64 protein-coding genes, 5 tRNA genes and 1 pseudogene (2 of these 70 running past the window's edge) are annotated in these 55,969 nt (G+C 48.1%); 64 read left to right on the top strand and 6 right to left on the bottom strand.

From position 1 onward, the window contains the following. The 8 genes from PQG83_RS17875 to PQG83_RS17910 all read left to right on the top strand — a co-directional run. Positions 1 to 553, top strand: the 3' portion of a protein-coding gene (locus PQG83_RS17875; RefSeq protein ID WP_312744010.1) for a beta-ketoacyl-ACP synthase III. 422 nt of this gene lie to the left of the window's left edge; only the last 553 of its 975 coding nucleotides appear in the window; its start codon lies beyond the left edge, outside the window; its stop codon occupies positions 551 to 553. A 122-nt stretch (positions 554 to 675) separates the two neighbouring features. Continuing rightward, on the top strand, positions 676 to 1,491 hold the full coding sequence (locus tag PQG83_RS17880) for an SDR family oxidoreductase (RefSeq protein ID WP_312744013.1): 816 nt from the start codon (positions 676 to 678) through the stop codon (positions 1,489 to 1,491). Between the two features lie 71 nt (positions 1,492 to 1,562). Then, entirely contained in the window at positions 1,563 to 2,498 is a 936-nt protein-coding gene (gene fabD, locus PQG83_RS17885; protein WP_312744015.1) for an ACP S-malonyltransferase, read from the top strand. Between the two features lie 36 nt (positions 2,499 to 2,534). Further along, complete coding sequence (gene fabG / locus PQG83_RS17890) at positions 2,535 to 3,281, top strand: 3-oxoacyl-[acyl-carrier-protein] reductase (protein ID WP_312744016.1); 747 nt, start codon at positions 2,535 to 2,537, stop codon at positions 3,279 to 3,281. Between the two features lie 56 nt (positions 3,282 to 3,337). Beyond that, complete coding sequence (gene acpP, locus PQG83_RS17895; protein ID WP_312646215.1) at positions 3,338 to 3,568, top strand: acyl carrier protein; 231 nt, start codon at positions 3,338 to 3,340, stop codon at positions 3,566 to 3,568. Positions 3,569 to 3,689: 121 nt separating this feature from the next. Then, positions 3,690 to 4,943: a beta-ketoacyl-ACP synthase II gene (fabF, locus tag PQG83_RS17900; protein WP_312744018.1), complete on the top strand. Its 1,254-nt coding sequence runs from the start codon at positions 3,690 to 3,692 to the stop codon at positions 4,941 to 4,943. Positions 4,944 to 5,116: 173 nt separating this feature from the next. Next, positions 5,117 to 5,866, top strand: coding sequence for a ribonuclease III (gene rnc / locus PQG83_RS17905; RefSeq protein WP_312744020.1), 750 nt, complete (start codon positions 5,117 to 5,119; stop codon positions 5,864 to 5,866). 91 nt (positions 5,867 to 5,957) lie between these two features. Beyond that, positions 5,958 to 6,509: a peptidylprolyl isomerase gene (locus PQG83_RS17910; protein WP_376753609.1), complete on the top strand. Its 552-nt coding sequence runs from the start codon at positions 5,958 to 5,960 to the stop codon at positions 6,507 to 6,509. A 37-nt stretch (positions 6,510 to 6,546) separates the two neighbouring features. Here the strand turns inward: PQG83_RS17910 and PQG83_RS17915 are convergent, their stop codons facing one another. Next, positions 6,547 to 7,218: a hypothetical protein gene (locus PQG83_RS17915; protein WP_312744023.1), complete on the bottom strand. Its 672-nt coding sequence runs from the start codon at positions 7,216 to 7,218 to the stop codon at positions 6,547 to 6,549. After that, positions 7,215 to 8,189 carry an NHL repeat-containing protein gene (locus PQG83_RS17920; RefSeq protein WP_312744025.1) on the bottom strand — a complete coding sequence of 325 codons (975 nt, stop codon included), beginning with the start codon at positions 8,187 to 8,189 and terminating at the stop codon, positions 7,215 to 7,217. The genes PQG83_RS17915 and PQG83_RS17920 overlap by 4 nt, the downstream gene beginning before the upstream one ends. A gap of 403 nt (positions 8,190 to 8,592) precedes the next feature. Between PQG83_RS17920 and folD the strand changes: the two genes are divergently transcribed. From folD to PQG83_RS17990, 14 genes are all read left to right on the top strand, one after another. Then, positions 8,593 to 9,450, top strand: a complete 858-nt coding sequence (gene folD / locus PQG83_RS17925) for a bifunctional methylenetetrahydrofolate dehydrogenase/methenyltetrahydrofolate cyclohydrolase FolD (RefSeq protein WP_312744028.1) — start codon at positions 8,593 to 8,595, stop codon at positions 9,448 to 9,450. Positions 9,451 to 9,478: 28 nt separating this feature from the next. Continuing rightward, positions 9,479 to 10,267, top strand: a complete 789-nt coding sequence (panB, locus tag PQG83_RS17930) for a 3-methyl-2-oxobutanoate hydroxymethyltransferase (protein WP_312744031.1) — start codon at positions 9,479 to 9,481, stop codon at positions 10,265 to 10,267. 272 nt (positions 10,268 to 10,539) lie between these two features. Continuing rightward, on the top strand, positions 10,540 to 11,499 hold the full coding sequence (locus PQG83_RS17935; RefSeq protein WP_312744034.1) for a class I SAM-dependent DNA methyltransferase: 960 nt from the start codon (positions 10,540 to 10,542) through the stop codon (positions 11,497 to 11,499). A gap of 155 nt (positions 11,500 to 11,654) precedes the next feature. Then, the gene (pheA, locus tag PQG83_RS17940; protein WP_312744037.1) at positions 11,655 to 12,737 is read left to right on the top strand and encodes a prephenate dehydratase; all 1,083 of its coding nucleotides are present in this window, start codon (positions 11,655 to 11,657) and stop codon (positions 12,735 to 12,737) included. Positions 12,738 to 12,864: 127 nt separating this feature from the next. Then, on the top strand, positions 12,865 to 13,950 hold the full coding sequence (gene hisC, locus PQG83_RS17945; protein WP_312744039.1) for a histidinol-phosphate transaminase: 1,086 nt from the start codon (positions 12,865 to 12,867) through the stop codon (positions 13,948 to 13,950). 20 nt (positions 13,951 to 13,970) lie between these two features. Then, complete coding sequence (gene aroF / locus PQG83_RS17950) at positions 13,971 to 14,984, top strand: 3-deoxy-7-phosphoheptulonate synthase (RefSeq protein ID WP_312744040.1); 1,014 nt, start codon at positions 13,971 to 13,973, stop codon at positions 14,982 to 14,984. A 10-nt stretch (positions 14,985 to 14,994) separates the two neighbouring features. After that, positions 14,995 to 15,909 (top strand): prephenate dehydrogenase, encoded by a 915-nt coding sequence (locus PQG83_RS17955; RefSeq protein WP_312744042.1) that lies wholly within the window; start codon positions 14,995 to 14,997, stop codon positions 15,907 to 15,909. Continuing rightward, entirely contained in the window at positions 15,906 to 17,213 is a 1,308-nt protein-coding gene (gene aroA / locus PQG83_RS17960) for a 3-phosphoshikimate 1-carboxyvinyltransferase (RefSeq protein WP_312744045.1), read from the top strand. The genes PQG83_RS17955 and aroA overlap by 4 nt, the downstream gene beginning before the upstream one ends. Before the next feature lie 55 nt (positions 17,214 to 17,268). After that, entirely contained in the window at positions 17,269 to 17,928 is a 660-nt protein-coding gene (gene cmk, locus PQG83_RS17965; RefSeq protein ID WP_312744047.1) for a (d)CMP kinase, read from the top strand. Continuing rightward, on the top strand, positions 17,925 to 18,593 hold the full coding sequence (locus PQG83_RS17970; RefSeq protein ID WP_312744048.1) for a lysophospholipid acyltransferase family protein: 669 nt from the start codon (positions 17,925 to 17,927) through the stop codon (positions 18,591 to 18,593). Before cmk ends, PQG83_RS17970 begins: the two co-directional genes overlap by 4 nt. 54 nt (positions 18,594 to 18,647) lie before the next feature. Further along, a complete protein-coding gene (locus PQG83_RS17975; RefSeq protein WP_312744049.1) occupies positions 18,648 to 20,351 on the top strand; it encodes a 30S ribosomal protein S1 in 1,704 nt (567 codons plus the stop codon). 96 nt (positions 20,352 to 20,447) lie between these two features. Next, complete coding sequence (gene sppA, locus PQG83_RS17980) at positions 20,448 to 21,287, top strand: signal peptide peptidase SppA (RefSeq protein ID WP_312749144.1); 840 nt, start codon at positions 20,448 to 20,450, stop codon at positions 21,285 to 21,287. A gap of 100 nt (positions 21,288 to 21,387) precedes the next feature. Beyond that, positions 21,388 to 21,681, top strand: coding sequence for an integration host factor subunit beta (locus PQG83_RS17985; protein ID WP_312744051.1), 294 nt, complete (start codon positions 21,388 to 21,390; stop codon positions 21,679 to 21,681). Between the two features lie 3 nt (positions 21,682 to 21,684). Then, positions 21,685 to 22,671, top strand: a complete 987-nt coding sequence (locus PQG83_RS17990; RefSeq protein ID WP_312744053.1) for a PCP reductase family protein — start codon at positions 21,685 to 21,687, stop codon at positions 22,669 to 22,671. 62 nt (positions 22,672 to 22,733) lie between these two features. On the opposite strand, the gene PQG83_RS17995 is transcribed toward PQG83_RS17990, so the two are convergent. The 3 genes from PQG83_RS17995 to PQG83_RS18005 form a co-directional block, all read right to left on the bottom strand. After that, the gene (locus tag PQG83_RS17995) at positions 22,734 to 23,351 is read right to left on the bottom strand and encodes a ribonuclease H1 domain-containing protein (protein WP_312744055.1); all 618 of its coding nucleotides are present in this window, start codon (positions 23,349 to 23,351) and stop codon (positions 22,734 to 22,736) included. A 96-nt stretch (positions 23,352 to 23,447) separates the two neighbouring features. After that, positions 23,448 to 24,629, bottom strand: coding sequence for a tetratricopeptide repeat protein (locus tag PQG83_RS18000; protein WP_312744058.1), 1,182 nt, complete (start codon positions 24,627 to 24,629; stop codon positions 23,448 to 23,450). A gap of 176 nt (positions 24,630 to 24,805) precedes the next feature. Further along, positions 24,806 to 24,880 (bottom strand) — tRNA-Val (locus PQG83_RS18005). Between the two features lie 139 nt (positions 24,881 to 25,019). Between PQG83_RS18005 and PQG83_RS18010 the strand changes: the two genes are divergently transcribed. Together PQG83_RS18010 and PQG83_RS18015 are read left to right on the top strand one after the other, a co-directional pair. Continuing rightward, positions 25,020 to 25,223 carry a ubiquitin-like protein Pup gene (locus tag PQG83_RS18010; RefSeq protein WP_312646240.1) on the top strand — a complete coding sequence of 68 codons (204 nt, stop codon included), beginning with the start codon at positions 25,020 to 25,022 and terminating at the stop codon, positions 25,221 to 25,223. A 340-nt stretch (positions 25,224 to 25,563) separates the two neighbouring features. Continuing rightward, the gene (locus PQG83_RS18015; protein WP_312744061.1) at positions 25,564 to 27,738 is read left to right on the top strand and encodes a RelA/SpoT family protein; all 2,175 of its coding nucleotides are present in this window, start codon (positions 25,564 to 25,566) and stop codon (positions 27,736 to 27,738) included. An 18-nt stretch (positions 27,739 to 27,756) separates the two neighbouring features. Here the strand turns inward: PQG83_RS18015 and PQG83_RS18020 are convergent, their stop codons facing one another. Continuing rightward, a complete protein-coding gene (locus PQG83_RS18020; protein WP_312744064.1) occupies positions 27,757 to 28,236 on the bottom strand; it encodes a DUF192 domain-containing protein in 480 nt (159 codons plus the stop codon). A gap of 399 nt (positions 28,237 to 28,635) precedes the next feature. Here PQG83_RS18020 and PQG83_RS18025 point away from each other — a divergent pair. From PQG83_RS18025 to secY, 40 genes and pseudogenes are all read left to right on the top strand, one after another. Further along, a tRNA-Tyr gene (locus PQG83_RS18025) sits at positions 28,636 to 28,720 on the top strand. A gap of 90 nt (positions 28,721 to 28,810) precedes the next feature. Then, a tRNA-Gly gene (locus PQG83_RS18030) sits at positions 28,811 to 28,885 on the top strand. Positions 28,886 to 28,951: 66 nt separating this feature from the next. Then, positions 28,952 to 29,027: transfer RNA gene (locus tag PQG83_RS18035), tRNA-Thr, on the top strand. Between the two features lie 52 nt (positions 29,028 to 29,079). Then, positions 29,080 to 30,285 (top strand): elongation factor Tu, encoded by a 1,206-nt coding sequence (gene tuf / locus PQG83_RS18040; protein WP_312744067.1) that lies wholly within the window; start codon positions 29,080 to 29,082, stop codon positions 30,283 to 30,285. 18 nt (positions 30,286 to 30,303) lie between these two features. Then, positions 30,304 to 30,453, top strand: a complete 150-nt coding sequence (gene rpmG, locus PQG83_RS18045; protein WP_312744069.1) for a 50S ribosomal protein L33 — start codon at positions 30,304 to 30,306, stop codon at positions 30,451 to 30,453. Between the two features lie 37 nt (positions 30,454 to 30,490). After that, positions 30,491 to 30,566 (top strand) — tRNA-Trp (locus PQG83_RS18050). 87 nt (positions 30,567 to 30,653) lie between these two features. Next, positions 30,654 to 30,848 carry a preprotein translocase subunit SecE gene (secE, locus tag PQG83_RS18055; RefSeq protein ID WP_312744072.1) on the top strand — a complete coding sequence of 65 codons (195 nt, stop codon included), beginning with the start codon at positions 30,654 to 30,656 and terminating at the stop codon, positions 30,846 to 30,848. A gap of 20 nt (positions 30,849 to 30,868) precedes the next feature. Then, complete coding sequence (gene nusG / locus PQG83_RS18060; RefSeq protein ID WP_312646246.1) at positions 30,869 to 31,405, top strand: transcription termination/antitermination protein NusG; 537 nt, start codon at positions 30,869 to 30,871, stop codon at positions 31,403 to 31,405. A gap of 65 nt (positions 31,406 to 31,470) precedes the next feature. After that, complete coding sequence (gene rplK / locus PQG83_RS18065; protein WP_312744075.1) at positions 31,471 to 31,896, top strand: 50S ribosomal protein L11; 426 nt, start codon at positions 31,471 to 31,473, stop codon at positions 31,894 to 31,896. Positions 31,897 to 31,932: 36 nt separating this feature from the next. After that, on the top strand, positions 31,933 to 32,625 hold the full coding sequence (gene rplA, locus PQG83_RS18070; protein ID WP_312646248.1) for a 50S ribosomal protein L1: 693 nt from the start codon (positions 31,933 to 31,935) through the stop codon (positions 32,623 to 32,625). Between the two features lie 30 nt (positions 32,626 to 32,655). Continuing rightward, positions 32,656 to 33,162 (top strand): annotated as a pseudogene (rplJ, locus tag PQG83_RS18075) (50S ribosomal protein L10); the annotation flags it as partial. A gap of 54 nt (positions 33,163 to 33,216) precedes the next feature. Next, positions 33,217 to 33,591 carry a 50S ribosomal protein L7/L12 gene (gene rplL, locus PQG83_RS18080; protein WP_312749146.1) on the top strand — a complete coding sequence of 125 codons (375 nt, stop codon included), beginning with the start codon at positions 33,217 to 33,219 and terminating at the stop codon, positions 33,589 to 33,591. A 95-nt stretch (positions 33,592 to 33,686) separates the two neighbouring features. After that, a complete protein-coding gene (rpoB, locus tag PQG83_RS18085) occupies positions 33,687 to 37,652 on the top strand; it encodes a DNA-directed RNA polymerase subunit beta (protein WP_312744079.1) in 3,966 nt (1,321 codons plus the stop codon). 53 nt (positions 37,653 to 37,705) lie between these two features. Further along, complete coding sequence (gene rpoC, locus PQG83_RS18090; protein WP_376753539.1) at positions 37,706 to 41,863, top strand: DNA-directed RNA polymerase subunit beta'; 4,158 nt, start codon at positions 37,706 to 37,708, stop codon at positions 41,861 to 41,863. Between the two features lie 130 nt (positions 41,864 to 41,993). Further along, a complete protein-coding gene (gene rpsL / locus PQG83_RS18095; protein ID WP_312646250.1) occupies positions 41,994 to 42,365 on the top strand; it encodes a 30S ribosomal protein S12 in 372 nt (123 codons plus the stop codon). A gap of 63 nt (positions 42,366 to 42,428) precedes the next feature. Next, positions 42,429 to 42,899 (top strand): 30S ribosomal protein S7, encoded by a 471-nt coding sequence (gene rpsG / locus PQG83_RS18100; protein WP_312744081.1) that lies wholly within the window; start codon positions 42,429 to 42,431, stop codon positions 42,897 to 42,899. A gap of 113 nt (positions 42,900 to 43,012) precedes the next feature. Beyond that, complete coding sequence (fusA, locus tag PQG83_RS18105; protein ID WP_312744084.1) at positions 43,013 to 45,094, top strand: elongation factor G; 2,082 nt, start codon at positions 43,013 to 43,015, stop codon at positions 45,092 to 45,094. A gap of 58 nt (positions 45,095 to 45,152) precedes the next feature. Next, positions 45,153 to 46,358: an elongation factor Tu gene (tuf, locus tag PQG83_RS18110; protein ID WP_312744067.1), complete on the top strand. Its 1,206-nt coding sequence runs from the start codon at positions 45,153 to 45,155 to the stop codon at positions 46,356 to 46,358. A 33-nt stretch (positions 46,359 to 46,391) separates the two neighbouring features. Beyond that, a complete protein-coding gene (rpsJ, locus tag PQG83_RS18115) occupies positions 46,392 to 46,703 on the top strand; it encodes a 30S ribosomal protein S10 (protein ID WP_312646254.1) in 312 nt (103 codons plus the stop codon). A 58-nt stretch (positions 46,704 to 46,761) separates the two neighbouring features. Further along, positions 46,762 to 47,379, top strand: a complete 618-nt coding sequence (gene rplC / locus PQG83_RS18120; protein WP_312744089.1) for a 50S ribosomal protein L3 — start codon at positions 46,762 to 46,764, stop codon at positions 47,377 to 47,379. Next, positions 47,379 to 48,008, top strand: a complete 630-nt coding sequence (gene rplD, locus PQG83_RS18125) for a 50S ribosomal protein L4 (RefSeq protein WP_312744090.1) — start codon at positions 47,379 to 47,381, stop codon at positions 48,006 to 48,008. Before rplC ends, rplD begins: the two co-directional genes overlap by 1 nt. A 1-nt stretch (position 48,009) precedes the next feature. Then, positions 48,010 to 48,297, top strand: coding sequence for a 50S ribosomal protein L23 (locus PQG83_RS18130; RefSeq protein WP_312744092.1), 288 nt, complete (start codon positions 48,010 to 48,012; stop codon positions 48,295 to 48,297). A 45-nt stretch (positions 48,298 to 48,342) separates the two neighbouring features. Further along, a complete protein-coding gene (rplB, locus tag PQG83_RS18135; RefSeq protein WP_312744094.1) occupies positions 48,343 to 49,182 on the top strand; it encodes a 50S ribosomal protein L2 in 840 nt (279 codons plus the stop codon). A gap of 15 nt (positions 49,183 to 49,197) precedes the next feature. Beyond that, positions 49,198 to 49,485 carry a 30S ribosomal protein S19 gene (rpsS, locus tag PQG83_RS18140; protein WP_312646260.1) on the top strand — a complete coding sequence of 96 codons (288 nt, stop codon included), beginning with the start codon at positions 49,198 to 49,200 and terminating at the stop codon, positions 49,483 to 49,485. Between the two features lie 51 nt (positions 49,486 to 49,536). Beyond that, a complete protein-coding gene (gene rplV, locus PQG83_RS18145; RefSeq protein WP_312646261.1) occupies positions 49,537 to 49,875 on the top strand; it encodes a 50S ribosomal protein L22 in 339 nt (112 codons plus the stop codon). Positions 49,876 to 49,922: 47 nt separating this feature from the next. Then, positions 49,923 to 50,588 (top strand): 30S ribosomal protein S3, encoded by a 666-nt coding sequence (rpsC, locus tag PQG83_RS18150; protein ID WP_312646262.1) that lies wholly within the window; start codon positions 49,923 to 49,925, stop codon positions 50,586 to 50,588. A 37-nt stretch (positions 50,589 to 50,625) separates the two neighbouring features. Further along, entirely contained in the window at positions 50,626 to 51,048 is a 423-nt protein-coding gene (rplP, locus tag PQG83_RS18155) for a 50S ribosomal protein L16 (RefSeq protein WP_312744097.1), read from the top strand. Between the two features lie 9 nt (positions 51,049 to 51,057). Then, positions 51,058 to 51,246 (top strand): 50S ribosomal protein L29, encoded by a 189-nt coding sequence (rpmC, locus tag PQG83_RS18160; RefSeq protein WP_312646264.1) that lies wholly within the window; start codon positions 51,058 to 51,060, stop codon positions 51,244 to 51,246. A gap of 34 nt (positions 51,247 to 51,280) precedes the next feature. After that, on the top strand, positions 51,281 to 51,547 hold the full coding sequence (gene rpsQ / locus PQG83_RS18165; protein WP_312744101.1) for a 30S ribosomal protein S17: 267 nt from the start codon (positions 51,281 to 51,283) through the stop codon (positions 51,545 to 51,547). A gap of 56 nt (positions 51,548 to 51,603) precedes the next feature. Beyond that, entirely contained in the window at positions 51,604 to 51,972 is a 369-nt protein-coding gene (gene rplN / locus PQG83_RS18170) for a 50S ribosomal protein L14 (protein WP_312646266.1), read from the top strand. A gap of 11 nt (positions 51,973 to 51,983) precedes the next feature. Beyond that, positions 51,984 to 52,316 carry a 50S ribosomal protein L24 gene (rplX, locus tag PQG83_RS18175; RefSeq protein WP_312744104.1) on the top strand — a complete coding sequence of 111 codons (333 nt, stop codon included), beginning with the start codon at positions 51,984 to 51,986 and terminating at the stop codon, positions 52,314 to 52,316. Next, entirely contained in the window at positions 52,316 to 52,942 is a 627-nt protein-coding gene (gene rplE, locus PQG83_RS18180; RefSeq protein ID WP_376753540.1) for a 50S ribosomal protein L5, read from the top strand. The genes rplX and rplE overlap by 1 nt, the downstream gene beginning before the upstream one ends. An 18-nt stretch (positions 52,943 to 52,960) precedes the next feature. Further along, on the top strand, positions 52,961 to 53,146 hold the full coding sequence (locus PQG83_RS18185; RefSeq protein ID WP_312744107.1) for a type Z 30S ribosomal protein S14: 186 nt from the start codon (positions 52,961 to 52,963) through the stop codon (positions 53,144 to 53,146). A 60-nt stretch (positions 53,147 to 53,206) separates the two neighbouring features. Beyond that, positions 53,207 to 53,614 carry a 30S ribosomal protein S8 gene (gene rpsH, locus PQG83_RS18190; RefSeq protein WP_312744109.1) on the top strand — a complete coding sequence of 136 codons (408 nt, stop codon included), beginning with the start codon at positions 53,207 to 53,209 and terminating at the stop codon, positions 53,612 to 53,614. Between the two features lie 45 nt (positions 53,615 to 53,659). Further along, positions 53,660 to 54,199, top strand: coding sequence for a 50S ribosomal protein L6 (gene rplF, locus PQG83_RS18195; RefSeq protein WP_312744112.1), 540 nt, complete (start codon positions 53,660 to 53,662; stop codon positions 54,197 to 54,199). Between the two features lie 18 nt (positions 54,200 to 54,217). After that, positions 54,218 to 54,574 (top strand): 50S ribosomal protein L18, encoded by a 357-nt coding sequence (gene rplR, locus PQG83_RS18200; RefSeq protein WP_376753610.1) that lies wholly within the window; start codon positions 54,218 to 54,220, stop codon positions 54,572 to 54,574. A gap of 44 nt (positions 54,575 to 54,618) precedes the next feature. Continuing rightward, the gene (gene rpsE, locus PQG83_RS18205) at positions 54,619 to 55,113 is read left to right on the top strand and encodes a 30S ribosomal protein S5 (RefSeq protein ID WP_312744114.1); all 495 of its coding nucleotides are present in this window, start codon (positions 54,619 to 54,621) and stop codon (positions 55,111 to 55,113) included. A 35-nt stretch (positions 55,114 to 55,148) separates the two neighbouring features. Next, positions 55,149 to 55,337: a 50S ribosomal protein L30 gene (gene rpmD / locus PQG83_RS18210; RefSeq protein WP_312744116.1), complete on the top strand. Its 189-nt coding sequence runs from the start codon at positions 55,149 to 55,151 to the stop codon at positions 55,335 to 55,337. Continuing rightward, a complete protein-coding gene (gene rplO, locus PQG83_RS18215) occupies positions 55,334 to 55,783 on the top strand; it encodes a 50S ribosomal protein L15 (RefSeq protein WP_312744117.1) in 450 nt (149 codons plus the stop codon). The genes rpmD and rplO overlap by 4 nt, the downstream gene beginning before the upstream one ends. After that, positions 55,776 to 55,969, top strand: partial view of a preprotein translocase subunit SecY gene (gene secY / locus PQG83_RS18220; RefSeq protein ID WP_312744118.1) — the 5' end (the start) only. It continues 1,120 nt past the right edge of the window; the window shows 194 of its 1,314 coding nt (coding positions 1-194); it begins with the start codon at positions 55,776 to 55,778; the stop codon falls past the right edge of the window. Before rplO ends, secY begins: the two co-directional genes overlap by 8 nt.

Below are 55,969 nucleotides of genomic sequence, written 5' to 3' on the forward strand. Positions count from 1 at the left end.
GTCGGCGATAACCGATTGGACCGATCGCAATACGTGCGTCTTATTCGGCGACGGGGCTGGGGCGGTGGTGGTAGGACAAGGCACTGAAGGTTCCGGGATCCTGTCCACCCATTTGCATGCCAATGGCGGACTCTCTGATATGATTCAGGTGCCTGGAGGCGGATCGCGGGAACCGGCATCCAAAGAGGTTCTTCAAGAAAAACGGTGTTTTATAAAAATGAAGGGCAATGAAACTTTTAAAATTGCCGTTAAATCAATGGAAGAGGCCACCAAAGAGGCCTTAGAGGCCAATAAATTAGCAATGGACGATATCGATCTGTTCATTCCTCATCAGGCCAATATGCGGATATTGAATGCCGTGGGCCAGCGATTGGGGTTGGCTCGAGAAAAATTGATGATAAATTTAGATCGATTTGGTAATACCTCTGCAGCATCGATTCCGTTGGCGCTCGATCAAGCTGTTCGGGAGGGAAGAATTCATAAAGGGAGTGTAGCACTGTTGGCTGCATTTGGTGCAGGTCTTACCTGGGCTTCAGCGGTCGTTCGTTGGTAATGTGCCTGCCGGCGGATTTCTCCTTCCTGAATGAGATCATTGCCAATAAAAGCAGAGGAAGAATCTGAGGCTTCCAACAAGAGCAAACCAGAAGATTGTGTGGGTTTAAAGAGAGGGGAATTATGTCTGGAGCGACCTCATGGGGTGAAAATGATTGGGCGCTGATTCTAGGAGTCTCTAGTGGTTTTGGAGAGGCGGCAGCTATGGAGCTGGCCAATTTAGGGTTGAATATCTGTGGTGTGCATCTTGATCGAAAATCAACACAAGCAAATGCGGAGCGCATTGCCTCGCAGATTCGTTCACTCGGCCGAGAGGTCCTGTTTTTTAATGTCAATGCGGCCGATCCCGAAAGGCGCGTCGACATTCTGAAAGCACTGAAGCAACGGGGGGAAGAATCCGGGAAGCCAGTCTGTGTCAGGGTGTTGTTACATTCGTTAGCTTTTGGGACCCTGAAGCCGTATATTGCGGAATCCCATGCAGAGGCCATTAATAAAGCACAGATGGATATGACGTTGGATGTCATGGCTAATAGTCTGGTGTATTGGACACAGGATTTAGTGGCACAAAAATTTTTAGGAACAGGGAGTCGCATCTTCTCCATGACCAGCGCCGGAGGCGCACGAGTCTGGCGAACCTATGGGGCGGTTTCCGCTGCAAAGTCGGCCCTGGAATCTCATACGAGGCAATTAGCCCTGGAACTGGCTCCTCTGGGTATCACCGTCAACTCGCTGATGGCAGGTGTCACCGATACGCCGGCTTTGCGTAAAATACCCGGTTCTGATGAAATGCTGACCTTAGCCAAACGAAAAAATCCGTCAAACCGGCTGACTACGACCCAAGATGTCGCCGATGCGTTAGGCCTGTTAAGTCATCCAAAAGCTCATTGGATCACTGGAAATGTGATTTGTGTTGATGGTGGAGAGTTTATTGTTGACTAGTTTCAGGAAGTGGGAGAAGCCATGAGGCGGACTGTCCTGAGTCATGGCATTCTAGAGGGTGAGCGAAAAGCATGAAGCCAGTCTTTGGTTTTCTGTTTCCTGGGCAAGGCTCTCAGTCTGTTGGCATGGGCAAGACTCTTTTTGAGAGGAGTCCTGCGGTTCAGGCCCTCTATAAGGAAGCCGCGGATATTTTGGGGTATGATATTGACGCATTGTGTTTTGAGGGGCCGTCAGAACAACTCAATCGAACCGAATATACGCAGCCGGCATTGCTGGTGACCAGTCTCGCCGCATTTCAACTGCTCCGTGATGGGCCCCTTCTTCCCGCTGCGGTTGCCGGTCATAGCTTGGGCGAATATACCGCCTTAGTGGCGGCTGGCGCGCTGAATTTTGGAGAAGCGGTAAGTCTGGTGCAGAAGCGCGCGCGTTATATGGCCGAGGCCGTGACTCCTGGAAGCGGGCTAGTGGCCGCGATTTTAGGCCTTTCGGAAAAGGATGTTCGAAGTGTCTGTCAAGAAGCAGGATCTATGGGCATTGTGGCTCCCGCCAATTTCAATTCTCCAGGCCAAACAGTCATTGCCGGAGAGAAAGCCGCAGTGGAGCATGCAGCAGAATTGGCTAAGACGCGTGGAGCAAAGCGGGTCATGCCGCTTCCGGTCAGTGTCCCGGTTCATACTCCATTGATGCAGGTTGCTGCTGACAGGCTGAAAAAAGATATTGATTCTCTGAAGTGGTCTGCCTTAAAGGTACCGTTGGTGAATAATGTGGAAGCGAAAGCCTTGTTGTCAGCGGAGGAGGTTCGTGAGTCACTTGTTCGACAATTACCTTCTCCGGTGCGGTGGCAGGAAACCATCCAGGCCATGGCGCTGATGGGCATCACAGATTTTGTGGAAATCGGTCCAGGGAAAGTTTTGACGGGATTAGTGAAGCGCATTGTTCCAGAAGCTACCACATGGAATGTGATGGATCAGGAATCCTACGCTCACGTCCTGTCTCACTGCGCCTAAGGACACAAGGGATCGAATTTTCAAGAAGGAATTGAGATGTTGTTAAGGGAAAAAATTGCAGTAGTGACGGGTGGTGCCCAAGGAATCGGGCAGGCGATTGCGACCACCTTGGCCAAGGAAGGTGCAGATGTGGTAGTGGCCGATCTTGATGCCGAACGTTGTCAAGAAACCGTGGGTCTTGTCCAGCAAGTGGGTCGCAAAGCGTTGGCGGTGTCAGTCAATGTTGGCGAATGGGAACAGGCCAAGGGAATGATGGAACGCGTCCTCAAAGAATGGGGGCGAGTGGATATCTTGGTCAATAACGCAGGTATTACGCGAGATGGCTTGCTGATGCGGATGAAAGAAGAGGATTGGCTTGCCGTCCTCCAGGTCAATTTGACCGGCACGTTTTTCTGTGCAAAGGCCGTTCTGCCTTCCATGAGCAAGCAGCGAAGTGGTCGTATTGTCAATATTGCTTCTATTGTCGGAGCGATCGGAAACATGGGCCAGGCTAACTATGCAGCGTCAAAAGCGGGTGTGATTGGTCTTACCAAAACAATTGCACGGGAATATGCCAGTCGAAATATTACCGTCAATGCCGTGGCTCCGGGATTTATTGATACCGCGATGACACAACATCTTTCGCCAGAAATTAAAGAGGGATTACTGAATCAAATTGCGTTAAAGCGGTTAGGGCAACCTTCGGATGTTGCCGATGCAGTGTGTTTTCTGAGTTCAGAGAAGGCCGGATATATTACCGGGCATGTGTTACATGTGAATGGCGGGATGCATATGGCGTCCTAGCCCATGCGCAACAGGATGTGTCATTCGATAAACTTTGTAAGGAGGAGGAGCCAACAATGGCAGTTGAAGAGCGTGTCAAAAAAATTATTGTGGAACAATTAGGTGTTGAAGAAGATGACGTGGTCCCTGAGGCCAAGTTTGTGGAAGATCTTGGAGCTGATTCCTTAGATACGGTGGAATTGGTGATGGCCTTAGAAGAAGAGTTTGAGATCGAAATTCCGGATGAAGATGCAGAAAAAATTCAAACGGTCTCGGCGGCCATCGATTTTATTAAGGAAAAAGTCTGAGAAGGCCATCGAGTACTGTGCGAAGTTGCGGTTCGTCTATAGTTGATTACGGGCTTCGAGGAGGTAAAGCCTCAGGTTCATTATCTGGGTTTTCCAGCCATGATAGTTACGGAGTGCCTCAATGACTGAATGGAGACCACGACGAGTGGTTGTGACAGGATTGGGATTGGTTACGCCGTTGGATATTGGTGTATCCAACACATGGGACAAATTATGCAAAGGCCAGTCCGGAATCGGACCCATTACCCGATTTGATGCCAGTCAGTATTCGGTGCAGATTGCGGGGGAGGTCAAGAACTTTGATCCCTCGACGTTTATTGAGAAAAAAGAAATCAAAAAGATGGATACCTTTATCCATTTTGCGCTTGCCGCCAGTCAGGAGGCGGTGGATGATGCCAAGCTTGTCGTGAACCCGGATGAGGCGGACCGTGTTGGGGTCTATATTGGAGCAGGCATTGGCGGTCTTCCGGCCATTGAACATTATCATAAGGTGTTGCTGGAACGTGGCCCCGACCGGGTTTCCCCATTTTTTATTCCGATGGTCATTATTAATTTGGCCTCCGGGCAGGTGGCGATCCGTTTTGGTGCTAAGGGTCCAAATGCCTGTACGGTCACGGCCTGTGCCACAGGGAATCATTGTATTGGAGACGGGTTTCGACTGATTCAGCGGGGAGAGGCCGATGTAATGCTGGTAGGAGGAGCGGAATCGACCATTTGCCCTACAGCGGTTGCTGGATTTTCCGCAGCGAAGGCGTTGTCCCGGAGAAATGAGGAACCGGAACGGGCCAGTCGGCCTTTTGATAAAGATCGTGACGGGTTTGTCATTGGCGAAGGTGCCGGTGTGTTGATCCTGGAGGAATTGGAGCACGCCAAATCTCGAGGCGCGCGCATTTATGCCGAGGTGATCGGCTATGCCATGAATAGCGATGCCTTTCATATTACCGCTCCACCGGATGATGGGGCCGGTGCGGTGACCTGTATGAAGCGTGCGATTCAGGATGCGGGAATCGCCAAAGAATCTGTGGGATATATTAATGCTCATGCCACATCCACGTTCGCCGATCGGATTGAGACGCAGGTCATCAAACACGTCTTTGGGGACCGGGCCTATTCCATTCCTGTGGGTTCTACCAAGTCCATGACCGGTCATCTATTGGGGGCTGCCGGGGGAATTGAAGCGATCTTTTCTATTTTGGCTATGCATCATGGCATCATTCCTCCGACGATCAATTTGGAGACGCCAGATCCCGAATGCGACTTGGATTATATTCCTATTCATGCCAGATCCTGTGCCGTCGATGTAGCCATATCCAATGCCTTTGGATTTGGTGGGGTTAATGCCTGTTTGGTATTCCGGCGATGGAAGGGCGAATAGGCAGCATGGTCCCGTTCTGATTAGATTCTTTCGAGAGGGGTGCCTCTCAGGACATTGGAGCCAGTTGCCCCGACCTCGCCCCGAAACGATATGATATACTACAACGTTTTGCTCAAGAGAGATAAGAGAATAACGATCATGCATGTCAACATTACCAATTCTTTGTAGATCTCGTGGCTGCTCTTGCCTTTGAAAACATTCAGGAATCGTTGGAGTATAAATTTAAGCAGCAAGCCCTGCTATGTGAGGCGCTCACCCACCGTTCATTTTCTCAAACTCAACCCCAGGCGGTGAGTCCCCACAATGAGCGGTTAGAATTTTTAGGAGATGCGGTGTTGGGACTGGTTGTAAGCGAAAGTCTTGCGGCGATGTTCCCGGATTCTACAGAGGGCGAACTTTCCAAGATTAAAGCCGGATTAATTAGCCGATCCACTCTTTCGAAAGCAGCGAGCCGTCTCAATTTGGGGCAGTGGTTACGATTGGGTCGGGGGGAGGAAGCCACCAAGGGCCGAGAAAAAATATCGCTGTTAGCCAATGCCCTTGAAGCGATCATTGGGGCGGTGTATCTTGATGGGGGGTTGGATGACGCGAGAGCTTTTATTCAAAAAGTTTTGACCATGGAATTTTCTTCATTACAGAATAATCCTGTGTCCTCAGTGGGGTGGGATGGGAAAAGCCGTTTGCAAGAATGGACGCATAAACAATTTGGAGCAAGTCCCCAGTATCGACTTGCTCGGGAATCCGGCCCGGATCATCAAAAGGTATTTGTTGTCACGGTGGAAATCCAAGGAAAAATAATGGGTCAGGGAGAGGGTCGGACGAAAAAAGAGGCCGAACAAGCTGCGGCAGCGCAAGCGATGGAACAGGCTGGGCTTGATGTTTCAGACGAGCCCGATCATTTAATCAAGAAATCAACAGATTAGCCATGGAGGAGGAATTATGAGGGGTGTGTTGCAGCCACGGACTTTAGCCAGCGGTCTACGTCAGCTCATGATGGTGATCGGACTGTTCACCATTGTCACTGCCGGTGGTTCTCCTGTCCCAAACGAGGCGGCAGCGGAAGAACCATCGAAGACTGAGACCAAGGCACCTCACGTTCTGATTAAAACGAAGTTTGGAGAAATGGAAGCCGTGTTATTTCCGGACTTAGCTCCCAAGCATGTTGAAAGTTTTCTCAAATTAGCTAAGTCAGGGTTTTATAATGGAACCATTTTTCATCGGGTCATTCCTGGATTTATGATTCAAGGTGGAGATCCTTTGACCAAAGATCCAGCCAATCGAAGCCGATACGGAACCGGGGGCCCTGGCTATACGGTTCCAGCAGAATTTAATCGGATTATTCACGAAAAAGGCATTCTTTCCGCAGCCCGCACGGCAGATCCCAATAGCGCGGGATCGCAGTTTTTCATCATGGCGGATAAGGCTCCCCATTTGGATGGCCAGTACACCGTGTTTGGCGAGGTGGTGAAAGGTCTTGATGTCATCGATACGATCGTGAGCCAGCCCCGCGATCTGAAGGATAATCCTCTCGAGCGAATTGAAATGACGATAGACCTGATTCAGTAAATCAGGGGTGGCCCGAAATGTGGATGAAAAATGCCGATCACTTGACCGGTTCGGTGGAAAGTTGGTCAGGAGCATAATCAAATCCACTGGGAATAATGATGCGCCCTCCCGCACCGGTTTGGCGGGCCAGTTGTTCTGCCACATCGGGATGGCGTTCCCGAATATAGCCGAGTAATCCATGTAAAAAGCGATGGGAACGAAACCCGGGTCCGGAAAATTTTTGAATGAAGGTATGGGCTTGGTCCAATACGTTGGTGACCAGCGTGGGTTCTAATGGTTGGCGTTCGCCAAAGACCTTAAATTCTTTTCGTAATTCTTCACCGAAGGCCGGCAAACCGGCTTCTGGTATCTGGATCAGACTGAAACTTCGTCGAAGGATTTGGAGGCCTTCCAGCACCTCGGCATCTTCCGCATCACGCCGATCTTGAAAAAATCGATAGGCTAGAGCTTCAAAGACATAAAATATTTCAGTCGCCCGTTCCCCTCCGAGATCCAATAGTTGTCGATAGAACCCTCGACGTTCGAGTTCAAATATGTTCCCCACACGTTTTTGCTGATAGTCATCATTGCTCTCGAGAAAGACGCAGGATGTCGGGCAACTGATATTCGTGATTCGATTTGTGCCGCAACAGTGGCTGCAAATCACGCCTCCCAGTGCGGGACAAGCCCGTTTGCCTTTACGTTGATGACAATAGAAGCATTTACTCATTCCCCGGAATCTTTCTTGAGCCAGCCCATTCCATAATCAGACCAGGAACGGGGTTTTTTGTTAGGGTTAGCATTAGAGGGACGCTCAAGACCATTAATCTCTGCACCATTCACATACAGATAGGGAACCATGATCACATGATTGACCCGATCAATTCCGATTCCCGAAGGAGACAACAGAAACTCCGCAATCACCTCTTTTTTGTGATTGGCCAAAATTCTCCAGACTTTCCCTGCCGTCAAATCAGACACATACATGGTGCCATATTTGTCGAAATCAATACCGTCTAAATTATGAAAACTACCGGTAAACAAGGTGTTGGCGAACAATTCCTGAATCGCCCCGGTTTCGTCAATCTCAAAAATCTTTCCATTCTCCCATCCGACACCGACCACATGCCCATTCCTGGGATGGATAGAAATTCCACGCGGGTGCGATAAGCTTTCATGCTGGGCAAAGACCTTCACGGTATGATCGTGGGCGGGATCATCAATGTGATAAATGGTATTGGAATCGGCATCAGAGACATAGAGCCCGCCGTGAGAATCCGCCACCAGCCCGGCAAGGGATTGACTGTGAAATTGTGTGAAGGGAATGGAATTGAGTGATTGTCCAGTGTTTTTGTCAAAGCCCCTCACCACATCCAGATCGGCCACATAAAGGGTTGAGCCCACAATGGCCATCCCTTTCGGTGAGTTCAACGTGACCGATTTTTGCCCACCTTGGATAAAGTGGAGGTCAATCATCTTACCCTCAGTCGTCACTTTACTAATAAAACCCTTATTTTCACGTGTTCCAGGGTCTCCGTTGGCGTTGGCAATGAAATAGACTTGCCCCCCATCGGCAATCATGCTTTGTGGGAACGCTAGATTCGTCACCTCTTCGGCATAGATCGCCGTCCAACAATTCAGGAGCAACAGACTGGTGAGGATCGCATTCCTGAAGGAGGCAGCAAGACAATATGACTTCATGGAAACAACCGAACTTTCGCTGAGACGATGATGACGATCAAAGCAACAAGGGATGCCTAGAGGAAAAGCTGAAGTGGCATGGTAAGTGAGGATTTTGTAAGGTGTCAAGGAAGGATGAGGCAGCCATTTCGTTGACGAAGATTTTCCCTGCCTGATATCGTAAAATCACCCTAATGAGCTGCATAACCATTTCAATGCAAGGGTCTGTTCAATAATTGAAAGATTTTGCAATGAATCCTTATGGGAGTATCCGAGAGCAAAATAATGGAGTGTTCAAAAATGTCCGCCCAGCAAGGCCGCAGCCAATTGGACGGGCGGAGCGTACGAAGGCGTACGTGAGCACGGCCAAGGGGCGAGAACGCCGCTGGCGGCATTTTTCAACACTTCAGGAGAAGGAGTCGACGTGTCTACACAGATAATTGATGGCAAAGCATTAGCCCAGTCGATCCGAGAGAGCCTTGCAGATGAGGTTCGCCTTTTCGAAAAAGACACAGGCATCAAGCCCGGATTAGCAGCCGTGTTGGTAGGAGACGATCCGGCCTCGGCTGTCTATGTGCGGAACAAGAAAATAGCCTGTGAAAAAGCCGGGCTCTATCCCCAGGAACATCGTCTGCCGGCGTCCACGACCCAAGAGACCTTATTGGAATTGATTCACCAGCTGAATGCCGATACCCGAATTCACGGCATTCTGGTCCAGCTCCCCCTGCCGCCCGGCATAAACAGTCAAGCGATTTTGCAAGCCGTCACCTCGGAGAAAGATGTCGACGGGTTTCATCCGGTCAATGTCGGGCGTTTAGTCACAGGCGACCCGGTGTTTGTCCCCTGTACACCGAAAGGTGTGATTCAGATGATCGAGTCGACTGGACAGGACATTGCCGGGAAACGAGCCGTAGTGATTGGTCGTAGTAATATTGTAGGAAAACCCGTGGCCATGTTGCTTTTGCATCGACATGCCACCGTCACCATCTGTCATTCACGCACCAAAGATCTTCCCGCCGTAGTTCGTGAAGCCGACATCGTGATTGCGGCAATCGGGAAACCTCTCTTCGTCACCCCAGAGATGGTGAAGCCGGGGGCGATCGTGATTGATGTGGGAATCAATCGATTAGCCGATGGAAAATTAGTCGGAGATGTGGATTTTGACCGGGTTAAAGAACGAGCGGGATGGCTCACACCTGTTCCCGGCGGTGTTGGCCCGATGACCATCGCCATGCTGCTTCAGAATACGGTTGAATCAGCGAGACGGAAAATCGGCACATAACCCTCAACTTACACAAAAGTTGGCGCACATGACGATTCCTGAATTTACACAACATAAAAAACAGGGCAAAAAGTTAACGGTCGTGACCGCCTACGATGCGCTGTTCACGCGGATTGTAGAGCAGGCCGGGCTGGACGTCATTCTCGTGGGCGATTCTCTTGGGATGGTCGTGCAAGGCAAGCCTAACACCTTATCAGTGACCATGGAAGACATGCTCTATCACACGCGGTTAGTGGCTCAGGCCGCCAAACGGGCCATGGTAATTGGAGATATGCCCTTTATGTCCTACCAGGCCAGCGTGGAAGATGCGGTGCGGAATGCGGGTCGTTTTCTGCAAGCGGGGGCCGCCGCCGTGAAACTCGAAGGAGGAATATCAGTGATTGATCGGGTGGAGGCCATGACGCGTTTTGGCATTCCTGTCATGGGTCACGTTGGTATGACACCACAGTCAGTGAATCAATCCGGCGGGTATTCAGTTAAGGGGAAGGCGCAAGAAGAAGCGGAAACTATTGTGAGTGATGCCAAGGCACTGGAAGTCGCCGGGGCATTTGCCGTGGTCCTGGAATGCATGCCGACCGAACTGGCACAACGCATCACTGAAGCCCTTTCAATACCGACCATTGGTATTGGCGCCGGGCAAGGGTGTGACGGGCAAGTGTTGGTGCTTTATGACCTGTTAGGCCTCTTCGATGACTTTGTCCCGAAATTTGTCAAACCCTATGCGCATTTGAAGGCAGATGCCTTGCAGGCGCTCCGGCGGTATAAAGAAGAAGTTGAATGCGGAAAATTTCCCACCGATGCTGAAAGTTATCATTAAAAAAATTTCACGCCGTACTCCCCTCAAAATCAGGCAGAACGTATAGCATACTCTGTCCATCTTCTGAGTTTACTCAGAAGGTGTTTGAATTCATCCCTTCTTGAAATCAATGATCCATCTGTTGGCCTCAACATGCGGCCGTAAATCAAAGGGTGAATCCTATTTACCTTTAGAATCATACCGAGGACCTTACAGCAGGGCTGTCGGGTTTTCCGTTGCAGTTTGCGGGCAGCCGCTTCATTATTGATTCAGAACGGATGGTGAATGTGTTCATGAAAAAAATATTCAAACAGTATGCCCTAAAAATGGTGAAGGATTTTTCAGCCAGGCTCTCACTGTCTGTGAGTTGGAATTCGACCGAGGGCTATATGCTGGGGTATGCCAAAGAGATTATGCGTGCATTGGAAAATGACTGCGGAGTGACGACTCGCTTGGATGTCATCACAGGTCTTCGACGACTCAGTCTCGATGAATTCGGATTGGTATTGCTGTCTATGCCCGATCCTGAGTACCCCAAGCTTTCACGCCTCCTTCCTGCCATGGCAAGTGACGAGGTTCAGCGAAGCTGGACAGGAAACCATGGTTTGGCACTTCTCAAGGAGACTACGGCATTCGTGCGTGCGTTGAATTACAACTATGTGCGCGTGACCGGGCGGTCTCTGGAGGATGCCACTGTCTTAGATTTTGGGTGCGGCTATGGCCGTATCGCCCAGTTGCTGTATTATTTCACTGTCGAGGATAAAATATTCGGGGTCGATCCCCGGGAACAGTCAATTAAGCTATGCCGGGAGTCGAGGCTCGGTACGAATTTTATGGTATCAGATTACCTCCCTGTATCCTTGCCGGTCGGGGGGGTGAAGTTTGATCTCATCTATGCTTTCTCCGTCTTCACCCACCTGTCCCGCAGGGCCATGACGACGTCGTTGGCCACATTGCGGCAGCACATTGCAGATGAGGGGCTGTTGGCCATGACCATTCGTCCCGTCGAATACTGGGAGCAGGCCCCTCATGCGTCACAGGATCAGAAAGATGCCCTTGCCCTCCGACACCGACAGGATGGCTTCGCCTTCAATCCTCACAACTGGGCGCCGATCGACGGTGACGTCACATACGGGGATTCTTCAATGACTTTGGACTGGATTACAACCACCTTTCCCGATTGGACAATCAAGGCGACCGATCGTTGTTTGAATGACCCCCTTCAACGGTATGTGTTTCTGTTGCCGCGCTGACCGGGAAAGACCCGGCCTTGGTGCTCAGAAAATGTGGCCCTATATATGAAGGAAAGCCGCAAGCTGACAGGGGGAAACGCTTGCTTGCCACAGCAGGGTATTCCTTGTATGCTCCTGCCTAAATTGCAGATTTTCCAGGATAAAGGATGAGTCTCATGGAGCTTCCAGAGGATATGCAACAATGCCGTCAAGAAATTGACCGGCTTGATGACGACATTCTCAACATATTAAATGAGCGATCTCAATACGTCATAAAAATTGGGCATTTGAAAAAACAACAGGATTCGTCTGCCCATCTTCATACGCCTGGTCGGGAAGTCGCGATCGTGGAACGGTTGATGCGCAAGAATCCTGGGCCGTTTCCTAGTGAAGCGCTGCGTCATGTGTACCGGGAAATTATGTCGGCGTCCCTTTCTCTCGAGGGAACACAAACGGTCGCATATCTAGGGCCACCTGCCACGTTTACGCATCTGGCTGCCATGCGGAAGTTCGGGGGATCGGCCGACTACGTGTCGGTCAATAGCATTAAGGATGTGTTTGATGAAGTGGAACGGGGACGTATGCGGTTTGGCGTGGTTCCCATAGAAAATTCAACGGAAGGGGTGGTCAACCATACGTTAGATCTGTTCGTGGACTCACCCTTGTTGATTTATGGTGAAGTGATGCTGGAAGTGTCCCATCACTTTCTTTCGAAGGCGGAAAAGTTAGAAGAAGTCAGGACGGTCTATTCTCATCCGCATGCCCTTGCCCAATGCCGAAACTGGCTGGAAACCAATTTGCCTTCTGTGAATTTCGCGGAAGAGCCCAGTACGGCTCGGGCAGCTGAGCGGTGCGTGAGTGATCCAACAGCAGGGGCCATTGCCTCCGAATTAGCTGCTCAGCTGTATGGATTGAATATTCTGCGATCACGAATTGAAGATAATATTAATAATTTCACCAGGTTCCTCATTTTATCCCAAAAGGGAGCTGAACCAACCGGTCGTGATAAAACCTCGATCATTGTCTCAGCAAAGGACCGGGTTGGAGCGTTGTATGACCTGATCCGCCCGTTTTCATCGCACGGCATTAGTATGACCAAAATTGAATCACGGCCTACCCGACGAAAAGTCTGGGAATATCTGTTTTATATGGATTTGGAGGGACATCAGGACGATGATCGCCTGAAGAAAGCCCTGGAGGAAGTCAGGTCTCGTTGTTTGATGATGAAGGTTCTGGGGTCGTATTCTTCTCATCAGTAGAGTCTGGCCTAACCTGTAGCCCTTGAAGGATGGAGATCCGGAAGGGGCTGCCCCAAAGGATCGTCCCAGGTAGATATGAATTTTTTTGATTTTTCCCGCAGGTGTACAAAAGAAAGAATGTAAGCCCATGCCATTGCGTGTCCATCCCACAATCGCCTCGTTAACCCCATATTCTCCAGGGAAACCCTTGGACGAATTGGAGCGGGAGCTTGGAATAACTCAGGCAATTAAATTGGCCTCTAATGAAAATCCTTGGGGTCCTTCCCCGAATGCGCTACAGGTTTTGGCAGGGGCAGCCGCGTCGCTTCACCGGTATCCGGATGGCGGGGCTCACTACCTTCGGCAAGCGTTAGCGGAGCGGTGGAAGGTTTCCGATGATCAGGTTCTGGTGGGTAATGGGTCAGATGAGATCATTAGTCTCTTAGTTCGCGCCTTTCTCTCTCCTGGTGATGAAGCGGTCATGGCCGATCTGACCTTTGTAATGTACAAGCTCTCTGTGTTGGGAGGGCATGGTGTACCGGTAGAAGTGCCCTTGAAAAATTGGGTCCATGATATAGCGGCCATGGTTGACGCGGTCACCGACCGCACGCGGCTCTTTTTCCTCTGCAATCCGAATAATCCCACGGGTACCATGCTGACGGCACGGGAAATCGATGGCCACCTCTCCCGACTTCCCGATCATGTGGTCGTCGTATTTGATGAAGCGTACTATGAATACGTGCGACATCCCGATTTCCCGGACAGCTTGCAGTATGTTCGTGACGGGCGGCCGGTTGTGGTACTACGGACATTTTCAAAAATTTATGGATTGGCAGGGTTGCGAGTGGGTTATGGGTGTACGACCAAAGAAATCGCCGGATATGTGAATCGTGTTCGTCCCCCTTTCAACGTGAATAGCTTGGCTCAAGAAGCCGCACGAGCAGCCCTGTCCGATGACGATCATGTGGCCAAAAGCCGGGCTATGAATGAAGCCGAAATGACGTTTCTGCAAGAGAGGCTGATCACCATGGGCTTAGAGCCCGTTCCCAGTCAAGCCAACTTTTTGTATTTCAATGTAGGGATTGATGGAAGACGTGCGTTTGACGCGTTGCTTCGGGAAGGCGTCATTGTTCGGCATATTCGTGGGCCAATGCTCCGAGTGACCATTGGGCAACCGACCGAAAATCGGCGCTTTCTTGAATCGTTAAACCGAGTGCTTTCTACCCTGTCCTAGCAAGGATTCTGATTCATTTAATGGTTATCGTCTTAAAACCCGAAGCCACAGAGCAGAATGTTGATCACTTAATTGATCGTCTTCGTTCGTTAGGGATGGTCACTCAAATCACGAAGGGGAAAGAACGGACCATCGTAGCGGTGCTTGGCGATGACCGGGTGCTGCAAGGGCAACCCTTGAGCGTGTTTCCCGGTGTGGAAAGTGTAACTCCGATTTTAGCCCCCTGGAAGTTAGTGAGCCGTGAATTTCAAAAACATGATTCCGTCATCGACGTGGCCGGCGTGAAAGTCGGGGGAAGTCGGATCGTGATTATGGCCGGTCCTTGCGCGGTGGAGAAACTAGAAATTACGGTGGGCATCGCCCAAGAAGTGGCTAGAGCCGGTGCCACCATTTTGCGTGGCGGCGCGTATAAGCCTCGTACATCGCCCTATTCCTTTCAGGGGTTGGGACAGGAAGGATTGGAGTTTTTGGCTGAGGCCAGGAGACAAACAGGCCTTCCGGTCGTGAGTGAAATTTTGGATGCTCGTGATCTCGGACATTTTTTGGAAAAAGCGGACGTGATCCAAGTTGGCGCCCGCAATATGCAAAATTTTGAACTGTTAAAAGAGGTTGGCGCTTATGACAAACCCGTTTTGTTGAAACGAGGGCTGTCGGCCACGATTAAAGAGCTACTCTTATCCGCAGAATATATTATGTCCCGGGGCAATCGGAATGTCATGCTGTGTGAAAGGGGAATTCGCACCTTTGAGCCTCAGTATCGCAATACGCTCGATTTAAGTGCGGTGCCCACCCTGAAAGAAATGACGCATTTGCCCGTTATTGTTGACCCAAGTCACGCAACCGGGAATTGGAAGCTTGTGGCTCCTATGGCCAAAGCCGCAATTGCGGCTGGAGCTGACGGCTTGTTGATTGAAGTCCATTCTAATCCGGAATGTGCCTTGTGCGACGGAGAGGAATCGCTGAAGCCCAGCCGGTTTACCGAACTCATGAATGATTTACAAAAGGTGGCGCAGGCTGTCGGCCGGGAACTTTGATTGTTCTCTTGTGATTCCGACACTTTTGCCTTCCATCATGTCGACTCCCCATTTAGAACCGCTGTTCCGGCACGTGTCCATTATCGGGATAGGCCTGCTTGGAGGTTCTCTCGGCCTTGCATTGAAGGAACAGGGTTTAGCCAAAACGGTCGTGGGGCTCGGTCGTCGACAAGAAAATCTCGAACTAGCCGTTCGAATGGGTGCCATTGATCAATTTGCCCTGGAGCCACATCGGGCAGTGAGCCAATCGGATTTAATTGTCCTGGCCACTCCTGTAGAGACCTACCTCTCCCAAATTGATCTGTGGGGAAAAGATCTGGCCCCGTCCACCATCGTGAGTGATGTGGGAAGCGTAAAAGGCCAATTGGTCTCACAAATTGAAGCCCGGTTGCCTCCCTCGACATTTTTTGTCGGCGCCCATCCGATTGCCGGGAAAGAAAAATCAGGGGTGGCGCACGCCGATTCGCATTTGTTTCAAGGCGCTCGATGTATTCTGACGCCGACTCCCCATACGAATGCCCAGGCCCTGGAAAGGGTTTGTCACCTTTGGGATACTGTCGGATCTGTGGTGGCGTTGATGGATCCCATGGACCACGATTGGATCTTCGGTGCAGTGAGCCATCTGCCTCATATCGCGGCTTTTTCTCTCATGCACACCTTGGAGACATTGCAAGGACGAACGTCTCAGCCGGAGGACTTGCTGAATTTTTCTGGCGGAGGGTTGCGTGATACCACGAGGATTGCGGCCAGTTCTCCTGAAATGTGGCGTGATATTTGTGTGGCCAATCAGGGGAATTTGGTAGAGATGGTTGATCGGTATATTCAACAGCTACAAAATTTTCGGGAGTTGTTGAGCAAACGGGATGCCCCTGGATTGTACGAGGCAATTGCACGGGCCAAAGCCTCACGAGAACGAATGATATGAATCAGTTCACCATTCTTCCGACCAAAAAACCCCTTCGTGGCAGCCTGTCGGTACCGGGAGACAAATCCATTACGCATCGCGCCCTCATCTTTGGAGCCTTGGCGCAGGGTCGAACACGTATTGCGGGTTACTCTAAAGGCGAGGATTGCCTGAATACCCTTGATGTGATTCGTGCCTTAGGCGCTGATGTACAGGAAACGCCCGAGGGACTTGAGGTGACCGGCAAAGGACTCTGGGGCCTGCAGGAACCTTCGAATGTGTTGGATTGTGGAAATTCCGGGACGGGTTTGCGCATTATGGCTGGCGTCTTAGCCGGGCAAAATTTCTTTTCCGTTCTGACTGGTGATTCCTCTCTGAGAAGTCGTCCGATGGGCCGGGTGGTCACTCCTCTCCGGCAAATGGGGGCCGTCATCTCGGGAAGACGTGGCGGTGAGTTGGCTCCTTTGGCTATTCAAGGGACCGGGCTCAAGGGGATTCTCTACGAATCGCCTGTCGCAAGTGCCCAAATAAAATCCTGCGTCCTCTTGGCCGGGCTCTTTGCCGAAGGGACGACCATTGTGAAGGAGCCTAGACGATCCCGAGACCATACGGAGCGTCTCTTGTCCTATTTGGGAGTTCCCCTCCAGGTTGATGGGTGCACCGTGCAACTTCAAGGTCGACCCTCCTTTGATGGAAAGCCGATTGAGGTCCCTGGAGATATCTCGGCTGCGGCGTTTTTTATGGTTGCGGCATCGATCGTTCCCGATTCGGATATTCTGCTCACTGATATAGGATTGAATCCGGAACGAACGGGTATTCTGGATATTCTCCTCGAGATGGGAGCTGATATCACCATCCTCAACCAACGAGAAAAATCGGGGGAACCGGTAGGTGATATCCGTGTGCGGTCTGCTCCGCTGAAGGGAATGACCATTGGGCCTGACCTCATTCCCAAAACGATTGATGAATTGCCTATATTGTGTGTGGCTGCCGCTATGGCCCATGGACAGACACGCATTACCGGCGCACACGAACTTCGCGTGAAAGAGACCGATCGCATTCGAGCCATGGCGACAGAATTATCCCGTCTCCACGTTGAAGTTGAGGAACAGCCGGATGGTTTAGTCATCAATGGCGGTTCCCTGATTAAGGGTGGGGTTTGTCAGAGTTATGGCGATCATCGGGTTGTGATGTCGCTGGCCATCTGCGGATTAGTGGCGGAGTCTCCAATAACTATTGAGGATGTGGCATGCGTTGAGACATCATTCCCGGGGTTCAAAGATAAGTTGTTGGATTTATTGACAAATTCTGAGCGACCATTATAATGCTCCAGAAATTAGTTCGTAAGAGGAGAACAGGGCCGTTCAACGTCGTCGGTTAGTGATCACTATTGACGGTCCAGCCGGAGTCGGGAAGAGCACTGTGGCCAAGTGTTTGGCTACCCGTCTTGGATATGTTTATCTGGATACGGGGGCTTTGTATCGTGCGATTGCCTGGAAAGTTCAACTAGAACATCTTGACCCGAATAATCTTGCTTGCATCCAAGCACTTCTAGCGCGGACCGATCTGCGACTGATGCTGAGTGGGGATGTCCTTTCCATTTGGGTCGATGGGCAAGCAATTAATCAGGAGGTCATCAGGACGCCAGACATTAGCCAGTTGGCTTCCTGCATAGCAGCTATTCAGTCCGTCAGGGACTGGTTACTCCCGATTCAGCGAAAAGTTATTGGGAAAGTTGGGATTATTGCTGAAGGAAGGGACATGGGGACGCGAGTGTTCCCTAGTGCTGATGTGAAGTTTTTTCTCGATGCGGAATTGGAGATTCGAGCGAACCGACGGCAACGAGAATTAGCTCAACAAGGGAAAGTGATTGATCTGAAGACCGTGCGTAATGACATGGCCGTCCGAGATGATCGTGACCGGACAAGAATGGTCGACCCTTTACGTCCGGCGCCTGAGGCGATCATGATTGATACCTCTCGACAATCTGTTGAAGAAGTTGTCGGCCACATGATGCAATTCATAGCGGATCGTTTGTGAGTGGAGTGGCCTACGGGCTGTTATGGATCCTGTTTAATGGGTTGGCGCGCCTCCTGTTTCGATTTCGGACAGAAGGTTCCCAACACTTTCCCAAGACAGGAGGGATAATCGTTGCGGCTAATCATGCCAGTTACTTTGATATTCCCTTGTTAGGATGCGCGATTCCGCGGCGGGTTTTTTTTTTAGGGAGAGCGAGCTTATTTCCCAATCGGTATCTGAATTGGGCCTTGCAAAAGCTCGGCTGGATCCCTTTAAAAACGCACAGACTGGACAGGAAAGCCTTTGGACAGGCACTCTCTCACCTGCAAGCAGGTGAACCCGTAGTTATTTTCCCCGAGGGGACAAGAACAGAAGACGGATCCTTGCAGATCGGGAAGCCTGGCCTGGGTTATTTGGTAGCTGAATCACAATGCCAGGTGATTCCTGTGTATATTTCTGGTACCTTTACAGTTCTTCCCATTCAGGCTCGATGGCCGCGGCTGTTTCCCTTAAGGGTCAGCTTTGGAAAACCGTTGAAATTTTGTAAAGATGAGGGGAAGAGTGTCAAGTCATTTTATGAAGACGTATCGATAACGGTTATGGATCATATTGCGCAATTGGGTGGCGTTCCCTCTCCGACCCAGGATGCATATGAAACAGATTCAAAAAGCAAGTTGTGTGAATAATCATGGCAATCACCATTTAACCCGCCAAACTCTCCTGGAGGTATCAAAAGTCGGATGAATACTCTTACTCAACAACCTGAAAAAATTGATCGCGAAACTCTTGCCGCATTATACGACGAAACGTTTAAAAATATTGAAGAAGGAACGATTACCGAGGGCAGAGTCATTGATATCCAGCGAGATCGTGTGGTGGTGGATATTGGCTATAAGTCTGAAGGCATGATCCCTGCCGACCAATTTTCTCCGGAAGAGTTGGAACAGCTGGCGGTGAATGACCCGGTTCAAGTGTATATCGAGCAATGTGAGGATGCGGATGGCAATTTGCTCCTCTCCAAAGAAAAAGCCGACAAGATGAAGGTTTGGGAGGATTTGGAAGTTGCTCACAAAGATGAAAAACAAGTGCAAGGGAAAGTCATTTCTCGTATTAAGGGCGGCATGATCGTTGATATCGGCGTGAAGGCCTTTTTGCCAGGATCGCAAATTGACTTGACGCCGGTCAGAGATCTGGATGGTCTGGTCGGGAAAACGTATAACTTTAAAATTATTAAAATTAACCATCGTCGGGGCAATGTCGTGGTCTCCAGACGGGCGCTACTCGAAGAAACTCGGGATAAACGAAGACAGTCGACATTGTCGACATTGTCTGAAGGGCAGTTGATTGAAGGCACTGTGAAGAACATTACGGATTATGGGGCGTTCTTGGATTTAGGAGGTATTGATGGCCTGTTACACATTACCGATATTTCCTGGGGCCGTGTGGGGCATCCATCCGATATGTTCTCCATTGGGGATCGCGTTGAAGTCTTAGTATTGAAATACGACCGGGAAACAGGACGTATATCTTTGGGCGTTAAGCAAAAATCTCCAGATCCCTGGACTAAAGTTGAAGAAAAATATCCGGCAAGAAGTCGCGTGAATGGGAGAGTTGTGAGCCTGACCGATTATGGTGCGTTCGTTGAATTGGAGCCAGGCGTTGAGGGTTTGGTTCATGTATCGGAAATGTCTTGGACCCATGAGGTTCGCCACCCATCAAAGGTCGTGTCTGTGGGCGACACCATAGAAGCTCAGGTGCTCCATGTTGACCAGCATAGCCGGAAGATTTCTCTTGGGATGAAACAAACTGCTCCTAACCCATGGGATATTATAGAAGACAAGTACCCTGAAGGCACGGAGATTGAGGGCAAAGTAAAAAGTGTCACCGATTTTGGCGCCTTTGTCGGTTTGGATGAAGGTGTCGATGGGTTGATCCATATTTCTGATATGTCGTGGACCAAGCATATTAAGCATCCTTCCGAGCTGTTTAAGAAGGGGCAATCGGTCAAGGCCGTTATTTTAAAGATTGATAAAGAAAAGGAACGTTTATCATTGGGGTATAAGCAGTTGATCTCGGATCCATGGGTCTCTGAAATTCCTCAGCAATATCATGTTGGCGAAGTCACTACCGGCAAAGTTTCCAAAATCGCCGACTTTGGGGTATTCGTGGAATTGGAAGGCGGCGTAGAAGGGTTGATTCACATCAGTGAGATCGGGCCAGATGTGCAGGAGCGCCTTGAGGAAAAATTTGTTGTTGGTCAGGAAGTCGCAGCGAAAATCGTTAAGGTTGATTGTGATGATCGGAAAATTGCGTTAAGTCTTTGGGAGCATTTGAAGGATCTAGAACAAACCGAGGTGGAAGAATTTAATAGCTCTCAAGGCAGCGTCGATCAAAGCCTTGGGCGAGTCGTCCAAAAGAAAGATCAAGGTGATGAAAGCGAATAGGCTTCATGGGCAGAATGGTTTGGATGAGCGCGGGACTTATGGCCAATCCCGAATATTATGAGTAATGGGTATCCTCGATGGAAGCGCGTGCTGTGGATGATTCTCGGAGGCCTTGTCCTGTTTAGTGTTGGGAAAAGCCTGATTCCGGAATTATTGATAGCAGGTAAGGATGGTGTGGCCATCGTTCGGGTTGAGGGTCCCATTCTTGATTCGTATCAGACTGTCGAGGAACTGAAAAACTTTGCCGACGATCCTTTGGTCAAAGCGATTGTGGTGAGAATTGATAGCCCAGGTGGGGGTGTGGCGCCTTCTCAAGAAATTTATAATGCTGTTAAGAGAGTCAGAAAAGAAAAGAATAAAACGGTGATTGCCTCCATGGGTACGGTGGCGGCTTCGGGAGGCTATTATATTGCCGTGGGCACCGATCGCATTCTCGCTAATCCGGGTACTTTGACGGGGAGTATTGGCGTCATCATGCAATTGGCCAATTTTCACGAGTTACTTGAAAAAATCGGAGTCAAAAACCTTGTAGTCAAAAGTGGAAAATATAAAGATATCGGCTCTCCTTTTCGTCCCATGAATGAAGAAGATCGCAAAGTCTTAGAATTGGTGATGAATGATGTTCATCGTCAATTTATCGATGCGGTGGCCGATGGGCGATCCCTGGATGTGGCGGAAGTCGAGCAGTTAGCCGATGGGCGTGTCTTTACGGGGCAGCAAGCCAAATCAATTTTGTTAGTTGATGATATCGGTGATTTGCACGATGCCATTAAGTTGGCCGGCGAATTAGGCGGGATTGAGGGGGAGCCACGTGTCATGGAGGTGACCAAGCCGTTTTCATTCAGGGATTTACTTGAAAACACATTTCTTGGAAGCGTTCGCACCTTTGCCACGACTCATTTTCCCACCCCGTTGCTGTACCTTTGGGTGGCTTGATCCGGACAAGCAAAATGGATCAATTACGACTTTTGAAATGCAATATTCATTGGCATAACTCAAGGTTCAAAAAGCGAGTCTCTGTGAGAAGGAGGATCGGATGACAAAAGCGGATCTCATCGAAAAGTTGGCGGAAAAGGCTCCCCAATTGAGTCGAAGGCAAGCCGAGGTCGTAGTCAACACCATTTTTGATTCTATCCGTGATTCTTTAAAGCGTGGAGAAAAAACAGAAATCCGTGGTTTTGGAAGTTTTCGTCTTCGACACCGTCAGACCAAAGAAGGGCGAAACCCTAAAACTGGAGAATCGGTGTCGGTCCCTGAAAAGCGCATGCCGTTTTTTAAAGCCGGTAAAGAGATCAAAGAATTGTTAAACCCTGAGTTACCACCTGTTTAAACCATGTCTACTACCGAGCCATCTCACACAGAACACGAGATCCCCTGGACGGAAGAGGCTTCGTCTCGCTTAGAACGCGCTCCTTTGTTCCTGAGAGGTATGGTTCGACGTCTTGCAGAAAAAAAAGCCAAAGAATTGGGATATACAGAAATTACGGCTGAAACTTTAGACCAATTTAAGCAACAAATGATGGGTTCGATGGGGGGCGCGGCCGGCATGACTCAAGCTGCCGAGGACATGGCTCAAGGCAAACTCCCCTGGACCTCCGAGGCGCGGAAGCGACTAGAGGCCGTTCCAGAGTTCATGCGAAGCATGATTGGCAAAATCGCTGAAGATGTGGCTAAAGAACGCGGCCATATGGAAGTGAATGTGGAATTATTTGAAAAGGTTGAAGCCTTAGGGGATATTCCGATAGAGAAAAACGTGCCCATGGAATGGACCGATGAAGCTTTGGCTTTGTTGAATAAGCGTATTCAGGATTCACCTCCGATTGCTATGGAATTTGTGACGGATATGTTAAAGCGGGATGCCGAGGATCTAGCCAGGGAACAAGGGATCGAGAAGATTGATGCTGAAACCTTGATCCGTCTCTGGGAGGATCCGCCCACACAGGTGGCATGGACAGATGAGGCCTGGAAACGTCTTCATACCTCACCGGATTTTGTACGAAGCGGCATCCGAAAAGCTGCAGAACGCCGTGCGAGAAAACTCGGGCTAACCACTATCGACTCCGAACACCTCACCACCTTTCGAAATGAGGCGATGATGAAAGCCGTCAAGCGGATTCGAAGTTTTGGCTATCAGGAACTGACCTTTGATGCGTTTGGCGATGCTATGCAAAAAGTTAAACGATTAAAGGGGAATGAGCAGGCGGAACATCGCTTGGATGAGATCAGGGATTATATGAAGAAAAAGCCTGAAGTTGGTTTATTGGGTGATGAACTCATGACCCGTTTCAGGAATTATTTAAAAGGAGAAGGAAAGTTGTAATTGATGCTGGATTCGTTTTGTTCTGGTTTTGAGGTTGTAAACCTGCTTGAATCTCCCCTTTCTTACTTCCCCATTGCCCCTTCTTTCGCAAGTTGATCGACAAGGTCATTTTCCGGATTGCCGGAATGAGCTTTCACTTTGACCCAGTGAATCGTGATGCCTGATTCATTGATCGTCTGTGCGTAGGCTTGGGTAAATGGTAGCTTGGTGCGCCAGGCTCCGGTTGCCCAACTTTCCAGCCCTTGGTAATCAAAGTAGATCGTCATTTCAGTTATCCCTTGGGATTGGCACCATTTGATGGCTTTAAGGATGGCAAGAATTTCCCCAGCGACATTTCGGTGAATCATGGCTTCCTGCGGAATGTCGTTCCCCTTGTCCCGGTGAATTTCTACACCATTTTTTTTGACCAGGACCCCCCAGCCCAGTCGAAGAGTGCCATCATCTTTGGGGAAGCAGGATCCATCGACCCAAACTTCGATCATCGAGGATGATGTTGCTGTCGCCTGATTCTTCTTGGTTGGTTGGCGTATTGAACGGGATGAAAGAAAAGCTTCGGCTTCTTCTCGGTTGGGGAAGGCTTTATATTCGGCTCCGGGAAAATGATGTACTTGGGCACGGCAGGCATCCCAACTCTCAAAGATGCCAATGGTGCGGCCGCGGCGGACGGCATAGAATTTCATGAAGGTTTAACGCGTGGATTATTCACTGCAAAGGTCTTTTTTGATATAAACAGTGGTTGAACCGGGTATGTCCCATAAGAATTAATTGTAGTTTGATTACTGTCTGGACCCGCCTTGTAGGGTCTGAATTCTACCTTTGGCCAGGTCAATTTTTGTCATTTCCTCAGGATTGTCCCCTGCCAATATCAGGAATGTTTCGTATTCTTGAATAGCGCGTTTGGGGTTATGGACTTCATAAGCTTCAGCCAAATTGAATCGGGCCTGAGCATAGTTTGGCTGCAAGGACAACGCCCGCTCATAGGTTTCGATAGCCTTTGGTACTTTTCCAAGTTGCGCTAAGACTGAGCCATAACTATTGAGGATGACTGCTGAATATGGCTGGATGGTCAGGGCCTGTTCCAGGGCAGTTGCGGCTTCTGGGACTCTGCCCATGTTTCTTAAGGCCAATCCAAGACGATGGTGGGCTTCCGCCAACTGTTTCGGATCAGATAAGCCATATTGAATGGCTTTCTGATAGGCGTCAATGGCTATTTCTGGCTGCTTGTTGCCACACGACGCAAATAAGGCTATTTCTCCTCTGGCAAATTGCTGAAGTCCTAAAAATTCCGTTTCTGACCCTAATTGTCCTTTTATACTCGGGAGGTCTTTCCCCGGATGATCCGGACCTTCCACATAAGAAAGAAATTTTGATTGGCTGCCATCTAAAAGTGTTTCATAAGGATCAAGAACGAAAACGGCCATGACCAGCTGGTCTTGTTTCCCTTGAGTGTGTCGCATGAAATATTGATGCGTGGTCGTGGCTTCTCCGGTCCGATGCAGAGTGCCAGAGTCAGGGGTTTGTTCTTTTAGAAGCTGGGAAGAATGATAAAAGAATTCACGAGCCGGTGGTAATTGACTCAGGGTATGACGAAGTTTCGGATAGTCTTCTAAAGCCAGACCGCGTGGGAATACGGTGATGACGCCCACAAGGGTTTGATCTTCATTAAACATGAACCATTGTGCGTGTTTCTTGGGTGATGAGGTTTCACGAAAGACCTCGGTGCCTCCTCCCCAGGGAGATTCCTGTCCCACGGATTGCAGCCAACCCGTTTGAACCTCTGTTTTGGTTTGGCACAAGGCGGCCTTTCCTAAGAGATTGAGGTCGCTTTCGGAAGGTGGAAGGTTGGAGGCAGGGGGAGTGCTGGCGCAATGTGGGAGTAAGAAGAATAACAAAAACACATTCAGGACATTTGTCGGCTTTGCATAGGGTCGATGATGATGGGTGATCGGTTGTACCATTACTACCGGCTCTTGAGAGTAAATGATCGATGTGTTGTAGAATATGCGACTAGGGTAATGGGGTCCGCATTAAGGAGTGGGTGAAAATTGCAGGATCAAGAAGGCCTCGCTCTTATCTGCTGATGATGTGAACAACGATAGTGCCGGGAAGAAATTGATCCAGAAAGGATGTATCCTGGTGGGCGATACTGGGATCGAACCAGTGGCCTCTTCCGTGTGAAGGAAGCGCTCTTCCACTGAGCTAATCGCCCGCGGGAGGCAATTTATCATAATGCTGGGAGTGGAGCAATGAAGTCCGTAAGGATGACAATGGTTTTCTTGACGGTAGGAGAAAGTGTGGAGTACCCTGAATTAACAGGTATTTCATCGACTTGACCAAGGAGGTGCACCATGGACAAGCAAGAGCGTAAATACGAATCACGAAAACCAAGCTCTCCCAAAGAAACAGAGGACGTTCAGGCTGATCCGAATGTTGCGGAGACCGGTCAACGTCTAAAAGAAGAAATGGATGAACTGGTTGATGAAATTGATAAAGTTTTAGAAGAAAATGCGGCTGAGTTTGTCAAAAATTATGTACAAAAAGGTGGAGAATAAATGCGTTAGGTTCGTTAATTTCAAAAAATTCTCCCCTGCCCTTTTTCACTCGCCAGATATTTAAACTCTCTTGGCATTCTCTGTTCTTCTTTAGGTCATTTTCAGTGAAGGTCTTCAGGCCTCAAACCTTTCGCATCGCATTTTTTCAGTCACAGTCCGATGAATGCGCCTTTTGAGTGACCTGTCCCTTCATGAGGAAATTGAGTCTCTTTCTTTTTGTGTCCCTCGGGATGTGGAGCGCCGATTGCCAATTCTGAAAGGGAAAGGCAAAGCATTTTTCTCTGTTTTTTGTTATGATTCGTCGGCAATGTCCCAAGACAATTGGATGAAAGACTAAAAAATGGGTGTGACGCATTTGACCGATATTGTACAACTTATGGATCAGGTAAAAGCCTATTACCCCGAGGCTGATACCGACTTCATCAAACGAGCTTATGATTATTCCGCGAAGGCTCATGAAGGGCAAACTCGACGTACAGGCGAACCCTATGTCCAGCATCCTTTAGCGGTCGCTGGAATTTTAACTTTTTTGAAATTGGACGTTCCCGCGATTGTGGCTGGACTCTTACATGACACGCTCGAAGATACCGTAGCGACGAGAGCCGAGTTAGAAAAAGAATTTGGAAGTGACGTGGCTCGTTTAGTGGAGGGCGTCACCAAAATTGGGCAAATTCCTTTTAAAACTGATGAAGAGAAGCAGGCGGAAAATTTCCGCAAAATGGTTCTCTCTATGGCTGATGATATTCGAGTGGTGTTTATCAAGTTAGCGGATCGATTGCATAACATGCAGACACTTGAAGCGTTGTCGGACGAAAAACGGAGAAAAATTGCACAAGAAACAATGGAAATTTATGCACCGCTAGCTAACCGGCTTGGTATGAGTTGGATTAAGCAGCAGCTAGAGGATTTGTGCTTCCAATATTTGGAACCGGATGCCTGGTCTCATTTAAAGCTTCGGTTGGCTAAAAAGGATGAGGAGCGTCAGGAATATATTCAATCCCTGATTCACCTGGCTCAGCAGGCTCTTTTGGACGCAGGGTTGCCAGGACAGATCGATGGACGTCCTAAGCATCTCTTTAGCATTTATCAAAAAATGGAGCGCCGGTCCGTATCTTTTGACGAAATTTTTGATTTGACAGCGGTTCGTATTGTGACGGATACCAAAATGAATTGTTACGCCATTTTAGGATTGCTGCATTCCATTTGGCCTCCCGTCCCTGGTCGCTTTAAGGACTACATTGCGACTCCACGTTCGAATTTGTACCAATCGTTACACACGACAGTTGTTGGCCCACAAGGAGAGTATGTGGAATTCCAAATCCGGACGGCGGATATGCATCGAATAAATGAATACGGTGTGGCAGCCCATTGGCTCTATAAGGAGCCTGGAAAAGTTGGCGAACGGGATGAACAGGTCTTCAGCTGGCTCAGGCAGTTTGTGGAATGGCACAAGGATCTTGCCGATAACCGCCAGTTTATGGATTCGGTTAAATTGGATTTATTCCATGATGTTGTGTTTGTGTTTACGCCCACGGGGGAAGTGCGGGAGATCCCTGTTGGAGCCACTCCATTAGACTTTGCCTATGCGATTCATACGGAAATTGGAGATCATTGTGTCGGGGCAAAGATAAATGGAAAATTAGTACCTCTCCGTTATCAATTAAGCAGTGGGGATATGGTAGAGATTCTGACCTCCCCCTCGCAGGTACCTCATCGAGGTTGGTTGAAATTTGTCCGAACTTCACGGGCCAAAACGAAAATCAAGCATTGGTTTAAAGTTGAAGAGCAAAAGCGGGCCCTGGAACTTGGGCGACGGCTGTTGGAACAAGAATTTCGGAAACATAATCTTCCTGTCGCACAATCTTTGAAATCTGATCGCCTTTCATCAATGGCTAAGGCAAAGGGCAGTGAAACAGTGGATGAATTGATTCGGCAGGTTGGATTCGGTCGTTTGTCTCCGGATCAAATTGTCAGTCACTTTCTGGAAGGTGCCGAACAAGGGCCTTCGTCTCCCACGAAGGTCGTCCCTCACCTCCCTCAGCAAAAGCTCCCTGGACTCCTTCGGGAGGGATCTGTGAAATTTGGGGGAACCAAAGATGTTTTGATGCAACTCTCCAAGTGTTGTAAGCCTGTTCCTGGTGAGCCGATTCGTGGATATATTACTCGGGGGAGAGGGTTGACCATTCATGCGATCGATTGTCCGAACTTTCAATCATTAGAATGGGATCACAATCGCTTAGTGGAGGTGGAATGGGATTCAGAGCTAGACGGAACGCATTCAGTTGAAGTGTCAGTTTTGACCCTGGATCGAACTGGTGTGTTGGCTAAAGTGTCCGCTGGAATTTCTCAATGTCAGGCTAATATTACCAGGGCAGAGATTTCTACCAGGGAGGATCGAAAGGCCGTATTGGACTTTGTTATCGAAGTAAAAAATACTGCCCACCTTGAACTAATACTGCAGGAAATTCAACGAGTTGACGGCATTCTTTCTGCTAAGCGAGTGCGAGGATGGTAATGGGAATGTTAGGGGAAACTAAGAGGGGTTAGGGCTCTGCGGAGGCAATGAGATGGTTAATCGGCTTCCAGGTAGGAGTTGAAGCTTTTCTGCGATGCCGGCATTGAGTTCAAGGACTTGCCATGATTGTTTATATGAATAATGGCGTGGGCAGTGATCATCCGTTCTCGTGCAAATAGGGACGTTTGCTTCAATGTGGATGATGGTTCCCTTTTCGTCTAACCATAATATATCAAGTGGGATCTTGGTATTTTTCATCCAAAAGGTCCAATACCCCAATTCTGGAAAAATAAAGAGCATACCATGGTTCTCCTCCATGGCCGTCCGGTACATCAGGCCTTGAGCTCTTTTATTTGATGTATCTGCCACCTCTGCGTAAATCATTGCTCCCTTAGGTGTTGTGATGCTTGCAAGCCCCTTGTCCTTTCGGTCATTTATTTCGCCAAAAACGTTTACGGGAGATCCAATGATTAAGCCCATGCTTAAGCAAAAGGGCACGATGACTATCCAGGTCCAGCAGTGAAAGTTCACCGGACTGCTTTGCTGGCATCCTAAGGGTAGGCGGGGGCACTTCATGAGGGAATCCATTGCTAGGAATGTGGCGTGAGGAGAGCGGGTTTGTCAAATAAGATTTTCTCTTGTCTTAAAGCACCTAAAGTCCACGCGAGGGTCTTGACCAGACCATCTTTGGAAATTATAATGATTCGTTTACAAGAAGAGTGAATTTGTTCTGCTCCTGTTTTTTGAACAAAATACGAATGTTTTTGTTGATGATCTGTACATGCAGGGGCTAATTTCTGCCTTGTTTGTCTTCACTTCAAAAAGATCTTCATCTTAATAATTTCCATGATGTAATTCCAAAACGGTTTAAGTAGAAGACGGTCCTACTCATTCAAAGGGCAGGTACCCAAGCGGTCAACGGGGGCAGACTGTAAATCTGCTGCCATCGGCTTCCAAGGTTCGAACCCTTGCCTGCCCACCATGACTGACTGAAAAGGACGGGATCCAGTGGATACGACAAGTTGTGCTGTTGAAGAAAAATTTTTTCAGTATATAGGATTTAAACCAAGCTGCGGGCGTAGCTCAGTGGTAGAGTTCCAGCCTTCCAAGCTGGCTGTCGCGGGTTCAAATCCCGTCGCCCGCTCCATTTTTTTGGGTGGGCTTAGATTTGCGTGCCTGATTGAGGCAAAGATCTTCTCGAGAAAGTGATAGAGCCCATGTAGCTCAGTTGGTAGAGCACGTCCTTGGTAAGGACGAGGTCACGCGTTCGATCCGCGTCGTGGGCTCCAGCAACGATAAAATTTAGATTTACTGGTAGCATTTTTAAGGAAGAGGTAGGGCATGGCGAAGGCGAAATTTGAGCGGAAGAAGCCGCATGTCAATGTGGGGACGATCGGGCACGTTGACCATGGGAAGACGACCCTGACGTCGGCCTTGACGAAAGTGATGGGCGATACGGGGAAGGCGAAGTTTGTTCCCTATGATGAAGTCGCCAAGGCGAGTGAGAGTCAGGGGCGACGGGATCCGACCAAAATTCTCACCATTGCCATCTCCCATGTGGAATATGAAACCGACAATCGCCATTATGCGCACGTCGACTGCCCGGGGCATGCGGATTATGTGAAGAACATGATTACCGGGGCGGCACAAATGGATGGGGCGATTTTGGTGGTCAGTGCCGCCGATGGGCCGATGCCGCAAACGCGGGAACATATTTTGTTAGCGCGGCAGGTGGGCGTCCCGTTTATCGTGGTCTTTTTGAATAAAGCGGATAAAGTTGAAGACAAGGAATTGCTGGAGTTGGTGGAATTGGAAGTGCGGGAGTTGCTGACGAAGTATGGCTTTCCGGGCGATGATGTGCCGGTGGTCATCGGGTCAGCGATTAAGGCCATCGAAGGGGATCAGAGTGAGGTGGGTGTGCCGTCGATTATGCGCTTATTGGAGGCGGTCGATAGTTACATCCCGACTCCCCAGCGAGCCATTGATAAGCCGTTTCTGATGCCGATTGAAGATGTCTTTACCATCAGCGGGCGGGGGACGGTGGTGACGGGCCGGGTGGAGCGTGGCGTGGTCAAGGTGGGGGATGAAATTGAGATTGTGGGGCTGAAGCCGACGCAGACGACGATTGTCACGGGCGTGGAAATGTTCCGGAAGGTGTTGGATGAGGGACAGGCGGGTGACAATATTGGAGCGCTGTTGCGGGGCACGAAGAAAGAGGATGTGGAGCGCGGCATGGTGTTGGCCAAGCCGAAGAGCATTACGCCGCATACGAAATTCAAGGCGGAAGTGTATATTTTGACGAAGGAAGAGGGTGGACGGCATACGCCGTTTTTTAATGGCTATCGTCCGCAGTTTTACTTCCGGACGACAGATGTTACGGGAGTGGTGCAATTAAACCCGGGGGTGGAGATGGTGATGCCGGGGGATAATGTGTCGTTTGAGGGTGAACTGATCTCCCCGATTGCGATGGAGCAAGGGGTGCGATTTGCAGTGCGAGAAGGGGGCCGAACGGTCGGAGCCGGGGTGGTCACGGAAATCGTCGCGTAAGAACATAGGGGTGTATCGATGAGAGTCATTATTTCTCTAGCGTGCGGAGATTGCAAGCGCCGAAATTATTCGACAATCAAAAACAAGAAAAACGATCCAGATCGGCTGGAAGTGAAAAAATATTGCCGATTTTGTCGAAAGCATAGCCCTCACAAAGAGGTGAAGTGATTGATGGTATGGGTCATGTAGGTTTCGTGCAGGTTGGAGGGGCATGGTGTCAACGGCTAGCACGTCGGTCTCCAAAACCGAAAGTCCGGGTTCGAATCCCTGTGCCCCTGCCATACTTGGCTGTTGATGTACTGTGCACCGAGTAAGAGACGTTTATTAGCGTAGTGGCGTGATTGCGAAAAAGGCTGAGGGGGTAAGACGTGTTCAAGAAGCTATGGTTTTCCATTACCGAATTTTTGTCTGACGTGCGTGGGGAACTTAAAAAAATTTCTTACCCTACAAAATCTGAGACGATCGGGTCGACCACGGTGGTTCTCTTGTTTTGCGTGATCATGTCCTTGTACCTCTCTGTGGTGGATTCAATTCTTGTTTGGTTAATTAGCAGGATTATTTAGCATCTATTAGAAGGGAATTCATGTCGAGTCATTGGTATGTCATTCACACCTATGCGGGATATGAGGGGCGGGTTCGGGCCGGAATTGTCGAGCGGGCGAATCAATTGGGTATGGCGGATTCTGTGGCGCAAGTCCTTGTTCCTACTGAGGATGTAGTGGAATTTAAAGAAGGAAAACGCCGGGCCTCTAAACGAAAATTCTTTCCAGGGTATGTTCTGCTTGAAGCGAATGGCCCGCTTGGGGATGAAGTCGTTGCTATGATCAAGGAGACCCCCAAGGTGACTGGTTTTATTGGAGGCGGAACCAGGCCAATCCCGCTTGATCCCGAGGAGGTGGCCACGCTATTGAAGCAGTTGGAATCCGGCGTAACGGCTCCAAGGGAGTTGGCCAATTTTTCAAAAGGGGACAATGTCCGGATTGTGGATGGCCCATTTTTAGGCTTCAATGGGTTGGTGGATGAAGTGGATCAGGATCATGGTCGGGTTAAGGCGCTAGTGAGTATTTTTGGTCGTTCAACCCCTGTGGAATTGGCGTTTTCTCAGGTTGAGCGTGTTTAAAGGCAAGTGGAGTATTCCTTTTTTAATTCAAGCAATACGCAAGTCGAGGTAAGGTAGGTGAAGGCATGGCCAAAGAAGTAACTAGTCAAATTAAATTGCAGATTCCGGCTGGAAAAGCCAATCCTGCTCCTCCTGTTGGGCCTTCCTTGGGACAACATGGAGTGAACATTATGGAATTTTGTAAACAGTTTAATGCTAGAACTCAGAAGCAAGAAGGTAGCATTATCCCGGTGGTCATTTCTGTTTATAAGGATAGAAGCTTTAGCTTCGTGACCAAGACTCCTCCGGCATCAGATTTACTGAAGAAGGCTGCAGGTATCATAAAGGGTTCAGGGATTCCCCATAAAAATAAAGTTGGAACAATCACCATGGCACAGCTAGAGGACATTGCGAAGTTGAAGGTGGAAGATTTGAATGCCAGTGATATCCCAGCTGCGATGAATGTGATTGCAGGAACCGCGAGAAGTATGGGCATTTCGGTTGAAGGGTAAATAATATTGTGAGGCTTTTAACAGAGGGTAGGCGCCGTGGGAAAGAAATTTGAATCGGCTTTAGCGAAGGTAACAAAGGCCCTATATTCATTGGAAGAGGCCAGTGACCTGGTAAAGCAGGCTGCTTTTGCCAAATTCGATGAGACGGTAGAGCTGTCACTTTGCCTTGGGGTAGATCCCAAGCGTGCGGATCAGATGGTTCGCGGGACTACGGTCCTTCCTCACGGAACGGGGAAAAAAGTCAGAATTTTAGTGATTGCAAAAGGAGAAAAGGAGCAGGAGGCCAGGGAAGCTGGTGCCGATTTTGTGGGGAGTGATGACCTTTTGCAGAAAATCCAAGATGGGTGGCTGGACTTTGACTCCATGATTGCGACCCCGGACATGATGGGTGCTGTCGGAAGAATGGGGAAAGTGTTGGGGCCACGAGGATTAATGCCAAATCCTAAGACTGGAACGGTGACCTTTGAGGTCGGGAAAGCCATTCAGGAAATCAGAAGGGGGAGAGTTGAGTATAAGGTTGATAAGGCGGGCAACATTCATGTTCCTGTTGGAAAGGTGTCTTTTCAGGGACAACAAATTAGAGAAAATGCCCAGTCGGTTTTTGATTCCATCATGAAGGCTAAGCCCTCTTCCAGTAAAGGAAAGTATGTGAAAAGTGCGACATTGTCCAGCACGATGGGACCAGGTATCCATCTGGACGGCGCCGCGATTGCAAAGCAGGTCAGTTGAAACTTTAATCTCAGCAGGTGAGTTCGAGGTATGAAAAAAACTGATAAAAATGAAGCTGTGGCAGTTATGCATGAGCAATTCGCTCGAGCGCGGATAGCCATTGTAACGGAATGCGCGGGTATGCCCGTGAATCAAATTAATGATTTGCGAAAAAAACTTCGGCAGGCGAAGTCAAACTTTCAGGTGGTAAAAAACACCCTTGCCGTGAGAGCTATTGGGGGAACAACCCTTGTTCCTTTGCAACCATTTTTTAAGGGTCAATCGGCATTGGTTATTGGATACGATGATCCGGTATTGCCTGCGAAAGTTATTCGTGATTTTATTAAAAGTGAAAAATGTGAAGAGAAATTGCAGCTCAAAGGAGCAATTCTGGACGGAGTTGAGTTAGATCCAGCTCGTCTCTCTTCTGTGGCGGATTTGCCGTCAAAGACAGAATTGCTGTCGATGTTGTTGTCGGCCTTCCAAGGGCCAATTCGTGGGTTTGTCGGGGTTTTAGGTCAAATTGTAAGAAGTATTGTTGCGGTATTAGCCGCAATACAAGAAAACAAAACGCAGAAAGGAGAAGGGGAGATGAGCGCAACAGAGGCAAAAATGTCAAAGGAAGATTTTATTAAGGTTATAGAGGGCATGAGTGTCCTGGAACTGTCGGATCTTGTGAAGGGTTTGGAGGATCGATTTGGTGTGACGGCAGCGGCGCCTGTTGGGGTCATGCCTGCTGCAGTGGGCGCTGCGGCTCCTGCCGCTGAAGAACAGACCGAGTTTACGGTAGTATTGGGAAGTGCCCCAGCGGATAAAAAGATTCAAGTCATCAAGGTGGTGCGAGAAATTACTGGCTTGGGCTTGAAAGAAGCTAAGGATCTCGTTGAGGCGGCCCCGAAGGCGGTAAAGGAGGGCGTGTCCAAAGAAGAATCGGAAACTATTAAAAAGAAACTTCAAGAGGTTGGGGCAACCGTAGAGGTGAAATAGTTTTCCCCTCATTTTGAGGACTCGGAGTTGTGACTTAGGAAGGTTCGAGGGCCAGCAGGAAGCTGAGGTGGCCGTTAATCCTTAAGGAGACAGGAATGGGACAACCAGCCTTTGAGGGCAGTGTTCAGCGACATAGCTTTTCAAAAATTCGCTCACATATTGAAATTCCGGATTTAGTTGAGGTGCAGCGCCGTTCGTATGAGGAATTTTTGCAGGCGGAGACATTGCCGGATCGTCGTGAGGACAAGGGATTGCATGCAGCGTTTAAAAGTGTGTTTCCCATTATGGATTATAACAATTCGGCCATTTTAGAATTTTCCAGCTATTCCCTGGGAACGCCAAAATATGACACGAGGGAATGTATAGAGCAGGGAATGACCTTTGCTGCACCTTTAAAGCTTCGGGTGCGATTGGTCGTTTTCGATCAACAAGATAAAAGTGTGAAAAACAGGGTCCTTGATGTCAGGGAGCAAGAAGTCTATGTCGGCGAACTTCCATTGATGACCGAGCGTGGCACCTTTATGGTGAATGGCACGGAGCGGGTGGCAGTCAGTCAGTTGCATCGATCTCCTGGACCTTCATTTGGCCATGACAAGGGCCGGACTCATTCAAGCGGGAAAGTCTTATTTTCAGGTCGGATCATCCCTTATCGAGGGTCATGGCTCGACTTTGAATATGATGCCAAAGATATTTTGTATGTACGAATTGATCGCCGTAGGAAAATGCCTGCCACAATTTTATTAAAAGGTTTTGGTTTTAGTACTGATGACCTTCTCAAGATGTATTACCCTATTGAGGAAGTACGCGTCGTGAATGGGGGATTGCTTCGTAAGCTCGATCCCGACATTCATGCAGGATTGCGATCTCCGGCAGACCTCTTTGAGAAGGGATCTAATGAGCCGTTGGTAAAAGAAGGTACCAAGCTCAATAAAACCCTCATGGGGCGTATTCGTGCAGCTGGAATTAAAGAAATTCCTATCAAGCAGGAAGATTTGGTTGGTCGAGCTGTGTTGACCGAACTTGTGGATCCTGGAACTCAAGAAGTAATTCTAGAAAAAAATCAACGACTCACGGCACCGGTGATGGAGCGAATTCTGGAAAGCGGAGTTGAAGGATTTAAGGTTATATACCTGGATAGTCCTACGACCAGTCCTGTCATCCTGGACACATTGGAAGCCGAGCGGACTAATTCAAAGGAAGAGGCCTGGGTGGAAATTTATAAACGCCTTCGGCCTGGGGAGATGCCATCCATTGAATCGGCAAAATTGTTGTTCGAAAATCTCTTTCTGAATCCCAAGCGGTATGACCTATCCCCTGTTGGTCGGTTGAAAATGAACAAGCGATTCAACCTTGATTTGTCATTAGAACAGCGGACGTTATCCGATCAAGATATTGTCGAGGTGGTAAGATGCTTGGTGGATCTTAAAGCCGGAAAAGGTGCGGTTGATGATATCGATCATTTAGGCAATCGTCGTGTCCGATCGGTTGGCGAGTTGTTGGAAAATCAAATCCGTATTGGTCTGGCTAGAATGGAGCGAAGCATTAAGGAGCGGATGAATCTGCTCGATATGGAAACCGTGTTGCCTCATGACCTGATCAATGCCAAGCCTATCGTTGGTGCCATCAAGGAGTTTTTCGCGGGAAGTCAACTCTCGCAGTTTATGGATCAAACTAACCCGTTGGCAGAGATCACCCATAAACGTAGGCTGTCTGCTTTAGGGCCAGGTGGTTTGACCAGGGAGCGTGCAGGTTTTGAGGTTCGGGACGTCCATCCCTCTCATTATAGTCGTATATGTCCTATCGAAACGCCGGAAGGACCCAATATTGGATTGATTACGTCATTGGCTACCTATGCTCGGATCAATGAGTTTGGGTTTATAGAGGCTCCTTTTCGAAAAGTAAGAAAAGGGCGTGTCACAGACGACGTTGAATTCCTTTCGCCATTGGATGGAGATCAGGTTGTTATCGCTCAGGCGAATTCAGCCATGAATAAGGAAGGGATGCTCACCTCGGAAACGATAACGGCCAGAGAAGCAGGGGAATTTGTGACGACTACTCCTGATAAGGTGGACTATCTGGATGTTTCTCCTAAGCAGGTGGTTAGCGTGGCAACTGCGTTAATTCCATTTCTGGAGCATGATGACGCAAACCGGGCCCTTATGGGTTCAAATATGCAACGCCAGGCAGTGCCAACAATTAAAAGTGAGTCACCCTTGGTCGGGACGGGAATGGAAGCTGTGGTAGCGAGAGATTCTGGATATTTGGCTATCGCTCAACGAGATGGGATTGTTGAATCGGTAGATGCGAGGAGAATTGTAGTCAGAACCGGACTTAAGGAAAAAGATGATAAGAAAAAAGGTTCTCGAATCCTGGATACATATGATTTGATTAAATTTCAGCGAACGAATCAAAATACGTGTATCACACAAACTCCTATTGTTCGAATTGGGCAACCGGTTAAGCAAGGGCAAGTGCTAGCGGATGGTCCAGCTATGGATCGGGGAGAATTGGCGTTGGGAAAAAATGTGCTCGTCGCCTTTATGCCATGGGGTGGATATAACTATGAAGATGCCATTCTTTTAAGTGAGAAAATGGTTAAAGAAGACGTGTTTACTTCTATCCATATCGAAGAGTTCGAAGTGGAGGCGCGTGATACAAAGTTAGGAAAAGAAGAAATCACTCGCGATATTCCTAATCTTGGAGAAGAGGCTCTTCGAAATTTGGATGAAAGTGGCATCGTACGAATCGGTGCGGAAGTCAAGCCAGGCGATATTCTTGTGGGAAAAGTTACGCCTAAAGGAGAGACCCAGCTGACGCCAGAGGAAAAATTATTGCGTGCCATTTTTGGAGAAAAGGCTGGAGATGTGAAGGATACCTCGCTTCAGGTTCCTCCAGGCATTGAAGGTATTGTCGTGGACGTCAAAATTTTCTCCAGAAAAGGCGTAGATAAAGATGAGCGGTCTCGGACAATCGAGACGGATGATCGCGTCAAAGTCGAGCGGGACTACCAGGAAGAATTGCGGATTATTGAAGAAGAACGGAATCGTAAAATTCGGAAGCTATTGCTTGGGCAATTTGTCGGACGGGATTTAATGGACCCTGATAGTGGGGAAGTGATTCTCAAGAAAAAGGGTCGTATTACCGCGGAAGTTCTTCGCAAGTTATCTGATGATGATGCGCGTCGGGTGATTCTGGCAGACGCGGAAGAACAAAAAAAGCTGGATGAGATTGAACGGGAAGCGAAAGACCAAATTGAAATCTTACAGACACAATACGATGAGAAAGTTGGTCGTCTTCGACGTGGAGATGAATTGCCTCCCGGTGTTATTAAGCTGGTCAAGGTGTATTTGGCAATTAAAAGAAAAATTGCGGTGGGCGATAAAATGGCCGGCCGTCATGGAAACAAGGGTGTCGTTTCTCGAATTATGGCTGAAGAGGATATGCCCTATCTCCCAGATGGGACACCCGTTCAGATTGTCCTGAACCCGTTGGGAGTTCCCTCTCGAATGAATGTGGGACAAATTCTTGAGACGCATTTGGGGTGGGCGGCAAAAGCGTTAGGAATTCAGGTGGAAACCCCTGTATTCGATGGAGCGTCGGAAAAGGAAATCAAAGAATTATTGAAAAAGGCGAATCTCCCTGAGTCAGGACAATCGGTGGTCTATGATGGACGGACAGGCGAACCATTTAAGAGTCCGGTCACGGTGGGATACATGTATATGCTGAAACTTCACCATTTGGTGGACGATAAGATTCACGCTCGCTCAATCGGACCATATTCTTTGGTCACGCAGCAACCGCTTGGAGGAAAGGCTCAATTTGGTGGTCAACGTCTAGGAGAGATGGAGGTCTGGGCTCTGCAAGCATATGGGGCGGCTTCCACCTTGCAGGAATTTTTGACCGTGAAATCAGATGATGTGCCAGGACGGTCTCGAATGTATGAAGCAATCGTGAAAGGTGAGAACTTTTTGGAACCTGGTCTTCCGGAGTCCTTTAATGTCTTAGTGAAGGAATTGCAAAGTTTAGGGTTGGATGTGGAGTTGATTAAATCTGCTGATTAGAGAATTAGCGTGGTTGTCCGGTCCCATCATTCAACATAATCGGAGGAACGAACTTGGATAGTATCTATTCGCTTTTTGAAAAACCTCGTGATGCCGTTTCATTTGATGCCATGCGAATTCGTATCGCTTCGCCTGAGAAGATTCGCTCGTGGTCTTATGGCGAGGTAAAAAAGCCAGAGACGATCAACTATCGGTCCTTTAAGCCTGAACGGGATGGGCTGTTTTGCGCAAAAATATTCGGGCCAACCAAAGATTGGGAATGTAATTGCGGCAAATACAAGCGGATGAAGCACCGTGGAATTGTGTGTGATAAGTGCGGCGTGGAAGTCATCCAGTCAAAAGTTCGACGGGAGAGAATGGGTCATATCGAATTGGCTGCTCCTGTTGCTCACATCTGGTTTCTCAAGGGTGTGCCCAGCCGGATTGGCATTCTTTTGGATATGAGTTTAAAGCAGTTGGAGAAGATCCTCTATTTTGAGGCGTATGTGGTCTTGGATACCGGCAATACGAATTTGAAAGAAAGAGAGCTCTTGACGGAGGAAAGATATCGTGAGTGCGTCGAGGAGTACGGGGCCAATTCTTTTAAAGTGGGTATTGGTGCCGAAGCTATTCGTGAATTATTGCGCAAAGTAGATATTAATGCTTTGTGGGATGAACGGCATGTCAAGATAAAGAGTACGACATCCGCTGCGGTGGGGAAAAAACTTACGAAACGATTGAAGGTCATTGAGGCGTTTCATAAATCAGGAAATAATCCAGAGTGGATGATTATGGACGCCATTCCGGTGTTGCCACCTGAGCTTCGCCCACTGGTGCCTTTGGATGGAGGCCGGTTCGCGACTTCGGATCTTAATGATCTTTATCGTCGAGTGATTAATCGCAATAACCGTCTCAAGCGATTGGTGGAATTGAAGGCTCCCGGTGTCATTATCCGCAATGAAATGCGAATGCTGCAGGAAGCGGTCGACGCGTTGTTTGATAATGGGCGTCGGGGCCGGGTCATCCGTGGCGCCAATAAGCGTCCTCTCAAGTCTTTGAGCGATATGCTCAAAGGCAAGCAGGGGCGATTTAGGCAGAATCTCCTCGGAAAACGGGTCGATTACTCCGGGCGGTCGGTGATTGTGGTCGGTCCAGAATTACGGCTTAACCAATGTGGATTGCCCAAGAAAATGGCATTGGAATTATTTAAACCGTTTATCTTTCATAAACTGGAAGAGCGTGGAGCAGCAACGACAATCAAAAGCGCTAAGCGTTTGGTTGAGAAGGAGCGTCCAGAAGTCTGGGATGTCCTTGATGAAGTGATTCGAGAGCATCCGGTTATGTTGAATCGTGCTCCAACTCTTCATCGTCTTGGCATTCAGGCTTTTGACCCTATTTTGGTAGAAGGAAAGGCTATTCGCCTCCATCCCTTAGTCTGTGCGGCTTTTAATGCGGACTTTGATGGGGATCAAATGGCTGTGCATGTTCCGCTTTCAGTGGAAGCCCAAATTGAGGCTCGGGTATTAATGATGGCGGCCAATAATGTGCTTTCACCGGCCAATGGTCGACCCCTATCAATTCCCTCTCAGGATATGGTTTTAGGATGTTATTGGTTGACCAAGGATCGTGATGGTGCCCGAGGAGAGGGGAAGATCTTTTCCTCTACAGATGAGGTTCGAATTGCCTATGATTCGCAGGAAGTGGAAGAGCAGGCGAGAATAAAAGTACGAATTGATGGAGATATGATTGATACGACGGTTGGACGAGTGATTCTTTCTGAGGTGTTGCCAGGAAGCATGCCTTTTTCACACGTAAATCAGCTTATGACGAAAAAGGAGCTGACGAAACTGATTGATCGTGTGTATCGTCAAGCCGGTCTGCATGAAGTAGTCGTCATGCTTGATCAATTGAAAGATTTAGGGTTCTCCTATGCCACTAAAGCCGGCGTTTCCATTTGTATCGATAACATGCATATTCCGTCTCGCAAAAAGGAATTGATCGAGCGCGCCAAAGGAGATGTTTCCCAGGTTCAAGAGCAATACAGTGAAGGCCTGATTACTAATGGTGAGCGATACAACAAGGTTATTGATATTTGGGCCCATGTTGGCGAAGAAGTTGCTATTGAAATGATGAAGGAAATTAAAGAGGGAGGCGGGCGCGGCGCAGCAGAAGGTCTCAATCCTATCTTTATGATGGCGGATTCAGGCGCTAGAGGCAGTTCCCAGCAGATTCGGCAATTGGGAGGAATGCGCGGTCTTATGGCCAAGCCTTCAGGAGAAATTATTGAAACTCCTATTACCGCTAATTTCCGAGAGGGTCTCACGGTTTTACAGTATTTTATTTCGACGCATGGAGCACGGAAGGGGTTGGCAGATACAGCACTTAAGACGGCAAATTCCGGGTACCTCACTAGGCGTCTTGTGGATGCGGCTCAGGATGTGATTATCAGTGAGCCTGATTGCTTCACAACGGACGGAATTATCGTTTCGGCGTTAGTAGAGGGTGGAGAAGTGATTCAACCCCTGGATGAACGCATTCTTGGGCGGTTAACAGCAGAGGATGTGCTCGATCCCGTCACGCAGGAAGTCATTGTTAAAGCTCATGAAGAATTAGAGGAAGAGCTTTGTAAGACAATCGTTGAAGCGGGAATCGACCACGTAAAAATTCGTTCAGTTCTCACATGCCAATCTCGATGGGGGGTGTGTGCCAAATGCTACGGCAGAGATTTAGCACGCGGCCGCCTTGTAGAAAAGGGAGAACCTGTTGGAGTCATTGCGGCGCAGTCTATCGGTGAGCCAGGGACCCAGTTGACCATGCGGACGTTCCATATTGGAGGCACGGCCAGTAAGGTTGTGGAGCAAACGGTTCTGGCATCCAAGCATGATGGGACGATTAAATTTTTAAGTTTTGACGCAAAGAAAAATGCGGATTTTTATAATCCCAGTATGGCCGTAAAGACTCGACAAGGGGATTGGGTGGTAATGGTACGCAATGGCAAAGTTGCCGTAATTGATGAGACTGGCCGTGAACGGGAAAAATATCCGGTGGTGTATGGAGGAAAGATAAAAGTCCCAGATGGAGGAAAGGTCGAAGTAGGACAGAAGTTTGTGGAGTGGGATCCGTATTCACTTACCATCTTGACTGAAGTAGGGGGGAAGGTGGCTTTCGGTGATATTGCCGAAGGAGTCACCATGAAAGAAGAGGTGGATGAAGTCACTGGTTTATCGCGTCGGGTCGTCATCGAGCAGGCAGGGACCAATTTGCGTCCGCGGTTGTCCGTTAAGGACGAGTCAGGAAAAACCGCAAAGCTTTCATCTGGATCTCCCGCACGATACCTCCTGCCAGTAGGAGCTCATATTTTTGTGGAAAAAGGATCGACTGTATATCCTGGAGATGTGCTGGCAAAAATACCTAGAGAAACGACTAAAACAAAAGATATTACAGGAGGCTTGCCTCGGGTAGCTGAATTGTTTGAGGCGAGAAAGCCTAAGGAGCATGCGGTTGTCACCGAAATTGATGGAGAAGTGTCTTTCGGTGGTTTTGTGAAAGGCTTACGAAAGGTCGTCGTGGATAACAAGATTGGTGATGTAAAGGAATATTTTATCCCGCGTGGCCGACACGTAAATGTTCATGAAGGTGATTGGGTAAGAGCTGGTGAACCATTAATGGATGGGTCCGCTAATCCACATGACATTTTAAGCGTCTTGGGGCCAAGGGAGTTGCAGAAGTATTTGGTTGATGAGGTGCAAGAGGTTTACCGCCTTCAGGGAGTTGTGATTAACGATAAACACATTGAGGTCATCACCCGCCAAATGCTAAAAAAGGTGAGAATCGAGGATGCTGGCGATAGCGCGTTCTTGCCTGGCACTCAGGTCAATAAATCTGTTTTTGATGATGAGAATGAAAGGGTCATTTCCGAGGGCGGGCAGCCAGCACTAGGTAAGCCTGTCTTATTGGGAATCACAAAGGCTTCGCTAAGTACTGACAGCTTTATTTCCGGGGCTTCCTTCCAGGAAACAACCAGAGTTCTTACAGAGGCTGCTATTAATGGCCGTACGGATGATTTACGTGGCTTAAAAGAGAATGTGATCGTCGGAAGGTTGATTCCGGCTGGAACAGGTTGGGGGGAGTATCGCGAAACATTTGTGCCGAAGAGGACAGAGGAAGATGTAGCTCTGTCTTCCGAGGATCAGTCAAGTTTAAATAAAGTTCATACGTCAAGTGAAAAATAATTTTTAATGCTACGTTTCAGATGTAATGGCACCTTGACATAACGGAAATGAATCTATAAGATCACCCGGTTCGCCCCAATAAATTTTCGACTTTTTAAATTTATTAAAAAGAAATTGTAATTGGAATAATATGCCTACAGTAAACCAGTTGATACGTGTCGGCCGTAAGGCCATTAAAGCAAAGAGCAAGAGTTCCGCTTTAAATCAGTGCCCTCAGCGAAGGGGAGTCTGTCTTAGGGTATATACTACGACTCCTAAGAAGCCAAACTCGGCATTGAGAAAAGTAGCAAGGGTTCGATTGACGACGGGCCTTGAGGTAACTGCTTATATACCAGGTATGGGTCATAACCTGCAGGAGCATTCTATTGTTCTGGTGCGTGGCGGTAGGGTGAAGGATCTTCCTGGTGTCAGATATCATATGATTCGTGGAGCATTGGATGCCGTTGGGGTTGCTAACAGGAAGCAGGGGCGATCAAAGTATGGTGCAAAGCGCCCCAAGTAGTAGGTCCCGCGCTTTTACCTTCGCTTATTTAATTTAAAATTCGTTAATTCTTTAGGGGAAAAAATGCCACGTAGGCCACTCGTTCTTCGTCAAAAGGTTGTCCAGGATGCCAGATATAAGGATCAAGTCGTTGGCAGGTTTTTGAATATTCTTCTGCAGGACGGAAAGAAGAGTACGGCTGAGCGGGTTTGTTACGGGGCATTTGATATTGTCAGGGAAAAGACGGGGGATGAACCACTTAAGGTCTTCCATGCTGCATTGGGAAACGTCAAGCCAATGGTAGAAGTGAAGTCAAGAAGGGTCGGGGGAGCGTCTTACCAGGTGCCTGTAGAAATCCGTCCTGTGCGTCAGGTGGCTTTGGCCTTGAGGTGGATTAAGCAAAGTGCGTTGGCTCGAAGTGGTAAGAGTATGAGGGAGAAATTGGCGGCGGAGTTAATGGATGCTGCTAATAATAACGGTTCGGCGGTAAAGAAGAGGGATGAGACGCACCGGATGGCTGAAGCCAATAGAGCTTTTGCTCATTACCGGTGGTAGTGTTTGAATATTGGTGCTGCGGGGGAGCTTGTCGTTTCCTAAGCGGAGATGGTTTTTTCTCTGTTTATCTATAATGAGCTTTGCCCTTGCCGGCATTGTTGTGTGAGGAATTTGTGTCAACAGATTTCATTTTAAGTCGGACTCGGAATATTGGCATCATGGCCCATATTGATGCCGGCAAAACTACGACTACCGAACGTGTCCTCTATTATACGGGGGTTTCCCATAAAATTGGTGAAGTCCATGAGGGCGCGGCAACAATGGATTGGATGGAGCAGGAGCGGGAGCGAGGGATCACGATTACTTCCGCCGCCACCACCTGTTTCTGGAAGGAAAATCGGATTAACATAATCGACACGCCTGGTCATGTTGATTTCACTATTGAGGTAGAGCGGTCCCTCCGAGTGCTTGATGGAGCTATAGCTGTATTCGATTCGGTTCAGGGAGTGGAGCCCCAATCAGAGACGGTGTGGCGACAGGCAGATAAGTATCAAGTTCCACGAATTGTGTTTATGAATAAAATGGACCGAGTGGGCGCTGATTTTTTTGCAAGCGTTCAGTCTTTAATTGATCGACTGGGGGCCAAGCCGATTCCCGTACAATTGCCTTTAGGGAAAGAGGATGGTTTGCGAGGGGTAATTGACCTTCTGCTTATGAAAGCGTTGGTTTTTGATGATGAGACCCTTGGTGCGGCTTATTCTGTCCAGGAAATTCCTGATGACTATTTAGAGTTGGCAAAAGAATATCGCGAGAAATTGTTGGATTCTGTAGTTGAGTTTGATGAAGGGGTGATGGAGCGATATTTGGCTGGTGAGGTTCTGGCTGTAGATGAGGTAAAGCGGGCAATACGGGCAGGGACGATAGGATTGAAAATTAATCCAGTCTTTTGCGGATCGGCTTTTAAGAATAAAGGTGTTCAGCCGTTGCTTGATGGTGTGGTTGATTATCTCCCTTCTCCGGTAGACCTCCCTCCCGTTGTTGGTGTTGATCCTCATTCCGAAGCAGAGTTAACCAGAAAGCCAGAGGATAGTGAGCCGTTTGCTGCTTTAGCATTTAAAATAATGTCGGATCCTTTTTCCGGTCAATTAACGTATTTTAGGGTGTATTCAGGGAAATTGTCCGCTGGATCCTATGTGTACAACGTGGCAAAGGGAAAAAAGGAGCGAATAGGGCGCCTATTAAAGATGCATGCCAATAAGAGAGAGGAGATCGATGAGGTCTCTGCTGGTGATATTGCGGCAGCCGTGGGTCTCAAGGACACTCGAACAGGTGACACTCTTTGTGATGAGAAGCATCAAATTTTGTTGGAAGTAATAAAATTCCCCGAGCCCGTTATTTCTTTGGCTGTCGAGCCAAAGACCAAGCAAGATATGGATAAGTTGGGGTATTCTTTGGAAAAGCTGGCTCAGGAAGATCCTTCCTTCCAGGTGAAATCAGATGATGAGACAGGGCAAACGATCATATCTGGTATGGGGGAATTGCATCTTGAGATCATTGTTGATCGTCTTCTTCGTGAATTTAAAGTTCAGGCGAATGTCGGGAAGCCTCAGGTAGCTTATCGTGAAACCATCAAGGGAAAAGCGGAAGCTGAGGGGAAGTATGTAAAGCAGACCGGTGGTCGTGGTCAGTACGGCCATGTGTGGCTGAGGGTGGAGCCGGCAGAGTCTGGTGTCGGTTTAGAGTTTGTAAATAAAATTGTTGGGGGAACGGTTCCCAGGGAATATATCGCTCCGGTGGAAAAAGGGGTTCGAGAGCGAATGGAGAGTGGGATTCTTGCTGGATACCCATTGCGCGATCTTCGTGTCACGTTGTTTGATGGTTCTTTTCATGAAGTGGACTCGAGTGAGATGGCCTTTAAGATTGCTGGGTCAATGGCATTGGTAAGTGCCTGTCAAAAAGCGGATTTGGTTTTGTTGGAGCCGGTAATGAAGGTTGAAGTTCTTGTTCCTCAGGATTTTATGGGTGATGTGATAGGTGATTTAAATAGTCGGCGCGGAAAAATTCACGGAATGCGTGCAAGGGGAACTTCGCAAATTGTTGATGCTGCGGTCCCATTGAGTGAGATGTTTGGGTATTCCACGGATTTAAGATCAAAGACCCAGGGACGTGCCACGTACAGTATGGAGTTTGAGTCTTATGAGGTGGTGCCAAAGCTTATGGCTCAGCAAATTATAAAAAAGAATCAAGGGGAATAGTTTTCCTCTGGTATATTTTTCAATTCGGTAAGGCAAGGAATTCAAGAGGAGGTAGGGCATGGCGAAGGCGAAATTTGAGCGGAAGAAGCCGCATGTCAATGTGGGGACGATCGGGCACGTTGACCATGGGAAGACGACCCTGACGTCGGCCTTGACGAAAGTGATGGGCGATACGGGGAAGGCGAAGTTTGTTCCCTATGATGAAGTCGCCAAGGCGAGTGAGAGTCAGGGGCGACGGGATCCGACCAAAATTCTCACCATTGCCATCTCCCATGTGGAATATGAAACCGACAATCGCCATTATGCGCACGTCGACTGCCCGGGGCATGCGGACTATGTGAAGAACATGATTACCGGGGCGGCGCAAATGGATGGGGCGATTTTGGTGGTCAGTGCGGCCGATGGGCCGATGCCGCAAACGCGGGAACATATTTTGTTAGCGCGGCAGGTGGGCGTCCCGTTTATCGTGGTCTTTTTGAATAAAGCGGATAAAGTTGAAGACAAGGAATTGCTGGAGTTGGTGGAATTGGAAGTGCGGGAGTTGCTGACGAAGTATGGCTTTCCGGGCGATGATGTGCCGGTGGTCATCGGGTCAGCGATTAAGGCCATCGAAGGGGATCAGAGTGAGGTGGGTGTGCCGTCGATTATGCGCTTATTGGAGGCGGTCGATAGTTACATCCCGACTCCCCAGCGAGCCATTGATAAGCCGTTTCTGATGCCGATTGAAGATGTCTTTACCATCAGCGGGCGGGGGACGGTGGTGACGGGCCGGGTGGAGCGTGGCGTGGTCAAGGTGGGGGATGAAATTGAGATTGTGGGGCTGAAGCCGACGCAGACGACGATTGTCACGGGCGTGGAAATGTTCCGGAAGGTGTTGGATGAGGGACAGGCGGGTGACAATATTGGAGCGCTGTTGCGGGGCACGAAGAAAGAGGATGTGGAGCGCGGCATGGTGTTGGCCAAGCCGAAGAGCATTACGCCGCATACGAAATTCAAGGCGGAAGTGTATATTTTGACGAAGGAAGAGGGTGGACGGCATACGCCGTTTTTTAATGGCTATCGTCCGCAGTTTTACTTCCGGACGACAGATGTTACGGGAGTGGTGCAATTAAACCCGGGGGTGGAGATGGTGATGCCGGGGGATAATGTGTCGTTTGAGGGTGAACTGATCTCCCCGATTGCGATGGAGCAAGGGGTGCGATTTGCAGTGCGAGAAGGGGGCCGAACGGTCGGAGCCGGGGTGGTCACGGAAATCGTCGCGTAAGAAATACTGGTGAAGTGGAAAGGGTAGGTTTTTGTGGATCGAGACCGCAGAATACGAATTCGATTAAAAGGGTTTGATTATAGGGTATTAGATCAATCTCTTCGTGAGATTGTGGATACCGTTCGTCGGAGTGGCGCTCGCATTGCTGGTCCTGTGCCTCTGCCTACGAGAATTGAGAAGTGGACCGTCCAGAGATCAACTCACGTTGACAAAAAATCACGGGAGCAGTTTGAGATTCGTACTCACAAACGATTGCTGGACATTATGGAGCCGACTCCCGAGACTATGGACGCGCTGATGAAGCTTAATTTGGCGGCCGGGGTGGATGTAGAAATTAAACTATAGGTTTCTGGTCAAGGCTTCCCTTAGTTACAGTCAACTTAATTTAGGTAATTATCGAATTATGGTTAAAGGGTTGATAGGTAAAAAATTAGGTATGATCCAGGTTTATGATAAGGAAAGACGCCTTATTCCTGTGACGGTTATTGAAGCTGGCCCCTGCGGAATTGTGCAGGTCAAGAAGAAAAGTACAGATGGCTATGATGCCGTGCAGATTGGGTTTGATGAAGTGCCGGAACGAAAGCAGACGAAACCTCAGTTAGGGCACATGAAGAAAGCAGGAAATAAGGTTTGGCGTCATTTGAGAGAGTTTGGTTCAGCCGGTGAAGCGCAAGTGGGTTCCCAGGTTGACGTAAATTTGTTCTCTGAGGGTGAATCAATCAATGTTGAGGGAGTTTCTAAAGGAAAAGGATTCCAGGGAGTTATGAAGCGGCATAATTATGCCGGTGGCCCAGCATCCCATGGATCGATGTTTCATCGGGCCCCTGGGTCCATCGGGTCAAGTTCTTTTCCTTCAAGAGTATTAAAGAATAAAAAACTCCCCGGTCACATGGGGAATAAACAAATTACTGTAAGAGGATTAACGGTTTTTGGAATAAAGACCGAGGAAAACATACTCTTAATTACAGGTTCTGTCCCTGGTCCGGTTGGAGGGGTGGTCATCGTAAGGAAGGTCAGCTGATGCAATCTATTGATGCTTTTCCTGTATTTGGCCCAGACTCTCGGCCTGTAGATAAAGTTGATTTGACGAATGGGGTTTTCAGTTCGTCGGTTAATCCCTCATTGGTTCACCGCGCAGTGGTGATGCAGCGGTCAAGTGCTCGGCAGGGTACAGCGTCTACGCTTGGTCGTGGGGAAGTAAGGGGCGGCGGTAAGAAACCATGGAAGCAAAAGCATACGGGTCGGGCAAGATCCGGATCAAGTCGATCTCCGATTTGGAGGGGCGGCGGTACAGTTTTCGGGCCGAAGCCTAGATCGTATTCATCCACCTTGCCAAAGAAAATGTATAGGGCGGCCTTAAGAGGAGCTCTGGCAGCCAAGGCTGGAGATGGATTGGTGGTCTTGGGCGACTTGGTACTTCCTGAATTGAAAACTCGTGAATTGGTTAAGTCCTTATCCAATGTCGGGGCGAGTGGGAAGGTCCTATTAGTCATTCAGGAGGAATTGGCTGATATTTTTCGTATTGGAAAAAATGTAAAGAATCTTAAAATTCTTCATGGTAAGGACCTTAATGTATATGACGTGCTTTGGTGTGAAAAATTGGTTGTAACCAAGGCAGAGCTGGAACGAATTCAGGAAATTTGGGTGTAACGTGAATCCACATGATGTTTTAATTCGTCCTTTGTTAACAGAAAAAATTACCGCAATACGCGAGATTAAGAATGGTATTGCGTTCTCCGTGCATCGTCAGGCGACTCGGATTGATATTCGAAGAGCCGTGGAGAAGGTGTTTAGCGTTAAGGTGGCTTCGGTGAATGTGATGAATGTTAGGGGCAAAAAAAAACGACAAGGTCGTTTTACTGGGAAGAGATCGGATTGGAGGAAGGCCTTCATTACATTAAAAGAGGGCGAAAAAATAGAATTGTATGAAAGTGCCTAGTGGATTTTATTTTTTGTCAATTCCTGAAATAAAGAGAGTTCGTTTATGCCAATAAAAGAATATAATCCAACGTCACCTGGCCGAAGGGGAATGTCGGCTGTCACCGGTGAGGGGTTATCGCGTAAAAGACCGGAAAAAGCCCTTACCAGTTTTAAATCTAAATCTGGTGGGAGGAATAACTCTGGAAGAATTACTTCCCGATTTAAAGGTGGTGGGCATAAGCGCCTCTATAGGAAAATTGATTTTAAACGGGATAAATTAAACATTGTAGGCAAGGTGGCCGGAATTGAATATGACCCTAATCGATCGGCTCGAATTGCACTTTTGCATTATGCGGATGGGGAAAAACGCTATATCCTGGCTCCTTTGGGTTTGAAGGTCGGGGATTCAGTTAAAGCTGGTACTGGGGTAGACGTGAGGGTGGGAAATGCTTTGCCTCTTATGGAAATGCCTCTTGGTATAGTTGTGCACAATGTAGAGTTAAAGCCGGGTAAGGGAGCCCAATTAGTTCGGAGTGCAGGGGCTTCGGCTCAGGTGATGGGCCGGGATGAGGGCTATGTCCAGATTCGTTTAACGTCTGGTGAAATGAGGAAAATACTCGGAACATGTATGGCCACGATCGGGCAGGTCGGGAATTCTGACCATAATAACGTCACCATTGGGAAAGCTGGTCGATCTCGATGGTTAGGGCGTAAACCCCATCAACGGGGAGTGGTGATGAATCCGGTTGACCATCCCCATGGCGGTGGTGAAGGAAAGTCCGGTCAAGGGAATCCGCATCCTGTTTCACCGTGGGGTCAGCCGACAAAGGGGTTTAAAACAAGAAAGCCGCGAAACCAAAGCTCGCGTTTTATAATTGCCGGTAGAAAGAAAAAGTCCCGTTAATTTAAGGGGGAATCGATGCCAAGGTCAGTCCATAAAGGTCCATTTGTCGATGACCATATTGCAAAAAAAGTTGAAAAGGCCAGAGAGGGAAGAGAGTCCAAGGTAATAAAAACCTGGTCGAGACGGTCGACAATTATTCCAGATATGATCGGCTTAACTTTTGCGGTCCATAACGGAAAGAAATTTATCCCGGTTTTTATTACCGACAATATGGTGGGTCATAAATTGGGTGAATTCGCTCCGACGAGATTTTTTAAGGGACATGGTCATGCCAGGAGTGAAAAGGCTGTTGCGTTAAAGTAAAAAATTTTCGGTTTTCTTAAGTCATAGGTATTTGAGCAAGGTAGAAAAAATATGGCGGAAGCTAAAGCAATTCTTCGACATGTAAGATTGGCCCCACGTAAGGCAAGGTTGATTGTTGATATGGTTAGGGGAAGGAATGCGGCTGAAGCATTAGCCATATTGAAATATACCCCCAGGTCAGCGGCCAGGGTGGTTGAGCAATTACTCTTTTCGGCAGTATCTAACGCCGGGCAGAAGGATTTGGGTGACCCAGAAAATCTTCGAATCGCCAGAGCGTATGTGGATGGTGGTCCAATATATAAGCGCTTTCGCCCTCGATCAATGGGAAGGGCTAACCCTATTCATAAGAGAACGAGTCATATAACAATCGTTGTGAGTCCGGCTGGGTAGTGGTGCCTATTTTTCAAATCTTGGGAGTTAAGGGGGAGAAAGAATAGATGGGTCAAAAGACGCACCCGTATGGTTTCAGATTGGGTTATACCAGAACATGGCATTCGCGATGGTATGCAAAAAAAGACTTTGCGAAGTTGCTTCACCAAGATTTGTCCATTAGGGACGTGGTTAAAAAACGTTTGTATCATGCTGGCATATCCAGCGTGGAAATAGAGCGATCTGGCAATCAACTTAAATTGATCATTCATACTGCTCGTCCCGGAATTATCATAGGGAGGAAGGGCGCTGAGGTTGATAAATTGAAAGCCACGCTTGAAAAAGAGTATGGCAATGAAGTTTTTGTAACGGTGAAAGAAATTAAGAAGCCAGAGCTGGATGCTCAGCTGGTTGCAGAGAACATTGCCACCCAATTGGAAAAGCGGGTCTCATTTCGTCGTGCGTTGAAGCGAAGCGTGGCCTCTGCTTTGAGACTTGGAGCTTTGGGGATTAAGGTGTATTGCGCTGGTCGGCTGGGAGGACATGAAATTGCCAGAACTGAGTGGTATCGAGAGGGTCGAGTTCCCCTTCATACTCTGAGGGCGGATGTTGAATATGGATTTGCCGAGGCCAAAACCGCCATGGGCCAAATTGGGGTAAAGGCTTGGATATTTAAAGGTGATGCTCAAATACCTTCTTTGGAAAAGTCGGAGCCTTCATTAGGTTTTTTATAAAGATGGTAATGATCTAAGTGATTGGAGTATTTGAAAGATGTTAGCTCCGAAAAGGGTTAAATTCAGAAAGGTTCAAAAGGGCCGGATGCGTGGTAAGGCCTACCGTGGTGGGGAAATCGCCTATGGAGTATTCGGCCTTAAGGCCATGGAGCCAGGAAGAATTACGGCCAGGCAAATCGAAGCTGCTCGTATCGCGATGACCAGACATGTCAAGAGGGGTGGGAGGATTTGGACCAGAATTTTCCCTGATAAGCCCATTACTAAGAAGCCTGCGGAAGTTCGAATGGGAAAAGGAAAGGGGAACCCTGAATATTGGGTTGCCCCGGTAAAGTCTGGAAGGATTTTGTTTGAAATGGATGATGTTACGCAAACCGTTGCAGAAGAGGCATTGCGTTTGGCAGGGCATAAATTACCTGTGGCCACAAAATTTGTTATTCGTGGAGAGATACCTGTTTTGTAGGTATTGGATATGGAAATGGACGAAATAAAAAATTTAGAAAAAAGTGAGTTGTTTGAAAAAATAAATAAATTGAAGCAGGAATTGTTTCATTTTCGGAGTCAATTGGCATTAGGACGCATGGAAAATCCAATGCGAATACGTGAGACAAGAAAAGATATCGCCAGGGTTAAAACTGTTCTTCGCCAAAAGGCTAATTAGTCAACCAAGACTTTGTAAGGAAAGTTAATTAATTATGACACAGACCAGGGCTCTGCCCCGATCACTTACGGGAAAAGTAGTTAGTAATAAAATGCAAAAAACCGTTGTGGTTGAAGTTATTCGCATAGAGCGTCATTCTCTGTATGGAAAAGTGTTGAGAAGAAAGACAAAGTTAAAGGCTCACGATGAAGTGAATCAATGCCAAATAGGAGATCAGGTTCATATTGTCTATGCGCGGCCTTTAAGTAAGACCAAGCATTGGCGAGTTTCTGAGGTTTTAAGTAAACGAGTGGCTTCCTAGAATTCTGGGTATGTGTTTTAAATATTTCTTCGGTTAATAAGAAATAGAGAAACCTAATGATACAAAATTATACTTATCTAGACGTGGCCGATAATTCAGGCGCAAAAAATGTGATGTGTTTTCATGTGCTGGGTGGAACGAAGCGCCGGTATGGGTCTTTAGGGGACATCATTGTGGTGGCCGTAAAAGAGGCAATTCCAAAGGCATCAGTTAAAAAAGGTGACGTCATGAAGGCCGTCATTGTCCGAACTAAAAAAGGCCGTCGAAGAGAAGATGGTTCTCATATCAAATTCGACAGGAATGCGTGTGTTTTAGTTAATGCTCAAGGTGATCCTGTTGGGACTCGTATCTTTGGGCCCGTTGCAAGAGAATTAAGAAAGAAAAAGTACATGAAAATTATATCTCTGGCTCCAGAAGTCATTTAGGGTAGGTTAATATGGCTGAAAAATTTCGGATAAAAAAAGGCGATTTAGTTATGGTTATCGCTGGTAAGGAGCGTGGTAAGACGGGGAAAGTCCTCCAGGTTCAAACAAAAGATGCCAGGGTCACAGTTGAAAAGCTAAATATAATTAAGCGACATACAAAACCAAACGCTAAAAATAAGCAGGGGGGAATCCTTGAGCGGGAAGGTTTTATGGCGATTTCCAATGTCATGGCATTTTGTGATTCTGTTAAAAAACCTTCAAGAATGAAAATGAAAACTTTTGATGATGGACGGAAAGTCCGTGTTTATCAAAAAGCACCAAATGAAGTTTTGGATAAAAGCTGATGAAATCAAAATCTGTAACCAAACAAGCAGCCAAAGAAAAGGAAAAGGCCGTCGGTTCCTCTGCGGTTAAACCGAAGGATTATATTCCACGGATTAAGGCAATGTACCATGAACAGGTTATCCCTGCCATGATGAAGGAATTTGGGTATAAAAACCCAATGCAGGTGCCTCGAGTGGAAAGGATCGTCTTAAATATTGGTATGGGGGAAGCCGTTCAAAATGTAAAATTATTGGAAAGTGCCGCGGCCGAACTTGAACAAATAACCGGGCAAAAGCCTGTCTTGACTCGATCAAAAAAAGCCATCGCGGGATTCAAATTGCGTGAAGGAATTCCGATAGGAGCGAAGGTTACCTTAAGGGGCGCAAGGATGCATGAGTTTTTGGACCGGTTGGTATCAGTGGCTTTACCCAGAATTCGTGATTTCCGTGGGATCTCGCCAAAAGCTTTCGATGGACGAGGGAACTATACGCTCGGCTTAAAAGAACAGCTGGCGTTTCCTGAAATAAAATATGATGATGTTGCATCAATCCATGGGATGGATATTACGTTTGTTACTACCGCTCAACGGAATGATGAAGCCAAATCTTTATTGGCCCACTTAGGAATGCCTTTTCGGAAACCCTAAGGAGGGAAAGGAGCGAACGTGTCAAGGTTAGCACTAAAAAATAAGGCAAAACGAAAGCCAAAATTTGCATGCCGCCACTATAATCGTTGTCCGCTTTGTGGGCGCGTGAGAGGATTTTTGCGTCGCTTCCTTATGTGTCGAATATGTTTTCGTTTCCTGAGTTTGCGTGGTGATATCCCCGGCGTAACCAAATCCAGTTGGTAGCGTATTTGTTAAACAATTTTTGGTAGCAATTGGCAAATAATTCAATATGAGGTTTTTAGCATGTCGATGACTGATCCTCTCGCAGATTTATTCGTGCGAATCCAAAATGCGGGAAGCCGTGGCCACGATTTGGTTAAAATCCCATCTTCTCGGGTTAAAAAAGATATCCTGCGAATTTTCAAGGAAGAGGGATTCATCCGTGACTATAAAGCGGCTACGGGTGCCAATGGGCACCCAGTTATTGAAGTTTCTCTTCGATATGCTCCTGGTCGCCAAAAAAAATCATTCATAACCGGGATAAAACGGATCAGTAAGCCGGGGTGTAGAGTATATGCGGGAAAGGAAGATCTTCCACGAGTGATGCGGGGATTGGGAATGGCTATTCTAACCACTGATCGTGGATTATTAACTGATGAACAATGCAGAAGTTCCCAGGTTGGCGGTGAAGTTTTATGCCATGTGTGGTGATTGTGGATACCTTTTTTACTGGAATTTTTAATTAATAGGTTAATCATGTCGAGGATTGGACGAAAGCCGATAGCAATTCCCAAGGGCGTCGAAGTGCAGGTCATTGATGGGAACGTTTTAGTGAAGGGGCCGCTGGGCCAACTCCAGTGGGGTCTGAGCCCGGGAATAGAAGCCAGTATAGAGAAGGAAGTAGTTTCGTTGTCCAGAACCGACGATTCAGCAAAACTAAAGGCGCTACATGGGCTAACAAGGGCGGAGCTTGCTAATCAGTTCAAGGGAGTCAAAGAGGGTTTCCAGGAAAACCTTGAGGTGATGGGGGTTGGATACCGAGCGCAAATTCAAGGAAGTGAATTAAGTTTCTCTGTCGGATATGCTCATCCGGTGTCAATAAAATTGCCAAAAGGAGTCGAGGCGTCTGTTGACAAGCAAACATCAATTTCTCTTAAGGGCATTGATAAACGAATCGTCAGCTTGGTGGCAGCTCAAATTAGAAGTATGAAGGTTCCGGATGTGTACAAGCAAAAAGGTATAAAGTATGTTGGTGAAATCCTTCGCAAAAAAGCTGGCAAAGCCGGCAAAAAGTAGGTTGAACTTGTGAATATACTGGAAAAACAAAAAAGGTTGCATAAGCGGAGTCGGCGGGTGCGGTTGCGTATTGTAGGTTTATCTTCTCGTCCACGATTAAGTGTGTTTAGAAGTAATTCTCATATTTATGCCCAAATTATCGATGATGCGGATGGACGTACCTTGGTTTCGGCGTCATCCTGTGACCCTGGCTTAAAGGATAAAATAAAATCAGGTGGAAATATTGAAGCAGCCAAGATGGTGGGACAGGCAATTGCTGAACGGGCAAAGGCCATACCAATTGAACTAGTGGTATTTGATCGGGGTGGCAGATTGTATCATGGCCGGGTCAAGGCGTTAGCCGATGCTGCTCGTTCAGGTGGGTTAAAATTTTAATCTTGCTCAGCCCCAACTTTTGCTAAAGGGAAGGATTCACTTCTGTGAGGGTTAATGTTGAAGAGCTCAATTTAAAAGATAAGCCGGTGGTGATTAACCGTGTGGCCAAAGTGGTGAAAGGGGGGAAACGGTTTTCCTTTTCAGCCTTGGTTGTTGTGGGCGATGGCGATGGTTGGGTTGGTGTAGGAAAAGGTAAAGCGACCGAAGTTCCATCTGCCATAGCTAAGGCCGTGGCTCACGCAAAAAAAAATCTAATCAGGATTCCCCTTAAAGCTAATACTATTCCCCATGAGGTGCATGGATATTTTGGTGGAGAGCATATCGTCTTGAAACCAGCAAAACAAGGTACGGGTATCATCGCTGGAGGAGCGGTACGTTCGTTACTGGAGGTGGCTGGTGCTCAGAATATCGTTGCGAAAACCCTAGGTCGTGGGAATCCGTTTAATGCCGTGAGGGCAACTATTGAAGGTTTGAGCCAACTGCGTGATCCCTATGAAGTAAGAGAGATGCGTCGAACGGCCGTCGGGATGGAAGATTAATTGAAATAAAAAACCAGTGAGGAAACCTGGAAATCATGGTAACACCAGCTAATCTCTCAATCACATTAAAGCGGAGCACAATAGGCCATCCAGATAAGATGCGTGTGGTTTTATTGGGGCTCGGACTTAGGAAAATAGGACAGACTGTCAGTCGTCCTGATACAGAACAGGTACGTGGATTAATTTATAAGGTCAGGCATCTTATTGAGGTTGCTGTTTCATGAAACTACATGATTTACATCCGTCTCCTGGGTCAAAAACCAAGAAAAAACGCCTTGGCCGTGGGCCTGGTTCCGGGTTAGGGAAGACAGCCGGGAAGGGGCATAAAGGGTTATTGGCCCGTTCCGGTCGAGCTAATCAAGCTGGTTTTGAAGGTGGACAAATGCCACTTGCCCGCAGATTGCCCAAACGTGGGTTTACAAATATTTTTCGGATACAATATTCGGTGGTAAACCTTAAGGATCTAGTTTCGCAGGAAAATACCACCAATTTTAACCCAACAGTTTTTAAGGAAATCGGTTTAACAAAAGGGCGGAACCTCCTTGTCAAAATACTTGGTACTGGGGAAATTGATCGACCGATTGTTGTTGAAGCGCATAAATTCAGTGATACTGCCAGACAGAAAATTGAGAATGCCGGTGGGCAAGTAAAGGTGATCGGCCGTGCTTGAGCGGCTTATCACAAGCCTTCAAAATATCTTCAAAATTCCGGAGTTGCGTAGCCGGGTAATATTTACCTTGTCTATGCTTGCAGTTTATCGGATTGGGGCTCATGTCCCCACTCCCGGAATCAATAATGAAGAGCTTTTCAAGTTTCTCACCGAAAGAGGAGGGGCCCTCATGGGCTTCCTTGATAT

Origin of the sequence: Candidatus Nitrospira neomarina, assembly GCF_032051675.1 — a bacterium.
In the GTDB taxonomy this organism is placed as follows: Bacteria; Nitrospirota; Nitrospiria; order Nitrospirales; family UBA8639; genus Nitrospira_E; species Nitrospira_E neomarina.

What these genes read in the sequence shown, in the direction of transcription:
- PQG83_RS17880 (WP_312744013.1), top strand. Translation starts at nt 676, where the DNA reads ATGTCTGGAGCGACCTCATGGGGTGAAAATGATTGGGCGCTGATTCTA.
- fabD (WP_312744015.1), top strand. Translation starts at nt 1,563, where the DNA reads ATGAAGCCAGTCTTTGGTTTTCTGTTTCCTGGGCAAGGCTCTCAGTCT.
- fabG (WP_312744016.1), top strand. Translation starts at nt 2,535, where the DNA reads ATGTTGTTAAGGGAAAAAATTGCAGTAGTGACGGGTGGTGCCCAAGGA.
- acpP (WP_312646215.1), top strand. Translation starts at nt 3,338, where the DNA reads ATGGCAGTTGAAGAGCGTGTCAAAAAAATTATTGTGGAACAATTAGGT.
- fabF (WP_312744018.1), top strand. Translation starts at nt 3,690, where the DNA reads ATGACTGAATGGAGACCACGACGAGTGGTTGTGACAGGATTGGGATTG.
- PQG83_RS17915 (WP_312744023.1), bottom strand. Translation starts at nt 7,218, where the DNA reads ATGAGTAAATGCTTCTATTGTCATCAACGTAAAGGCAAACGGGCTTGT.
- PQG83_RS17920 (WP_312744025.1), bottom strand. Translation starts at nt 8,189, where the DNA reads ATGAAGTCATATTGTCTTGCTGCCTCCTTCAGGAATGCGATCCTCACC.
- panB (WP_312744031.1), top strand. Translation starts at nt 9,479, where the DNA reads ATGACGATTCCTGAATTTACACAACATAAAAAACAGGGCAAAAAGTTA.
- PQG83_RS17935 (WP_312744034.1), top strand. Translation starts at nt 10,540, where the DNA reads ATGAAAAAAATATTCAAACAGTATGCCCTAAAAATGGTGAAGGATTTT.
- pheA (WP_312744037.1), top strand. Translation starts at nt 11,655, where the DNA reads ATGGAGCTTCCAGAGGATATGCAACAATGCCGTCAAGAAATTGACCGG.
- hisC (WP_312744039.1), top strand. Translation starts at nt 12,865, where the DNA reads ATGCCATTGCGTGTCCATCCCACAATCGCCTCGTTAACCCCATATTCT.
- aroF (WP_312744040.1), top strand. Translation starts at nt 13,971, where the DNA reads ATGGTTATCGTCTTAAAACCCGAAGCCACAGAGCAGAATGTTGATCAC.
- aroA (WP_312744045.1), top strand. Translation starts at nt 15,906, where the DNA reads ATGAATCAGTTCACCATTCTTCCGACCAAAAAACCCCTTCGTGGCAGC.
- PQG83_RS17975 (WP_312744049.1), top strand. Translation starts at nt 18,648, where the DNA reads ATGAATACTCTTACTCAACAACCTGAAAAAATTGATCGCGAAACTCTT.
- sppA (WP_312749144.1), top strand. Translation starts at nt 20,448, where the DNA reads ATGATTCTCGGAGGCCTTGTCCTGTTTAGTGTTGGGAAAAGCCTGATT.
- PQG83_RS17985 (WP_312744051.1), top strand. Translation starts at nt 21,388, where the DNA reads ATGACAAAAGCGGATCTCATCGAAAAGTTGGCGGAAAAGGCTCCCCAA.
- PQG83_RS17990 (WP_312744053.1), top strand. Translation starts at nt 21,685, where the DNA reads ATGTCTACTACCGAGCCATCTCACACAGAACACGAGATCCCCTGGACG.
- PQG83_RS17995 (WP_312744055.1), bottom strand. Translation starts at nt 23,351, where the DNA reads ATGAAATTCTATGCCGTCCGCCGCGGCCGCACCATTGGCATCTTTGAG.
- PQG83_RS18000 (WP_312744058.1), bottom strand. Translation starts at nt 24,629, where the DNA reads ATGGTACAACCGATCACCCATCATCATCGACCCTATGCAAAGCCGACA.
- PQG83_RS18010 (WP_312646240.1), top strand. Translation starts at nt 25,020, where the DNA reads ATGGACAAGCAAGAGCGTAAATACGAATCACGAAAACCAAGCTCTCCC.
- PQG83_RS18015 (WP_312744061.1), top strand. Translation starts at nt 25,564, where the DNA reads ATGGGTGTGACGCATTTGACCGATATTGTACAACTTATGGATCAGGTA.
- tuf (WP_312744067.1), top strand. Translation starts at nt 29,080, where the DNA reads ATGGCGAAGGCGAAATTTGAGCGGAAGAAGCCGCATGTCAATGTGGGG.
- rpmG (WP_312744069.1), top strand. Translation starts at nt 30,304, where the DNA reads ATGAGAGTCATTATTTCTCTAGCGTGCGGAGATTGCAAGCGCCGAAAT.
- nusG (WP_312646246.1), top strand. Translation starts at nt 30,869, where the DNA reads ATGTCGAGTCATTGGTATGTCATTCACACCTATGCGGGATATGAGGGG.
- rplK (WP_312744075.1), top strand. Translation starts at nt 31,471, where the DNA reads ATGGCCAAAGAAGTAACTAGTCAAATTAAATTGCAGATTCCGGCTGGA.
- rplL (WP_312749146.1), top strand. Translation starts at nt 33,217, where the DNA reads ATGTCAAAGGAAGATTTTATTAAGGTTATAGAGGGCATGAGTGTCCTG.
- rpoB (WP_312744079.1), top strand. Translation starts at nt 33,687, where the DNA reads ATGGGACAACCAGCCTTTGAGGGCAGTGTTCAGCGACATAGCTTTTCA.
- rpsL (WP_312646250.1), top strand. Translation starts at nt 41,994, where the DNA reads ATGCCTACAGTAAACCAGTTGATACGTGTCGGCCGTAAGGCCATTAAA.
- rpsG (WP_312744081.1), top strand. Translation starts at nt 42,429, where the DNA reads ATGCCACGTAGGCCACTCGTTCTTCGTCAAAAGGTTGTCCAGGATGCC.
- tuf (WP_312744067.1), top strand. Translation starts at nt 45,153, where the DNA reads ATGGCGAAGGCGAAATTTGAGCGGAAGAAGCCGCATGTCAATGTGGGG.
- rplC (WP_312744089.1), top strand. Translation starts at nt 46,762, where the DNA reads ATGGTTAAAGGGTTGATAGGTAAAAAATTAGGTATGATCCAGGTTTAT.
- rplD (WP_312744090.1), top strand. Translation starts at nt 47,379, where the DNA reads ATGCAATCTATTGATGCTTTTCCTGTATTTGGCCCAGACTCTCGGCCT.
- rplB (WP_312744094.1), top strand. Translation starts at nt 48,343, where the DNA reads ATGCCAATAAAAGAATATAATCCAACGTCACCTGGCCGAAGGGGAATG.
- rpsS (WP_312646260.1), top strand. Translation starts at nt 49,198, where the DNA reads ATGCCAAGGTCAGTCCATAAAGGTCCATTTGTCGATGACCATATTGCA.
- rplV (WP_312646261.1), top strand. Translation starts at nt 49,537, where the DNA reads ATGGCGGAAGCTAAAGCAATTCTTCGACATGTAAGATTGGCCCCACGT.
- rpsC (WP_312646262.1), top strand. Translation starts at nt 49,923, where the DNA reads ATGGGTCAAAAGACGCACCCGTATGGTTTCAGATTGGGTTATACCAGA.
- rplP (WP_312744097.1), top strand. Translation starts at nt 50,626, where the DNA reads ATGTTAGCTCCGAAAAGGGTTAAATTCAGAAAGGTTCAAAAGGGCCGG.
- rpmC (WP_312646264.1), top strand. Translation starts at nt 51,058, where the DNA reads ATGGAAATGGACGAAATAAAAAATTTAGAAAAAAGTGAGTTGTTTGAA.
- rpsQ (WP_312744101.1), top strand. Translation starts at nt 51,281, where the DNA reads ATGACACAGACCAGGGCTCTGCCCCGATCACTTACGGGAAAAGTAGTT.
- rplN (WP_312646266.1), top strand. Translation starts at nt 51,604, where the DNA reads ATGATACAAAATTATACTTATCTAGACGTGGCCGATAATTCAGGCGCA.
- rplX (WP_312744104.1), top strand. Translation starts at nt 51,984, where the DNA reads ATGGCTGAAAAATTTCGGATAAAAAAAGGCGATTTAGTTATGGTTATC.
- rplE (WP_376753540.1), top strand. Translation starts at nt 52,316, where the DNA reads ATGAAATCAAAATCTGTAACCAAACAAGCAGCCAAAGAAAAGGAAAAG.
- rpsH (WP_312744109.1), top strand. Translation starts at nt 53,207, where the DNA reads ATGTCGATGACTGATCCTCTCGCAGATTTATTCGTGCGAATCCAAAAT.
- rplF (WP_312744112.1), top strand. Translation starts at nt 53,660, where the DNA reads ATGTCGAGGATTGGACGAAAGCCGATAGCAATTCCCAAGGGCGTCGAA.
- rpmD (WP_312744116.1), top strand. Translation starts at nt 55,149, where the DNA reads ATGGTAACACCAGCTAATCTCTCAATCACATTAAAGCGGAGCACAATA.
- rplO (WP_312744117.1), top strand. Translation starts at nt 55,334, where the DNA reads ATGAAACTACATGATTTACATCCGTCTCCTGGGTCAAAAACCAAGAAA.